At 63.0% G+C, this 57098-nt stretch carries 54 protein-coding genes and 1 pseudogene (2 of these 55 only partly in view); 19 read left to right on the plus strand and 36 right to left on the minus strand.

Annotated elements, in window-relative coordinates; all coding sequences use genetic code 11:
• Both ABID58_RS18485 and glpD read right to left on the minus strand, forming a co-directional pair.
• Window positions 1-424 carry the start of an ABC transporter ATP-binding protein gene (locus ABID58_RS18485; protein WP_354033746.1) on the minus strand. The gene continues 653 nt to the left of window position 1, outside the view, so 424 of the gene's 1077 nt are visible here — the first part of the coding sequence; the start codon lies at window positions 422-424; its stop codon lies beyond the left edge, outside the window.
• A complete protein-coding gene (gene glpD / locus ABID58_RS18490) occupies window positions 421-1962 on the minus strand; it encodes a glycerol-3-phosphate dehydrogenase (protein ID WP_354033747.1) in 1542 nt (513 codons plus the stop codon). Before glpD ends, ABID58_RS18485 begins: the two co-directional genes overlap by 4 nt.
• Window positions 1963-2263: 301 nt before the next feature.
• Here glpD and ABID58_RS18495 point away from each other — a divergent pair, with 301 nt between their 5' ends.
• Both ABID58_RS18495 and ABID58_RS18500 read left to right on the plus strand, forming a co-directional pair.
• A complete protein-coding gene (locus ABID58_RS18495; RefSeq protein ID WP_354033749.1) occupies window positions 2264-2515 on the plus strand; it encodes a type II toxin-antitoxin system Phd/YefM family antitoxin in 252 nt (83 codons plus the stop codon).
• Entirely contained in the window at window positions 2515-2931 is a 417-nt protein-coding gene (locus tag ABID58_RS18500; protein ID WP_354033750.1) for a type II toxin-antitoxin system VapC family toxin, read from the plus strand. The genes ABID58_RS18495 and ABID58_RS18500 overlap by 1 nt, the downstream gene beginning before the upstream one ends.
• Before the next feature lie 4 nt (window positions 2932-2935).
• On the opposite strand, the gene ABID58_RS18505 is transcribed toward ABID58_RS18500, so the two are convergent.
• Both ABID58_RS18505 and ABID58_RS18510 read right to left on the minus strand, forming a co-directional pair.
• Window positions 2936-3784, minus strand: coding sequence for a DeoR/GlpR family DNA-binding transcription regulator (locus tag ABID58_RS18505; protein ID WP_148755586.1), 849 nt, complete (start codon window positions 3782-3784; stop codon window positions 2936-2938).
• Window positions 3785-3874: 90 nt separating this feature from the next.
• Window positions 3875-4549 (minus strand): HAD family hydrolase, encoded by a 675-nt coding sequence (locus ABID58_RS18510; RefSeq protein WP_354033751.1) that lies wholly within the window; start codon window positions 4547-4549, stop codon window positions 3875-3877.
• Between the two features lie 154 nt (window positions 4550-4703).
• Here ABID58_RS18510 and ABID58_RS18515 point away from each other — a divergent pair, with 154 nt between their 5' ends.
• A complete protein-coding gene (locus ABID58_RS18515; protein ID WP_148755584.1) occupies window positions 4704-5156 on the plus strand; it encodes a nuclear transport factor 2 family protein in 453 nt (150 codons plus the stop codon).
• Window positions 5157-5273: 117 nt separating this feature from the next.
• Here the strand turns inward: ABID58_RS18515 and ABID58_RS18520 are convergent, their stop codons facing one another.
• The 10 genes from ABID58_RS18520 to ABID58_RS18565 all read right to left on the minus strand — a co-directional run bounded on the left by ABID58_RS18520 (window position 5274) and on the right by ABID58_RS18565 (window position 20235).
• A complete protein-coding gene (locus ABID58_RS18520) occupies window positions 5274-5465 on the minus strand; it encodes a hypothetical protein (RefSeq protein ID WP_148755583.1) in 192 nt (63 codons plus the stop codon).
• A 217-nt stretch (window positions 5466-5682) separates the two neighbouring features.
• Entirely contained in the window at window positions 5683-6093 is a 411-nt protein-coding gene (locus ABID58_RS18525; RefSeq protein ID WP_354033752.1) for an acyl-CoA thioesterase, read from the minus strand.
• 22 nt (window positions 6094-6115) lie between these two features.
• Complete coding sequence (locus ABID58_RS18530) at window positions 6116-8212, minus strand: 3-hydroxyacyl-CoA dehydrogenase NAD-binding domain-containing protein (protein WP_354033753.1); 2097 nt, start codon at window positions 8210-8212, stop codon at window positions 6116-6118.
• Window positions 8213-8214: 2 nt separating this feature from the next.
• Complete coding sequence (locus ABID58_RS18535) at window positions 8215-9498, minus strand: acetyl-CoA C-acetyltransferase (protein WP_354033755.1); 1284 nt, start codon at window positions 9496-9498, stop codon at window positions 8215-8217.
• Window positions 9499-9527: 29 nt separating this feature from the next.
• The gene (locus ABID58_RS18540) at window positions 9528-11819 is read right to left on the minus strand and encodes a hypothetical protein (protein WP_354033756.1); all 2292 of its coding nucleotides are present in this window, start codon (window positions 11817-11819) and stop codon (window positions 9528-9530) included.
• A gap of 112 nt (window positions 11820-11931) precedes the next feature.
• Window positions 11932-14199, minus strand: coding sequence for an acyl-CoA dehydrogenase (locus ABID58_RS18545; protein ID WP_354033757.1), 2268 nt, complete (start codon window positions 14197-14199; stop codon window positions 11932-11934).
• 180 nt (window positions 14200-14379) lie between these two features.
• Window positions 14380-15003 (minus strand): flavin reductase family protein, encoded by a 624-nt coding sequence (locus tag ABID58_RS18550; RefSeq protein ID WP_354033758.1) that lies wholly within the window; start codon window positions 15001-15003, stop codon window positions 14380-14382.
• Between the two features lie 176 nt (window positions 15004-15179).
• Window positions 15180-15779, minus strand: a complete 600-nt coding sequence (locus ABID58_RS18555; protein ID WP_354033759.1) for a TetR/AcrR family transcriptional regulator — start codon at window positions 15777-15779, stop codon at window positions 15180-15182.
• 33 nt (window positions 15780-15812) lie between these two features.
• Window positions 15813-18950, minus strand: coding sequence for an efflux RND transporter permease subunit (locus ABID58_RS18560; protein ID WP_354033760.1), 3138 nt, complete (start codon window positions 18948-18950; stop codon window positions 15813-15815).
• A gap of 178 nt (window positions 18951-19128) precedes the next feature.
• Entirely contained in the window at window positions 19129-20235 is a 1107-nt protein-coding gene (locus tag ABID58_RS18565; protein ID WP_148755575.1) for an efflux RND transporter periplasmic adaptor subunit, read from the minus strand.
• A gap of 157 nt (window positions 20236-20392) precedes the next feature.
• On the opposite strand from ABID58_RS18565, the gene ABID58_RS18570 reads away from it, so the two are divergent.
• Both ABID58_RS18570 and ABID58_RS18575 read left to right on the plus strand, forming a co-directional pair.
• Complete coding sequence (locus ABID58_RS18570) at window positions 20393-20629, plus strand: antitoxin MazE family protein (protein ID WP_354033811.1); 237 nt, start codon at window positions 20393-20395, stop codon at window positions 20627-20629.
• Window positions 20626-20979, plus strand: coding sequence for a type II toxin-antitoxin system PemK/MazF family toxin (locus tag ABID58_RS18575; protein WP_148755574.1), 354 nt, complete (start codon window positions 20626-20628; stop codon window positions 20977-20979). The genes ABID58_RS18570 and ABID58_RS18575 overlap by 4 nt, the downstream gene beginning before the upstream one ends.
• Window positions 20980-21035: 56 nt before the next feature.
• Here the strand turns inward: ABID58_RS18575 and ABID58_RS18580 are convergent, their stop codons facing one another.
• Window positions 21036-22376 (minus strand): MFS transporter, encoded by a 1341-nt coding sequence (locus ABID58_RS18580; protein WP_354033761.1) that lies wholly within the window; start codon window positions 22374-22376, stop codon window positions 21036-21038.
• A 76-nt stretch (window positions 22377-22452) separates the two neighbouring features.
• Here ABID58_RS18580 and ABID58_RS18585 point away from each other — a divergent pair, with 76 nt between their 5' ends.
• The gene (locus ABID58_RS18585) at window positions 22453-22938 is read left to right on the plus strand and encodes a ribosomal maturation YjgA family protein (protein WP_187435365.1); all 486 of its coding nucleotides are present in this window, start codon (window positions 22453-22455) and stop codon (window positions 22936-22938) included.
• On the opposite strand, the gene ABID58_RS18590 is transcribed toward ABID58_RS18585, so the two are convergent.
• Window positions 22904-23938, minus strand: a complete 1035-nt coding sequence (locus ABID58_RS18590; RefSeq protein ID WP_354033813.1) for a LacI family DNA-binding transcriptional regulator — start codon at window positions 23936-23938, stop codon at window positions 22904-22906. The genes ABID58_RS18585 and ABID58_RS18590 overlap by 35 nt on opposite strands.
• Before the next feature lie 202 nt (window positions 23939-24140).
• Here ABID58_RS18590 and ABID58_RS18595 point away from each other — a divergent pair, with 202 nt between their 5' ends.
• Window positions 24141-25082, plus strand: a complete 942-nt coding sequence (locus ABID58_RS18595) for an NAD(P)-dependent oxidoreductase (protein ID WP_148755571.1) — start codon at window positions 24141-24143, stop codon at window positions 25080-25082.
• Window positions 25083-25099: 17 nt separating this feature from the next.
• Here ABID58_RS18595 and ABID58_RS18600 read toward each other — a convergent pair whose 3' ends face one another.
• From ABID58_RS18600 to ABID58_RS18610, 3 genes are all read right to left on the minus strand, one after another.
• A complete protein-coding gene (locus tag ABID58_RS18600; RefSeq protein ID WP_354033762.1) occupies window positions 25100-26260 on the minus strand; it encodes a winged helix-turn-helix domain-containing protein in 1161 nt (386 codons plus the stop codon).
• A 109-nt stretch (window positions 26261-26369) separates the two neighbouring features.
• Window positions 26370-26624 carry a hypothetical protein gene (locus ABID58_RS18605; RefSeq protein WP_148755569.1) on the minus strand — a complete coding sequence of 85 codons (255 nt, stop codon included), beginning with the start codon at window positions 26622-26624 and terminating at the stop codon, window positions 26370-26372.
• A gap of 121 nt (window positions 26625-26745) precedes the next feature.
• Entirely contained in the window at window positions 26746-26991 is a 246-nt protein-coding gene (locus ABID58_RS18610; protein WP_148755568.1) for a hypothetical protein, read from the minus strand.
• A gap of 323 nt (window positions 26992-27314) precedes the next feature.
• Here ABID58_RS18610 and ABID58_RS18615 point away from each other — a divergent pair, with 323 nt between their 5' ends.
• Complete coding sequence (locus ABID58_RS18615; protein WP_354033763.1) at window positions 27315-27956, plus strand: OmpA family protein; 642 nt, start codon at window positions 27315-27317, stop codon at window positions 27954-27956.
• A 65-nt stretch (window positions 27957-28021) separates the two neighbouring features.
• On the opposite strand, the gene ABID58_RS18620 is transcribed toward ABID58_RS18615, so the two are convergent.
• Complete coding sequence (locus ABID58_RS18620) at window positions 28022-29269, minus strand: phospholipid carrier-dependent glycosyltransferase (RefSeq protein WP_354033764.1); 1248 nt, start codon at window positions 29267-29269, stop codon at window positions 28022-28024.
• A gap of 218 nt (window positions 29270-29487) precedes the next feature.
• On the opposite strand from ABID58_RS18620, the gene ABID58_RS18625 reads away from it, so the two are divergent.
• Complete coding sequence (locus ABID58_RS18625; protein WP_354033765.1) at window positions 29488-30189, plus strand: FecR family protein; 702 nt, start codon at window positions 29488-29490, stop codon at window positions 30187-30189.
• Window positions 30189-31340: a hypothetical protein gene (locus tag ABID58_RS18630; protein ID WP_354033766.1), complete on the plus strand. Its 1152-nt coding sequence runs from the start codon at window positions 30189-30191 to the stop codon at window positions 31338-31340. The genes ABID58_RS18625 and ABID58_RS18630 overlap by 1 nt, the downstream gene beginning before the upstream one ends.
• 126 nt (window positions 31341-31466) lie before the next feature.
• Here ABID58_RS18630 and ABID58_RS18635 read toward each other — a convergent pair whose 3' ends face one another.
• From ABID58_RS18635 to ABID58_RS18645, 3 genes and pseudogenes are all read right to left on the minus strand, one after another.
• On the minus strand, window positions 31467-31955 hold the full coding sequence (locus ABID58_RS18635) for a VOC family protein (RefSeq protein ID WP_354033767.1): 489 nt from the start codon (window positions 31953-31955) through the stop codon (window positions 31467-31469).
• Window positions 31956-32014: 59 nt separating this feature from the next.
• A pseudogene (locus tag ABID58_RS18640) lies at window positions 32015-32410 on the minus strand (VOC family protein); the annotation flags it as partial.
• 129 nt (window positions 32411-32539) lie between these two features.
• Complete coding sequence (locus ABID58_RS18645) at window positions 32540-33052, minus strand: cupin domain-containing protein (protein WP_148755561.1); 513 nt, start codon at window positions 33050-33052, stop codon at window positions 32540-32542.
• A gap of 127 nt (window positions 33053-33179) precedes the next feature.
• Between ABID58_RS18645 and ABID58_RS18650 the strand changes: the two genes are divergently transcribed.
• Entirely contained in the window at window positions 33180-33398 is a 219-nt protein-coding gene (locus tag ABID58_RS18650) for a CsbD family protein (RefSeq protein ID WP_148755560.1), read from the plus strand.
• Between the two features lie 84 nt (window positions 33399-33482).
• Here the strand turns inward: ABID58_RS18650 and ABID58_RS18655 are convergent, their stop codons facing one another.
• From ABID58_RS18655 to ggt, 5 genes are all read right to left on the minus strand, one after another.
• On the minus strand, window positions 33483-33947 hold the full coding sequence (locus ABID58_RS18655; protein WP_354033768.1) for an FKBP-type peptidyl-prolyl cis-trans isomerase: 465 nt from the start codon (window positions 33945-33947) through the stop codon (window positions 33483-33485).
• A 60-nt stretch (window positions 33948-34007) separates the two neighbouring features.
• On the minus strand, window positions 34008-36299 hold the full coding sequence (locus ABID58_RS18660) for a xanthine dehydrogenase family protein molybdopterin-binding subunit (protein WP_354033769.1): 2292 nt from the start codon (window positions 36297-36299) through the stop codon (window positions 34008-34010).
• 2 nt (window positions 36300-36301) lie between these two features.
• Window positions 36302-37318, minus strand: a complete 1017-nt coding sequence (locus tag ABID58_RS18665) for an FAD binding domain-containing protein (protein WP_354033770.1) — start codon at window positions 37316-37318, stop codon at window positions 36302-36304.
• Window positions 37319-37322: 4 nt separating this feature from the next.
• The gene (locus tag ABID58_RS18670; RefSeq protein WP_354033771.1) at window positions 37323-37937 is read right to left on the minus strand and encodes a (2Fe-2S)-binding protein; all 615 of its coding nucleotides are present in this window, start codon (window positions 37935-37937) and stop codon (window positions 37323-37325) included.
• A gap of 165 nt (window positions 37938-38102) precedes the next feature.
• Window positions 38103-39689 carry a gamma-glutamyltransferase gene (gene ggt, locus ABID58_RS18675; protein ID WP_354033772.1) on the minus strand — a complete coding sequence of 529 codons (1587 nt, stop codon included), beginning with the start codon at window positions 39687-39689 and terminating at the stop codon, window positions 38103-38105.
• A gap of 195 nt (window positions 39690-39884) precedes the next feature.
• Here ggt and trhO point away from each other — a divergent pair, with 195 nt between their 5' ends.
• Together trhO and ABID58_RS18685 are read left to right on the plus strand one after the other, a co-directional pair.
• On the plus strand, window positions 39885-40652 hold the full coding sequence (trhO, locus tag ABID58_RS18680) for an oxygen-dependent tRNA uridine(34) hydroxylase TrhO (RefSeq protein WP_354033773.1): 768 nt from the start codon (window positions 39885-39887) through the stop codon (window positions 40650-40652).
• Window positions 40642-40860: a SlyX family protein gene (locus ABID58_RS18685; protein WP_354033774.1), complete on the plus strand. Its 219-nt coding sequence runs from the start codon at window positions 40642-40644 to the stop codon at window positions 40858-40860. The genes trhO and ABID58_RS18685 overlap by 11 nt, the downstream gene beginning before the upstream one ends.
• A gap of 6 nt (window positions 40861-40866) precedes the next feature.
• Here the strand turns inward: ABID58_RS18685 and ABID58_RS18690 are convergent, their stop codons facing one another.
• Together ABID58_RS18690 and ABID58_RS18695 are read right to left on the minus strand one after the other, a co-directional pair.
• Complete coding sequence (locus ABID58_RS18690) at window positions 40867-42768, minus strand: diguanylate cyclase (protein ID WP_354033775.1); 1902 nt, start codon at window positions 42766-42768, stop codon at window positions 40867-40869.
• Between the two features lie 165 nt (window positions 42769-42933).
• Window positions 42934-43149: a hypothetical protein gene (locus ABID58_RS18695; protein WP_148755551.1), complete on the minus strand. Its 216-nt coding sequence runs from the start codon at window positions 43147-43149 to the stop codon at window positions 42934-42936.
• 111 nt (window positions 43150-43260) lie between these two features.
• Between ABID58_RS18695 and hemE the strand changes: the two genes are divergently transcribed.
• The 3 genes from hemE (at window position 43261) to ABID58_RS18710 (ending at window position 45488) form a co-directional block, all read left to right on the plus strand.
• Complete coding sequence (hemE, locus tag ABID58_RS18700) at window positions 43261-44295, plus strand: uroporphyrinogen decarboxylase (protein WP_354033776.1); 1035 nt, start codon at window positions 43261-43263, stop codon at window positions 44293-44295.
• A gap of 187 nt (window positions 44296-44482) precedes the next feature.
• Entirely contained in the window at window positions 44483-44992 is a 510-nt protein-coding gene (locus ABID58_RS18705) for a DUF2867 domain-containing protein (RefSeq protein WP_354033777.1), read from the plus strand.
• A gap of 196 nt (window positions 44993-45188) precedes the next feature.
• Window positions 45189-45488, plus strand: coding sequence for a hypothetical protein (locus tag ABID58_RS18710; RefSeq protein WP_354033778.1), 300 nt, complete (start codon window positions 45189-45191; stop codon window positions 45486-45488).
• Window positions 45489-46132: 644 nt separating this feature from the next.
• Here the strand turns inward: ABID58_RS18710 and ABID58_RS18715 are convergent.
• Complete coding sequence (locus ABID58_RS18715; RefSeq protein WP_354033779.1) at window positions 46133-47137, minus strand: hypothetical protein; 1005 nt, start codon at window positions 47135-47137, stop codon at window positions 46133-46135.
• Window positions 47138-47687: 550 nt separating this feature from the next.
• Window positions 47688-47936, minus strand: coding sequence for a hypothetical protein (locus tag ABID58_RS18720; protein ID WP_354033780.1), 249 nt, complete (start codon window positions 47934-47936; stop codon window positions 47688-47690).
• A gap of 496 nt (window positions 47937-48432) precedes the next feature.
• On the opposite strand from ABID58_RS18720, the gene ABID58_RS18725 reads away from it, so the two are divergent.
• Window positions 48433-48708 carry a hypothetical protein gene (locus ABID58_RS18725; protein ID WP_354033781.1) on the plus strand — a complete coding sequence of 92 codons (276 nt, stop codon included), beginning with the start codon at window positions 48433-48435 and terminating at the stop codon, window positions 48706-48708.
• A gap of 36 nt (window positions 48709-48744) precedes the next feature.
• On the opposite strand, the gene ABID58_RS18730 is transcribed toward ABID58_RS18725, so the two are convergent.
• The 3 genes from ABID58_RS18730 to ABID58_RS18740 form a co-directional block, all read right to left on the minus strand.
• Window positions 48745-49584 carry a Crp/Fnr family transcriptional regulator gene (locus ABID58_RS18730; RefSeq protein ID WP_354033815.1) on the minus strand — a complete coding sequence of 280 codons (840 nt, stop codon included), beginning with the start codon at window positions 49582-49584 and terminating at the stop codon, window positions 48745-48747.
• A gap of 411 nt (window positions 49585-49995) precedes the next feature.
• Window positions 49996-50721 carry a dienelactone hydrolase family protein gene (locus tag ABID58_RS18735; RefSeq protein WP_354033782.1) on the minus strand — a complete coding sequence of 242 codons (726 nt, stop codon included), beginning with the start codon at window positions 50719-50721 and terminating at the stop codon, window positions 49996-49998.
• Between the two features lie 96 nt (window positions 50722-50817).
• A complete protein-coding gene (locus ABID58_RS18740) occupies window positions 50818-51798 on the minus strand; it encodes a Bug family tripartite tricarboxylate transporter substrate binding protein (RefSeq protein WP_354033783.1) in 981 nt (326 codons plus the stop codon).
• Between the two features lie 157 nt (window positions 51799-51955).
• Here ABID58_RS18740 and ABID58_RS18745 point away from each other — a divergent pair, with 157 nt between their 5' ends.
• Window positions 51956-52861, plus strand: a complete 906-nt coding sequence (locus ABID58_RS18745) for a LysR family transcriptional regulator (protein ID WP_354033784.1) — start codon at window positions 51956-51958, stop codon at window positions 52859-52861.
• Window positions 52862-53004: 143 nt separating this feature from the next.
• On the opposite strand, the gene ABID58_RS18750 is transcribed toward ABID58_RS18745, so the two are convergent.
• Window positions 53005-54081, minus strand: coding sequence for a TIGR03032 family protein (locus tag ABID58_RS18750; protein WP_354033785.1), 1077 nt, complete (start codon window positions 54079-54081; stop codon window positions 53005-53007).
• Window positions 54082-54377: 296 nt separating this feature from the next.
• On the opposite strand from ABID58_RS18750, the gene ABID58_RS18755 reads away from it, so the two are divergent.
• Window positions 54378-57098, plus strand: partial view of an autotransporter outer membrane beta-barrel domain-containing protein gene (locus tag ABID58_RS18755; RefSeq protein ID WP_354033787.1) — the 5' portion only. The gene runs 201 nt beyond the window's last position; only the first 2721 of its 2922 coding nucleotides appear in the window; its start codon is at window positions 54378-54380; its stop codon lies beyond the right edge, outside the window.

Consider the following 57098-nt stretch of genomic DNA (forward strand, 5'->3'; position numbering starts at 1 on the left):
CGGTGCGCTGCTGCTGGCCGCCGGAGAGCTGGAGCGGCGTTCGCTTCAGGAACGGCTCGAGCCGAAGCAGCCGGGCGGCCTCCGCCACGCGCGCCTCGATCTCCTCACGCGGCTTGCCCTGCACGCGCAAGGGCGAAGCAATGTTTTCATAGACCGTGAGCGAGGGGTAATTGATGAACTGCTGATAGACCATCGCGACCGAACGCTGGCGCACGTCGACGCCAGTGACGTCCTTGCCGTTGACCAGCAATTTGCCCGTGGTCGGCTTGTCGAGGCCGGCGAGCAGCCGCATGATCGAGGTCTTGCCCGACAGCGTCGGCCCGAGCAGCACGTTGAGCGTGCCGCTCTCCAGCGTCAGCGAGACGTCGCGGATGTGCTCGATACCGTCAACGGTCCGGGTCACGTGATCGAGTGTCACGCTCATGAGCGTCCTCCTGCTTCCAGCAGGGGACTTTGCGACACAATTTGGGTCCTGATCCAGTCGTCCAGGGCGGCAATTTCGTCGGCAGATAGCCGCAGACCAAGCTTGGAGCGGCGCCAGACGATATCCTCGGCGGTCACCGCCCATTCGTTGGTCATCAGGTAGCGAACCTCACGTTCGGTCAGAGTCGCGCCAAAGGCCTGGCCGAGATCGGCGACCGATTTGGCGTCGCCGAGCAATTTGATGGCGCGGGTGCCATAGGCGCGCGCGAGACGTCGCGCATGCTCATGGCTTAGGAAGGGATAGCCGCGCTGGAGCTCGCCGATCAGGCCCTCGACGGCCGACACATCCATGTCGCCGCCCGGCAGCGGCCATTTGCCGGTCCAGCCCTCGCGCGCTTTCGCACTGCGAAGATAGGGCGCGAGCCGTTCCAGCGCCTCTTCGGCGAGGCGGCGATAGGTCGTGATCTTGCCGCCGTAGATCGACAGCAGCGGCGAACCGCCGGGCGTGTCGAGCTCGAACACGTAATCGCGGGTCGCAGCCTTGGCCTCGCTGGCGCCATCGTCATAAAGCGGCCGCACGCCGGAATAGGTCCAGACCACATCCTCTGATGTCACCGGCTTGGCCAGATACTCGCTGGCAGCAGCGCAGAGATATTGGATCTCTTCCGCGGTGGCCTTCACCTTGGAGGGATCGCCGTCATAGTCGCGGTCGGTGGTGCCGATCAGCGTAAAATCGTCCTGATAGGGGATGACGAAGATGATGCGGCCGTCGGCGTTCTGGAACATGTAGGCGCGGTCGTGCTCGTAGAGCTTCTTGACCACGATGTGCGAACCCTGCACCAGGCGCACCTTTGCTTTCGCATTGACGCCGGCGCCGCGGCCGAGCACGTCCTCGACCCAGGGGCCGCCGGCATTGACCAGCGCGCGAGCCTGGACCTGCGAACGCGCGCCGGTCAGCGTGTCGATCATACCGACGGTCCAGACGCCGTCGGACTGCTTGATATCCGTCGCACGGGTGCGGGTGCGAATCTCTGCACCCTTGTCGGCGGCGTCGCGCGCGTTGAGCACGACGAGGCGGGCGTCATCGACGAAGCAGTCGGAATATTCGAACGCGCGACTGTAGCGATTCGGGATCAGCGGACGGCCGACCTCGTCACGCCCGAGATCGACCGAGCGGGTCGCCGGCAGCAAATGACGACCGCCGATGTGATCGTAAAGGAACAGGCCAAGGCGCAGCAGCCAGGCCGGTCGCAGGCCCGCGTGATGCGGCAAGACGAAACGCAGGGGACGGATGATGTGGGGCGCGATGCCCCAGAGAATTTCGCGCTCGATCAGCGCTTCGCGGACCAGCCGGAACTCGTAATATTCGAGATAGCGCAGGCCGCCATGCACCAGCTTGGTCGACCAGGACGATGTCCCGCTCGCCAGATCGTTCATTTCGCACAGGAAAACAGTGTTTCCGCGGCCCACGGCATCGCGCGCGATGCCGCAACCGTTAACACCGCCTCCAATGATGGCGAGGTCGAAAATACGCTCCAACAGACGCTTCCCCCGGCGACCCACTCGTTCCGTCGAGTGGCTACTTTCGTTTTTGATTAGATCACACCGAAAAACGAAAGCAAGACGAAAGACAGACGGAAAGAAGCGAAAGTGGAACTTTTTGACCGCTAGAATGGCGTAAAAATGGGCAGGCGGACGGACGGATTCAAAGGCAATCGGCGCGATTGGACGGCATGTGGACGTTCCGGAGCAAATAAGGGCGACGGCGATCTTGAATGTAGCAACATAGCTACATATACTTCGGGACACGTATGGCACCGCGCAATCAGGAGCGCTAACGATGGTGACCACCCTCACCAGCCGAGAATTCAATCAGGACACCAGCGGTGCCAAAAAGGCCGCCTCGCAAGGACCGGTCTTTATTACGGATCGCGGCCGCCCAGCCCATGTGCTGCTGACGATCGAAGATTATTTGCGTCTGAGCGGCGGACACCTGAGCCTCGCCGAGGCGCTGGCACAAGCGAACGCGGACTTTGATTTCGATCCGCCTCGCATGTTCGACGGGGTCTTCAAGCCCGCCGATCTCGACTAATGTTTCTGCTGGACACCAATGTCATTTCCGAACTCAGGCGAACGGATAAAGCCGATCGCAATGTCGTCGCCTGGGCCAATGCGGTCCCTGCGGCAAATTTCTTCATGTCTGTCATCTCGATTCTCGAGATCGAACTCGGCGCGCGTCTGATCGAGCGCAAAGACGCTACGCAAGGTGCTGTCTTGCGCTCGTGGATCGACGATCAAGTGCTGGCTCGCTTTGAGGGGCGAATCCTGGCCGTCGATACGGCCGTGGCGCAGCGCTGTGCGCAACTTCACGTTCCCAATCCGCGGGCTGAACGAGACGCTCTCATTGCAGCAACCGCGCTTGTTCACGGGTTGACGGTCGTCACACGCAATGTGGGGGATTTCGAACCCACGGGCGTGGCGCTGTTTAACCCGTGGAGCAACGCCTGAGGCGCTATCGCAGCCGCACCACAGGTGCTGCTTCCGGCGCCGCCTCCTGCGCTTCGGCCTGAGCCTCATCGATATCGCCCGCCGCCTTCGGCATCGCCGCCACCACCTCGATGCCCTTGCCGTGGCAGATGGTGGAGAGGCGCTCGGGCAGTTCCTGATCGGTGACGAAGGTCTGGATCTGGCTGATATGGGCGATGCGGACCGGCGCGCTGCGGCGAAGTTTTGTGGAATCAGCCACCAGCATGACGCTGCGGGCATTGGCGATGATGGCTTGCGCCACCTGCACCTCGCGATAGTCGAAGTCGAGCAGCGCGCCTTCCTCGTCAATCGCGGACGCACCGATGATGGCGTAATCGACCTTGAACTGGCCGATCAGCTGCGTTGCGGTCGAGCCGACCACGGCGCCGTCCGCGCGCCGCACCGTGCCGCCGGCCACCACCACCTCGATGCGGGGATGGCGGTAGAGCAGCATGGCGACATTGAGGTTGTTGGTGATGACGAGGAGATCCTCATGCGAGGTCAGCGCGCTCGCGACCTCCTCCGTGGTGGTGCCGATGTTGATGAAGAGCGAGCAGCCGTTCGGGATCAGCGAGGCGGCGGCCGCGCCGATCGCCTTCTTCTCGTCGGCGGCAACGAAGCGGCGCGCCTCGTAAGCGAGATTTTCGACGCCCGAGGCGATGATCGCGCCGCCATGGACACGGGTCAGCGAACGGCGCTCGCAGAGATCGTTGAGGTCCTTGCGGATGGTTTGCGCCGAGACTTCGAACCGGCGCGCCAGCTCGTCGACCATGACGCGGCCGGAGGCGCGGGCGATGTTGAGGATTTCGGCTTGGCGATGGGTCAATCCGGTCACGGCAACGGCCTCAAATCAGAACGATGCATGGTGCGGCGGTTCGCGCGCGCGGTCAATGCGCCCGCCGATCACGGTTAATGGATGAAGCCCTCACCACGCCATCGCAGCTGCGAGCCGCACGAGCAACTCGGGATCGTCGAAGGCGCTCGCGGAGGCAACCGCGCCTGCGCCAACAAGGTCAGCGTCGCTGAGGCTGGTCCGGATGCCGATGGTGGGAATGCCGGCGGCGGCCGCCGACTGCACGCCGGAGCGGGAATCCTCGAAGGCGATCGAGGCAGCCGCGCTGGCGCCGACGAAACGCAGCCCCTCCTGATAGGGCAGCGGATGCGGCTTGCCGTGCGGCAGCTCGTCGCCGATCACGAGCGCCTTGAAGCGCTGCGTAATGCCAAGGCCGGACAACAGCAGCTCGGCGTTGAGGCGCGGCGCGTTGGTGACGGCAACCATGGGAATGCCGGCGGCATCCGCGCGGTCGAGCAGCGCCGTCAGGCCCGGCAACGGCTCGATCTGCCCCGCGACCAGCGTGCGGAACACTTCTTCCTTTTCACCGAGGATCGCTGCGCGCCGCTCCAACGTTTCATCGGGCAGAAAACGCTCCCCGATCGACACGTTGGCGAAGCCCTGCAGCTCCCTGGAGAAGCGCGCGTGGTCGAAAACATGACCGTGAGGACCGAGCACCTGATTGAACGCCTTCAGGTGCAGTGGGTCGGTGTTGGCAAGCGTGCCGTCGATGTCGAACAGCAATGCCCTGCCGAGAGTCTCGATCATGTCCGTACCTTCCCGAATGCGACACGCATCAATGCCGAAGACGTATCAATAGAGCCTCGCGCGCGCAATGACGCATGCGCATGACGACCACGCGCCACTCGACAAAGCCGCGCGCGGCTGCAACACTCCATGCAAGATCAAAAAGGAGGAAACGATGACGATCAACCGACGCGATCTGGCTCTCTCGACTCTCGCCGTCTCCGCGCTTGCGCTCTCGACACCGGCGCTCGCTGCTTCAGCGGACGAAGAAGCCGTGGCGAAGCAGGTCGAGGCCTTCCGCCTCGCCCAGATCGCGGCCGACCCGAAGGCGCTCGGCGCACTGTGCTGGGACGATCTCAGCTACAGCCATTCCAGCGGCAAGGTCGAGGACAAGGCGACCTTCATCACCAATGCCACCGACGGCAAATCGAAGTTTCTCTCGATCGCCTATCAGGACCCGACCATCAAGGTCGTCGGCCCGGCCGCGATCGTGCGCTTCCACTGGGTCGCGGAGCAGGAGATGGCGGCCGATGGGAAAAAAGTGCCGACCAACCTTCACATCCTGATGAACTGGCAAAAGCAGGGCGACGAGTGGAAACTCTTGTCGCGCGCAGCGACGAAGTTGTGACCAATGCGGTCATTCCGGGACGCGCCGAAGGGCGCGGGCCCGGAATCCATCGAGCGACGTATTCTCAGCCGAAATGGATTCCGGGCTCGCGCTTTGCGCGACCCGGAATGACAGAGGTTACGCCGCCTCCTCCACATCGCCGCTAACCAGCTTGCGCGCGGCGCGTTCGGCTTCGCGCGCATTGCGGAATATCTGGCCTTCGAGGCGATTGAACGGGTGAGACGAGGCGAAGAAGCAATAACCTCCGTCGCCGCGGACGACGATGCCCGCGGTCTGAGAGTTAACTTCGATGATGTAGCTGTCCGGCATGGCCCGTAGATTCCTCAGTGCGGGCAAATAACGACGGTTTTGCCCAAAGGTTCCCAAGGGCAAATCGGCCGTTTCCACCCCGAATCGACGCGCTTTTGAGTACGCCGGAACCTCATCCGTTTTATGACTGGTTGTTGGCAATGCCGCGGCATGCTCACTCACCAGCGCCGCGTTTCACGGTGCTGTTTCGTGAGATGGGACAAGGCGCCGCGCGAAATTACGTCGCGATCGGCGGATCATCCCACTGAATCGCTTGCGGATGGCCGTTATCGTCGATCGAGACGTAGGTGAAATTGCCATCGGTCACGAGGATCGGCTGCAACTCGCGCCGCCGCAGCGCCCAGGCTTCGAGATGGACGGTGAGCGAGGTGCGACCGACACGCACGAGATTGGCGTAGACCGAGACGAGATCGCCGACATAGACCGCCTTGCGAAAATTCATCGCGTCGATCGCGACCGTGACGGTACGCGACTTGGCGGCCTTCGAGGCAAACACGCCGCCGCCGACGTCCATCTGGCTGAGCAGCCAGCCCCCGAAGATGTCACCATTGGCATTGGTGTCAGCGGGCATCGCCAGCGTGCGGATGCAGAGATCGCCGCTCGGCGCGGTAGTCCCCTGTTCGCTCATGCTTCTCTCGCGTGACATCTGCTCACTTGAAATTGTCCCAGCCCGGGTCGGGCGCGAAGCGTTCGCCGAATCGTTCGGCCAACGCGCGCATGGTGGATACGACATTCTCCACGCCGCGTGCACGCGCATAGTTCAGCGGCCCGCCGCGGAACGGCGCATAACCCGTGCCGAAGATCATGGCGCCGTCGACCACATCGGGATCGTCGACGATGCCTTCGCGCAGGCACGCGACGCAGACGTTGGACATCGGCAGCACCAGGCGGTCGATCATCTGGTCGGTGACGCGCGGACCGGTCTCGGGCAATGGCGTCTTCTCCGCCTTGCCGTCCTTCCAGGTATAAAACCCCTTGCCGGTCTTGCGGCCGAGTTCGCCCTTAGCAACCTTCTCGCGCAGCCAGGCCGGCGTCGGCGGCAGGAGATCGCCGAACCTGGTGCGCAGCATGTCGCCGACGTCGAGACAGATGTCGAGGCCAACCTGGTCGGCCAGCTCGATCGGCCCCATCGGCATGCCGAACTGTTCCGCGGCAGCATCGATCAGGCGCTGGTCGATCTTCTCGTCCAGCATCACCATCGCTTCCAGCATGTAGGGCGTCAGCGCGCGGTTGACGAGGAAGCCCGGCGAGCTCTTCACCGACAGCGGCAGCCGGTCGATCGCGCCGACGAAGGCGAGCGCTTCTTTCAGGACTTCCGCGTCGTTGCCGTCATGGCTGACGACCTCGACGAGCTGCAGCCGCGACACCGGATTGAAGAAATGCAGGCCGACGAGCCGCTCCGGCCGCGACAACGTGGTGCGCAGATCCTGAAGCGGAATGCTCGAGGTGTTGGTGGCGAGAATCGCGCCCGGCTTCATCTTCGGCTCGAGGCCGGCATAGACCTTCTGCTTGAGCTCGAGCTTTTCCGGCACCGCCTCGATGACGAGGTCCGCATTGCGGACGCCCTCGCCGTCCATGTCCGGGATCAGGCGATCGAGCGCGTCGCGGACCTCGGTCGGCTTGCGGATGATCTTGCCGTAGAGCTCGGCAGCGCGCTTGACCGCACCTGCGATCGGCTCAGCCTTCATGTCGGCGAGCGAGACGCGAAGCCCCTGCCCCGCGCACCAGGCCGCGATATCGCCGCCCATGGCGCCGGCGCCGATGACATGGACGTGCTTGACCGTGTTGCCGCTGCCCGCCGCCTTCTTCATCTGCTCGCGCAGGAAGAACACGCGTATCAAATTCTGCGCGGTCGGCGTCACCATCAGCTTGGCGAACGAGGCCTGCTCCGCCCTCAGCATCGCGGACTTGCTGCCGCCATGGGTCTCCCAGAGATCGATCAGCGCATAGGGCGCCGGATAATGCTCGCGGGGCGCGGCCTTCGCCGCCTCGCGACGCATACGCTTTGCCAGCAGCCCACGCGCCGGTCCGAAATTGGCAGCCCGCGCAAGGAGGTTCGGACGCGCCTTCTTCAGCCGGCCAAACAGCGCGTCCTTCACCGCGTTATGGACGTGGCGCTCCTGCGTCACGGCGTCGACGAGACCGAGCGCTTTGGCGCGGCGCGCATCGATGGTGCGGCCGGTCAGCATCAGCGCCATCGACTGCGTTGGATTGACCAGCGCGGTGAAGCGCGCGGTGCCGCCGAGGCCGGGATGCAGGCCCAGCATCACCTCCGGGAAGCCGAAGCGCGCGCCGTCGATGGCGATGCGCGACTGGCAGGCCAGCGCGACCTCGAGCCCACCGCCGAGGCAGAAGCCGTGGATGACCGCGACCGTCGGCAACTTCAGCGCCTCTAGATGATCGACCACCGCATGCGCGGCGTGGATGCGGGTCTCGACCATCGCGGAATCGCTTGCGCCACGGAATTCGTTGACGTCGGCGCCCGCGATGAAGCCCGACGGTTTTGCCGAGCGGATCACGAGACCGGCGGGACGTTCGGTCTCGATCGCGGCGAGCACGGCGTCGAACTCTTCCATCACCTCGGCGGACAGCGTGTTGGCGCTGGCATCAGCGCGATCGAACAGCAGCCAGGCAACGCCGTCGGCGTCGCGCGTCAGCTTGAAGTTCTTGTACGGACTATCAGCCGCGGGCTGAGGTCCGAGCGTCAGCACGCGGTCGCCGAGCGCGGTCATGATCTTCGAATCCATGGTCACACCGCCTCGATCAGCATGGCACCGCCGAGCCCGCCGCCGATGCATTCGGTGGCAATCCCGCGTCGCGTTCCCAGCCGCTTCATGGCGTTGACGAGGTGCAGCACGATGCGGTTGCCAGAGGTGCCGACGGGATGGCCGAGCGAGATCGCGCCGCCATCGACGTTGAGCTTCTCACGATCGATCTCTCCGGCGGCACCGTCGAGGCCCAAAATCTCGCGGCAGAATTTGTCGTCGTTCCAGGCGGCGAGACAGCCGAGCACCTGCGTTGCGAAGGCCTCGTTCAATTCCCAGGTCTCGACGTCCTGGATTGTGAGGTTGTTGCGCTGGAGCAGCGGCGTCGCCGACATCACGGGGCCGAGCCCCATGATGCTCGGATCAAGCGCGGCCCAGTTGCTATCGACGATCGCAGCCTTCGGCCTCAGTCCGTGCTTTGCGACGGCCGCGTCGGAGGCGAGGATCACCCACGAGGCGCCATCGGTGATCTGCGAGGAATTGCCCGCGGTGACCTGGCCCCAGGGACGTTCGAACACCGGCCTGAGTTTTGCCAGCGTCTCGGCTGTCGAGTCCGGACGCACGCCGTCATCATGGTCGAAGAATTTTCCGTCGCGGGAGAAGGCGGTCTCGACCTCGCCCTTCAGAAAGCCTTCGGCCTGCGCGTGTGCAAGGCGTCGATGGCTCTCGGCCGCATAGGCATCCGACTGTGCGCGGGTGATGCCGAAGAGATGGCCGACGACCTCGGCGGTCTGGCCCATGTTCAATTCGGTGATGGGATCGGTCAGCCCACGCTCGAGGCCGATGATCGGCTTGAGATAGCGCGGACGCAGCTTGAAGGCAGCGGCGGCCTTCGCGGCAATGCCTTTCGCCGTGGCAAGACCGGCAAACCATCGCACGCCGGAGTTCGGCCAGACCAGCGGCGCGTGGCTCAGCGCCTCGGTGCCGCCCGCCAAAATCATGTCGGCGTGGCCCTCGCGGATGTAGCGGTAGGCGGTGTCGATCGACTGCATGCCGGAGCCGCAATTGATCTGCATGGTGAAGGCGACCATGTCCTCACCCATGCCGAGCCGAAGTGCTGCGACACGAGCCGGGTTCATCTCGTCCGCGATCACGTTGACGCAGCCGAGGATGACCTGGTCGAAAGTCGTGGGCGAGAACGGCTGGCGCGCCAGCAGCGGCCGGCCGCATTGCACGGCAAGATCGACCGGCGTGAACGGCCCCGGCCCCGATCGCGCCTTCAGAAACGGCGTCCGGCTGCCGTCGACGATGAATACCGGTCGTGCCATCAGCTCGCCGCCCTCTGTTTGACTTCTTACTACCCGAAATAGAGATGGCGCGTAATCCGTGCCATGTCACTAAGCGATACCGCGTGCCAGTTGTCGCCGAGCTTTTCCTTCGATCTCTCATAGACGTGGTACGGCTCGAGCTCGTCGCGCGACCACAAGATTACGCGCCTTCGGTAATCTGTGTTCAGTGTTTTCGCCAAGGCGATCTCGTCCGGAGAAAATGTACCCGTCTTGGATAGCAAAATATATGCGCTCGCAATTTCGCGAGGCACAGCGTCAGCCAATTTACAAAGCTTCCGGATGTCTTGCTGGTCAATAGCTCCCTCAGTCTTAGCCTCACCAAATACGACTTGAACCGGAGCTTCTTCGATTCCTAGGTTACCAGCAACAACGACTACGAAATCCGCTTCGCAAACCTCGATCTCAGCACCTTTTGGCCGGAAGTTGATGCCGGTAGAGTACATCAACGCACCTTCGTGAAGGGCTGTTGCGAGTTGCTGCAAAGTCACGGCAACGGGCACGCCTCCGAGTTGATCGTCGTTACGGCCAAAGATCCCGGAGCGCCGATATCGCCAGTCTCGGTCCCTAAGTTGCGGCGTCACATCGTAGCCATGGTCGCAATAAGGGCAGAGTGAAATGGTCTTGACCTCGTCCAAGTGAGTCCAGTGTGAAAGCCGACAATTCGGGCAGACAAACTCCAGACCGGCTCGGAACACGCGGCGCATCAACAGATATCGCAGCACGTCATCGGGACTCATATCGGCTTTTTCTCGATAAGCGATGTGCAGACGGTTGAATGCGTCAAATCCGACCGCACCCGTTCCTGGATCGACGTCACGAATACTTTCTATTGCCCCACTCCGTGTAAACGATTGATCGACGCCGAACTTCCGGAGAAGATTACGAACGCCACGAATTTTGAGGACCCGACAATCCTGTACACCCCCAAGCTGTGCGATCAAACGCGAAGCATGCAAACCTGCCTCTGAACGCTCTATCTCAACACCGCAGAGGGTAAAGAAAGATTTCATCCAGTCGAATACATGAAAGGCACTAATTCGAAGCTGCTGGGTTGAAACAGAGGTTATAAAGGCCACGGCGCCGCCGTCGAGACGGCCTAGTTGTGACCGAGCCGCGTCGTACTCAAAATGAAAATTCCGACCGTAAAATTCGTTAAGACGCGAGATGAATGGCGTCTCAAATGTCAACTCGGCATCCGGCCCGCCGTAGCGAGTTGCATCGACAACTACCGCATATTTTTGACGCAACGAATGAACGTCACCATCGTCGAATGGACGACCAGGCAGTGCAAAGGACGCATCCGACTTGCCGTCGCCCTCGAAGTAGGCCGGCACCACATCTCGATGAAGTAATGAAAAGCGCGGTCTATGCGGCCGAATATTCATCCCATTCCACAACATCGAGTTGCGACCGTCACTGACGACGACCTCTACCTCTTCGAGGTCCAAATCCGGTTTCCAGCTGTCGTCGCGCGGGATTTCCTTGCGAGTCCAAAGGGCGACGTGAAGCTCGCTCTCGAGAGTCGGCTTGCGAAACCTCTCAAGAAAAGCATTTGCATATGCTTTCAGACGCAGACCATGGTTCTGATCGTAGAAGATCATCGGCGCGCCTGCAGCCCGTAGGTTCCAGAACATTGCCAGCGCGTCGAAGTCTTCGACCGAGCCCAGCACGATGCCGGGAGCGAGCCATCCGGCTCGATTCCTTGAATGCGTAGTATCGTAGCCCGTTAAGGCAAGAGGCGAAATTTTTTCTAACAGTGTAGACGGTAATTCTTGATCCGGATTGATTTGGTTGTCCGGCGCACCGAATACATTCTGTATAGCCGCTCTGTAGTCGGGAATGTCTGCGTTTGGAGTAGGATATTTACCAAGCTGTGTGGCGAAGAACACACTAAGTGGATCGTTCACATCCCATGATGGGAAGCAGATGTTCTTTTCAATCTCCCTATCTCGCTGCTTCGTGAGGCGCCTTAGCACATGACGGATATCGGCAAATTCGCAGTCACGCTGACTAAAGATAGAGTCGCTCCAGCGATGATGCTCTAGATGGGGAAAGCGATCGATGAAGCCTTTATTTCGCTCATCAGGGCAAACGGGTAGCAATACGTCAACGGCGAAGCACGACACCAGACGATTGGCCAGCTCTGCGTCGTAAGCCGGAATTACGCAGTTGAAGCGACCGCCCCAAAGGCAAGCGTTCAAGCTCGCCATTTCGCCCAACACAGAGATGTCGGGCTCAGAGACGACCCAACCAATGCGGACAGGCCTATAGTCGAGCCAAATGCGAGGCGGACTGTTCATCGCACAGCACTTCTCGGCACGGCAAGATCGACCGGCGTGAACGGGCCGGGCCCCGAGCGCGCCTTTAAAAACGGCGTCCTGCTGCCGTCGACGATGAATACCGGTCGTGCCATCAGCTCGCCGCCCTCTGTTCACCGAGTTCCTGGAAGAACTGATGCACGCCGCCGGTTTTCTTGTAAATCGGCGACAGCGCCTCCGGCGCAAAATCGTCGACCTCGATGACTTTTGTGACGGCTTCATGAGCGGCCGCGACCTGCTCGCCTTCGGCCTGCGTGATCACGCCCTTGACAACGGCGTCCTTGGCGTCGCGGATATGCGCAGCGCGCATGCGCTTGGCGATGGCGTCGGTGCTCGTGACCAGCTTGAATGCGCGCTCCAGCCGGGCGAAGCCGCTGTCGTCGTCGACATGGGCGAGATCCGGCGTGAGACGCTCGCGCGCGGCCGTGGGCTCCAGCACGAGGCTTGCGCATTGGTGCACGACGCGGTCGGACGGGCCGAGCACGCGGGCACCGAAGGGCTGGACGACGAGCTTGAGAATCACAGCAACGAAGCGGTTCGGCAGGTTGGCGAGGATCTCGGCGAGCCGGTTCTCGATCGTCCGGAATCCGGTCGCCATGCACCATTCCAGCGCGGCAAAGTCTTCCTTCTGCCGGCCCTCGTCCTGCCAGCGCTTTAGCGCGGCAGAGAGCAGGTACAGCTCGGAGAGGATGTCGCCGAATCGCGCCGACAGCATCTCCTTGCGCTTCAGCGCACCGCCGAGCGTCAGCAGCGCCATGTCGGCGCAGAGCGCGAACGCCGCGGAGTAGCGCGATAGCTGGCGATAGAACGGCGTGGCGTCGCCTGCATCAGGCGCAAGCGCAAAGACGCCAAAGGTCCAGCTTCGGCCGAAGGCGCGGAACAGCGTCCGGAAGCTATGGCCGACATGCTTCCAGAACGCCTTGTCGAACGCGGCGAGACCGCGCTCGCGATCGGTATCGGCGAGCGCATTCATCTCGTCGAGCAGATAGGGATGGGCGCGGATCGCACCCTGCCCGAACACGATGAGATTGCGGGTGAGGATGTTGGCACCCTCGACCGTGATGCCGACCGGCACGGCGCGGTGGAGATTGCCGATATAGTTCTGCGGACCGTCGATCACGGCCTTGCCGCCGTGGATGTCCATGGCGTCGTCGACCGCAACGCGCATCCGCTCGGTCGCGTGCAGCTTCATGATGCCGGAGATCACGGCGGGATGCACGCCGGCGTTGAGCGCAGCGCAGGTCATTCGCCGCGCCGCGTCGAGCTGATAAGCGGTGGCGACGATACGCGCAAGCGGCTCCTCGACGCCTTCGAATTTTGAGATGGAGATGCCGAATTGCTCGCGGATGCGGGCGTAGGCTCCGGTGGTGCGCGCCGCGTAGGCGGCGCCTGCAGCCGAGAGCGACGGCAGCGAAATGCCGCGACCGGCGGCGAGCGCGGTCATCAGCATTTTCCAGCCGTGCCCGAGCCGTGCCTCACCGCCGATGACATAGTCGAGCGGGATGAAAACATCGCGGCCCCGGTTCGGGCCATTCTGGAACACCTGCATCGACGGCAGATGGCGGTGGCCGATCTCGACGCCGGGCAGATTGGTCGGGATCAGTGCCACGCTGATACCGAGCTCTTCCTGATCGCCGACGAGATGATCGGGATCGTAGGCCTTGAAGGCGAGACCCAGCAACGTCGCGACGGGACCAAGCGTGATGTAGCGCTTGTGCCAGTTGAGCTTCAGGCCCAAGACCTCCTGCCCCTCGAAGAAGCCCTTGCAGATGATGCCGGTGTCGACCATCGAGGCGGCATCGGAGCCGGCCTCCGGACTGGTGAGGCCAAAGCAGGGAATGTCGCGACCATCCGCGAGGCGCGGCAGCCAGCGCTCCTGCTGCTCCCTTGTGCCGAAGCGCATCAGGAGCTCGCCGGGGCCGAGCGAGTTCGGCACCATCACCGTGACGGCGGCGGCGATCGAGCGGGTCGAGATTTTCCGAACCACTTCCGAATGGGCATAGGGCGAGAAGCCGAGGCCGCCAAATTCCTTCGGGATGATCATGCCGAAGAATTTCTCGCGCTTGATGAAGGCCCACGCCTCCTGCGGCAGGTCACGCCATTCCCAAAAAATCTTCCACTCGTCGAGCATGGCGCAGAGCTCGTCGACGGGACCGTTGAGGAAAGCCCGCTCCTCGTCCGTCAGCGTTGCCTGCGGAATCCTCAGCAGCTTTGACCAGTCGGGATTGCCGGTGAAGAGATCGGCGTCCCACCAGACGTCACCGGCCTCCAGCGCCTCGCGCTCGGTATCGGACATCGCCGGCAGCACGCCGCGCGCCCAGGAGAAGATCGGTTTTGTCAGGGTGTCGCGGCGGAAGCTCATGGCGGACCTCATGCAACGGCGCGGTTACAGGGCATTTTAGCGGAAAGTGGCCGGCGGAAGTGAACACTTCGCGCCCAAAAAGAAGCGAATTGACGCGGCCGGGCGGCCACCCGGACCATAACGGCAGGGGCGTGGGGGCGGTTCCGGGGACGGAATAGGTGGGACGAGCAGTAGCCTGGATCAGTCCGGCCGGACCATCTCGAACATGTTTTCCGGCTTGATCTCGAAGTAGTCGCCGCGGCGACCGGCGCGCACGATCGGGCGGGCGGCGGCGGTCTGGTAGACGCCGTCCTTGATCATGGCCTTGTCGATATGGACGGCGACGACCTCGCCCAGCGTCAGCCAGGCGTCGGCCTCCCTGCCATCGGCGCCCTTGAGGCGGACGACGTCAGACACCTTGCACTCGAAAGCGACGGGGCTCTCAGCCACGCGCGGCACGTTGACGAGCTTGCCCGGCACGGCGGTGAGGCCTGCGATCTCGAACTCGTCGACCTCGGGCGCAACATGCGCGGCGGTCGCGTTCATGTGCTTGGCGAGATCCATCGTAGCGAGATTCCAGACGAATTCGCCGGTCTGCTGGATGTTCTCGACCGAGTCCTTCCAGTTGGTGGAGGAGAAGCCGATGATCGGCGGCACGTAGCAGAAGGCGTTGAAGAAGCTGTAGGGCGCCAGATTGACGTGGCCCTTGCCGTCGCGCGAGGAGATCCAGCCGATCGGCCGCGGCGCGATGATGGCGTTGAAGGGATCGTGCTTGAGGCCGTGGCCCTTGGCGGGCTCGTAGAAGTACAGGTCTTTGTCGGTCACGCTGGCTTCCCCTGATCGTCATTGCGAGCGCAGCGAAGCAATCCAGAATCCCTCCGCAGGACGCAGACTGGATTGCTTCGCTGCGCTCGCAATGACGGAGATTGTTGATCCGTCCTTGCCCGCCATCGTCTCGCGGGGGCGGCAGATCCACTTATAGGAGGAATTCCAGCGCCCTGTCAGTGGCGCGACGACAGACCCGCGATGACGAAATCGATCATCTGGTCGATGCTCGGGCCAGGCTTGGTGGCGCACTGGGCGATCATCTGGGGGTGGAAGAAGCGCATCATGGCGGTGCAGGCGCAGAGCGACGCCAGCTGCAGGTCCGGCGCCTCGAACTCACCGGTGGCGGCGCCCTGGGCGATCATCTGACCGATGAAGCCGGCAATGCACTCCATATGGGTGACGCAGACGTCCCAGTCCTCCTGCATCGCGATCTCGACCATCTCATGCAGCTTGGAGTCGCCGACATAGCGCTCGGTGTTCATGCGGTTGATGGTGGTGAGCAGCTCGCGGAAGCGCTCGAGCACCGGACCGGGCCTCGCCACGATCCGCTGCGCCTCCAGCTCGACCTCACCCATCAAGCTCCGCGCCACCGCCTGGTGGATCGCCTTCTTCGATTCGAAGAAGCGATAGACGTTGGCGGGGCTCATCCGGAGCTCTTTGGCGATGTCCCCGACCGTGGTCTTCTGGTAGCCGATCACGCGGAACAGCCGCTCAGCCACCTCGAGAATACGATCCCGGGTGTCGCCCTCGATATGTTCCGCAACCAGTGTCATCTGTCAGGACTCGTCTGTCGGTAGTCTTCTCATTTATTCAGCCGCTTCAGCAAGCGGAATTGCTTCCTGGTCATCGCTCCCATGCTGCGGCGCGGCAGGCTGCTCGGGGGTGCCGGCCTCGTCCAGGCTCTTTCTGAACCACAGGGCATAGAGGCCCGGCAGATACAGCAGCGTCAGGAAGGTCGCGACGAACAGGCCGCCCATGATCGTGATCGCCATCGGGCCCCAGAATGCCGAGCGCGACAGCGGGATCATGGCGAGGATGGCGGCGAGCGCCGTCAGCACCACGGGGCGGGCGCGGCGGACGGTCGCCTCCACGATCGCCTCTCGGCGAGTCAAGCCATGAGAAACGTCGGTCTCGATCTGGTCCACCAGGATGACCGCGTTGCGCATGATCATGCCGGCGAGCGCGATCAGGCCGAGCAGCGCCACGAAGCCGAACGGCGCGTTGGCGACGTTGAGCCCCAACGAGGCGCCGACGATGCCGAGCGGTGCGGTCAAAAACACCAGGATCAGGCGCGAGAAGCTCTGCAGCTGGAACATCAGCAGCGTCAGCATCACCATGACCATCAGCGGGAAGAGGATGAAGATCGAGGCGTTGCCCTTGGCGGATTCCTCGAACGCGCCACCCGGCTCGATGCGGTAGGCCGGCTCGAGCTGGTCCTTGATGGCTTGCAGCTTCGGCGCGATCTGGCCGGTGACGTCGGGCGCCTGCACGCCGTCGACGACGTCGGAGCGCACGGTGATCGCCATGTCGCGGTTGCGCCGCCACATGATCGGCTCTTCATGGGCGTACTCGATCTTGGCGATCTGCTGCAGCGGCACGGCGACGCCGTTACGCGACGTGATGGTGAGATCGCCGACGCGGCCGAGGTCGAGACGCTCGGACGGGATCGCACGCGCAACCACGCCAACCTTCTCGATGCCGTCACGGACGGTCGTCACCTGCGCGCCGGAGATCAGCATGGACAGCGCTTGCGAGACGTCCTGCGGGGTCAGACCCATGGCGCGAGCGCGATCCTGATCGACCACGAGCTTGAGGTAGGGCGACTGCTCGTTCCAGTCGAGCTGGACGTCCTTGACGTTCTTGTTCTCCCGCATGACGTCGCGGACCTGGTAGGCGATCTCGCGCACCTTATTGGCGTCGGGGCCGATCACGCGGAACTGCACGGGGAAGCCGACCGGCGGACCGAAATTGAAACGGTCGACGCGCACGCGGGCCTCCGTCAGCGTGCCGTCGGCGACAGCACCCTCAATCTTGGCCTTGACGCGCTCGCGCGCCTCGACGCCCTTGGCGACGATGACGATCTCGGCAAAGGCCTCGTTCGGCAGTTGCGGATTGAGGCCGAGCCAGAAGCGCGGCGAACCCTGGCCAACATAGGACGTATAGGTCTCGATATCCTTGTCGTCCTTGAGCAGCGTCTCGGCCTTCTTCACGGCCTTCTCGGTGACGTTGAAGGCGGTGCCTTCGGGCAGGCGCAGCTGGAGGAACAGCTCAGGCCGCTCCGACAGCGGGAAGAACTGCTGCTGGACGTGGCCGAATCCAACGATCGAGGCGACGAACACGCCGACGGTCGCGACCACGACGGTGATGCGGTGATTGACGCACCATTGCACGATCGCGCGCAGGCCGCGGTACATGCGGGTCTCGTAGACCGCGTGCGGATCGTGATTGTGATGCACCTTGATGTTGGGCAGCAGCATGACGCCGATATAGGGCGTGAAGATCACGGCTACGAACCAGGAGGCGACCAGCGCGATCGCCACGATCCAGAAGATGCTGCCGGCATATTCGCCGACCGCGGAATTGGCAAAGCCGATGGGGAGGAAGCCAGCGGCCGTGACCAGCGTTCCCGTGAGCATCGGAAACGCAGTTGATTCCCAGGCAAAGGACGCTGCGCGCATGCGGTCCCAGCCCTGCTCCATCTTCACCACCATCATCTCGACCGCGATGATGGCGTCGTCGACGAGCAGGCCGAGCGCGATGATCAGCGCACCGAGCGTAATACGGTGCAGGTCGAGCGACATCGTGTTCATGACGATGAAGACGATGCCGAGCACCAGCGGCACCGAGAGCGCGACCACGATGCCGGTGCGCCAGCCGAGCGCGAGGAACGACACGAACAGCACGATCACCAGCGCTTCCATGAAGGAATGCACGAACTCGCTGACGGCGTGCTCGACCACCTTGGGCTGATCGGCGATAAGCTTGACGTCGACGCCCTGCGGCACGGCCTTCATGAATTCCGCGGTCGCCTTCTCGACCTCCTTGCCGAGATCGAGGATGTTGGCGCCCTTGGCGGTGACGACGCCGATACCGATCGCGGGCTTGCCTTCCTGGCGGACGACGAAGCTCGGAGGATCGACATAGCCGTGGGTGACGGTGGCGATGTCGCCGAGGCGGAACACGCGGCCGTCGCTCTCGACCGGGGTCTCGGCCACCGCCTTGGCGCCGTCAAGCGCACCGGTGACGCGCAGTGGCACGCGCTGCGACGAGGTTTCGACCGTACCGGCCGGCGTCACGTTGTTCTGCTTGGCGAGCGAATCGAACAGCGCCTGCGGCGTGATGCCGAGGGTGGCGAGCTTGGCGTGCGAGAATTCGACGAAGATGCGCTCGTCCTGATTGCCGTAGACGTCGACCTTGGTCACGCCGGGCACCTTGAGCAGGCGCTGACGAAAACCTTCGGAGACCTTCTTGAGCTGGGCGTAATCGGCACCGTCGCCGGTCATCATGTAGAGGATGGAATCGACGTCAGAGAACTCGTCATTGACGACGGGTCCCAGAATGCCTGCGGGCAACTGGCCCTGCACGTCGACCAGCTTCTTGCGCAGCAGATAGAACAGATACGGCACGTCCTTGGGCGGCGTGGAGTCGCGGAAGGTTACCTGAAGCGCGGTGAAGCCGGGTTTGGAATAGGTCTGCACCTTCTCGAAGTAGGGCAGCTCCTGAATCTTCTTCTCGATGGGGTCGGCGACCTGGGCCTGCATCTCCTGCGCGGTCGCGCCCGGCCACATCACGGAGACGTTGACCACCTTCACGGTGAAGAACGGATCCTCAGCGCGGCCGAGCTTCTGATAGGAGAAGAAGCCAGCGACGCCGAGCACGAGCATCAAGAACAGGACCAGCGTCGGATGGCTGACGGCCCAGGCCGAAAGATTGAAGCGCTTCATCGCACTCTCCGGAAAAAACGATCCAATTGCCAAAAACGACAGCCACTCTGTTCAAGGCGTCGTCGCGAGGCAGCGAAGCAATCCAGGGGGCTGGGCAGGTTCTGGATCGCTTCGCCGCTTCAGCCTTTGCGTAGGGGCACAGGCCGAAACTCACCTCACACGACGTAACTCGTAATCTCTAGAACGACAGTGACGACACGACCCGCACCTTCTGGCCGGGATCGAGCTTCTGCACGCCGAGCGTGACGATCTTGGCGCCCTCGTCGACACCGCTGGTGATGACGACGTCGTTGCTGTCGTAGGACTTCACCGCGACAGGCTTCAGCGTGACCGCGCCATTGTCGTCGACGACGAAGAAGGACGGCTTGCCGCCTTCGTTGAACAGCGCCGACAGCGGCAGCCGCGCGACACGCTCGGTAGCAGCGTCCGACAGCGTCAGCGTCGCGGTCATGCCGAGCGAAACCTTGTCGTCGGCCTCGGGCAGCGAGAACTTTGCAAGATAGGTGCGCGTCGCGGAATCCGCGGTGGGCGCGATCTCGCGCAGCTTCGCCGTGTACTTCTTGTCCGGCTCCGACCAAAGAGTGACGCTGGCGGCGCCCGACTTGGCACGTCCGACCAGCGTCTCAGGGATCGCGACGACCGCTTCCTTTTCGGCAAAGCGGGCGACACGGATCGAGGTCTGGCCTGCGGCAACCACCTGGCCCGGCTCGATCAGCGTTGCGGTGACGACGCCACGGGCGTCGGCGTTGAGCGTCGCGTAGGAGAGGGAATTCTTGGTCAGCTCGACCGAGCGGACGGCGCGGTCGAGGCGCGCACGGGCTTCGTCGGCGGCGGCGCGGCTCGAATCCATCGCTGCGTCCGTGGTCCAGCCCTTGGCTTTCAGATCCTTGGCGCGCTGCTCGGCCGCGGCAGCCTGCGCCAGCACGCCGGTGGCCGCGGTCTGCTCGGCGACGGCCTGCTCGGCCTGGAGTTTCAGGTCAACCTCATCGAGGGTGGCGAGCGGCTGGCCGACTTCGACCGTCTGGCCGACCTCGACGAGGCGTTTTGCGACCTTACCGGCGACGCGGAAGCCCAGATCGCTCTCGATCCGGGGCCTGACGGTGCCGACGAAGCTGCGCTCCGGGGTCTCGGCATCATAATGGGCGGTTGCGACCAGGACCGGCCGCGGCGGCTCGGCTTTTTGTGCCACGGTATCATTGCACCCGGCCAGCGCAGCGGCCATCAGGGCCAGCGACACACCTGCCAAGAGCCTGGAATAGCTGGACAAAACGGACCGAACGAACATCGGAGGACACTCCTGCGTCTGCAATGAGAGGAATGTCGACTAATCACTGATAAAAGTCAATAATCGTCATTCATCAGAAAAGCGTGATCGTTAAGGGGGGTAAGGAGTCATGCGGTTGGCGGAACTCCCTTATCCTGATATGGTTACATGTAACCGAATGGAGGAACCCGTGCCGTCCTCTTCCAAGCCAAAGTCATCGCGAGCGAAGGTCCGCGAGCATCGAGAGCGGCTGCGCGCGCAGGGGCTCCGTCCGATCCAGATCTGGGTTCCGGATGTGCGTTCAGCGTCCTTCAAGGCGGAAGCCCATCGCCAGTCACTGGCGGTCTCATCGAGCGCTCAGGAATATGACGATCAGGCTTTCATCGATTCCGTCTCCATTTTGAATGACGAATGAAGCGGGGCGAGATCTGGACACTCGCGGGGGGCAAAGACTATGCGGGAAAACCGCGTCCCGTGGTCATCGTCCAGGATGACGGTTTCGACACAGCGAACTCCGTTACGGTCTGTGCATTCACGACCAACGAGACTGAAGCGCCGCTATTCCGCCTGCCGGTCGACCAGACCGAACGCAATGGTCTACGGGTACGCTCCCGCCTGATGGTGGATAAAATCACCACCGTGCCAAGGTCCAAGATCGGAAAGTTTGTGGGACGGCTCGACGACGAGGACATTTTGCGTCTCAGCCGCGCCCTGCTGGTGTTTCTCGGATTGGCCGGTTCGCAGAAAGGCGCCGGCGCAGATTAGCCGGTAGCCCGGATTCGGCTTCAGCGAAATCCGGGCTAGCTAGGTCGGAGAGATAATTACCGCCCCTGTTCGGCGAACTCGTGCTTGGTCTCGTGGCCGCCGACGAAGACCAGAATGCCGGCGAGCAGAGGCAGCACGGCGAGCACCAGCAGACCCGTCGAGGTCTGGCCGGTGGCTTCCTTGACCCAGCCGATCAGATAGGGACCGCCGAAGCCGGCGAGATTGCCGATCGAGTTGATCAGCGCGATGGCGCCGGCGGCCGCGGTGCCCGACAGCCACGAGGTCGGCAAGGTCCAGAACACGCCGAAGACGCAGAACACGCCGATCGCGGCGAAGGTCAGCGCCACCATCGTCATGGTGGGATCGGAGATGTAGCTGGAGATGGCGAGCGCGACCGCGATCAGGATCATTGGCGCACCGACATGCATCACGCGTTCGCGCGTGGCGTCCGAATGCCGTGCCCACAGGATCATGGCGACCGTCCCGAACAGATAGGGGATCGCGGTGACGAAGCCGGTCTGGGCGTTGCTCAGCCCGAACGCCTTGACGATCTGCGGCAGCCAGAACTGCATGCCATAGAGCGCGCCGACGAAGCCGAAATAGACCAGGCTCAACGTGATCACCTTCGGCGACGACAGCGCTTCACCGAGCGACAGGTGCTTCACCGCCTGCTTGGCAGCGATCTCGGAATCGAGTCTGGTCTTGAGCCAGGCCTTCTGCTCGGCCGAGAGCCAGTCCGCCTTCTCCGGCTTGTCAGTGAGATAGAACCAGGTGACGATGCCGAGTAGCACCGAGGGGATGCCCTCGAGAATGAACAGCCACTGCCAGCCCTTCAGACCCATCGCGCCGTCGAGCCCGAGCAGCAGGCCCGAGATCGGCGCGCCGATCACGGTCGAGACCGGCACGGCGATCGCGAAAGCCGCAAGGAAGCGGCCGCGATATTCGGCCGGGTACCAATAGGTGAGATAGAGGATGATGCCGGGGAAGAAGCCGGCTTCCGCGACGCCGAGCAGGAAGCGCAGGGCGTAGAAGCTGGTCACGCCGTTCACCAGCGCCATCAGTGCCGAGATGATGCCCCACGTCACCATGATGCGGGCGATCCAGCGGCTGGCGCCGAACTTCTCCAGCGCCAGATTGCTCGGCACCTCGAAGATGAAATAGCCGATGAAGAAGATGCCGGCGCCCCAGGAGAAGATCAGCGGCGTGAACTTCAACTCGGCGTTCATGGTCAGTGCGGCGAAGCCGAGATTGACGCGGTCGAGATAGGAGAAGAAATAGGCCAGAACCAGGAACGGGATCAGGCGCCAGGAGATGGCGCGGATGGTCGAAGTCTCGATGTCCGACTTGTTTGTATTCTCGGCCCCCGCGGAACCGGTATAAATTGTGGCCTGGCTCATGGCTTCCCCCCGATTTGTTGCTTTTGTGAGCTAAAAGGCGGTTTTCAGCATCACGGGCAAAGAGTCAATGGAAGCCATGCACGGAGCGCAGCCGGTCAACACCATTGCGCTGCGACAGAGCATGCTGCTCCGCACCGCCCTGGCTTTGATCGTGATCGCCTGCGGGCTGTCCCTACGCTGGTACGGCTTCCCGCTCGGCCTCCCCGCCTTCGTGGTGAAGTACGGCGGCTCGCTGCTATGGGCGACGATGGTGTTCTTGCTGGTCGGAGTTTTGGCACCACGGCTGTCGCGGAGCCAGCTTGCGGCCATCGCGATGGTGATTGCGATCGTTGTCGAGCTTTCGCGGCTGGTACATACGCCCTGGCTCGATGCGTTCCGGCTGACCACAGCGGGTGCGTTGCTGTTGGGCCGAATCTTTTCGCTGTGGAATTTGGTCGCCTACCTCATCGGAATCGTGGCCGGCGTCTGGCTCGACAGCCGTGTCGCGAGCTTCGCCCAAGATCGGATCCTGCCTCGATGTCGCAAACTCAATTCGCAACAGGCCGGCTCGACCCGCGAATGATCAGCTCCGTCGGCACGGTGAGAGCACGGCCACATTCAATCTCGTCGCCGCGCATCCGCTCCAGCAGCATAGTCGCAGCGTGGCGGCCCATGGCCGCAAGATCCCACTCGATCGCCGTGATAGGCGGCGTGTGCAATTCGGCCAGGTCGGAGTCGCTGCCAGCCACCACCGAAATCCCGTCACCGACGGCAATGCTCATCGTCCGCAGGGCCCTCAGGCAGCCGCCGAGCATGTCCATCGCCGCGACGAAGAGCGCCGTCGGGGGGTTCGCGAGACTCATGAGCGACGCCGTCGCCCGATAGGCGTCTTCGCTCGAGAGCACGTTGTCTCGCAACAATCTCGGGTCCGGCGTGATGCCCGCCGTCGAACACGCCGCGCGAAATCCCTCCAGGCGGCTTCGCGACGGAAAGGCCTTGATGTCGCCGACGAGCATGGCAATCCGCCGATGCCCAAGGCCGAGCAGATGGCTCGTCGCAAGCCGCGCGCCCTGGCGATGATCGGCCGTGACGCGATCGAGCGCCTCGATGCGATCGCGGTCGATGAGCATGACCGGCATCGGCGCCTCCGACAGCGCTTCGCGCACGTCGCGGTGCTCCTCGTCGCTCAGCGTCATCATCACGCCATCCACCCGGCGCCTACGGAAGGCCCGCAGCAAGGCGATTTCGACCTCGGGGCGGTTGGTCGTGCTCGCCAGAAGCAAGGTGTATCCGGCCTCGCGTAGAACCGCCTCGGCCTCCTTGATGAACAACGCGAAGCGCGGGATGTCGAAATCGCGAATCGCGCAGGCCACGAGCCGCGAGCGTCCCGCGCGCATGCTCTGCGCCGTGACATCGACCTCATAGCCGAGATGCGCCATGGCCCTTTCGACGCGTTCGCGCAGCTCCCGGGCCACCGTAGGATGATCATTGAGCACACGGGATACAGTGCCGACCGCGACACCGGCCTCTCGGGCCACGTCCTTGACTTTTACAGTTTGCGAACGGCGTGGCTGTGACAACATGCCGGTTATATGAACCGGTTCATCATATGAGACAAGGATTTTGGCAGAAATTGTAGAATTTTCCACCATTCGCATAAGGCCTCTCGGATCTTATATGAACCGGTTCATTGACTCTGGCGCCGGACTTGGCACAATGGCGGCAACGCTGAAAGCCGCACGAGGAGATCCCATCCTCTCGATCGGACGATTCCGGAGAAGAGCCATGCCTCAGCCCAAGGTCGCCTTTGTTGGATTTGGCGAGGCCGCACAATGCTTTGCCAAGCATCTCGCGGCGCAGACCGATGCGCCGATGGTCGCGTTCTGTCAGGGCAAGACGAATGCACCGCCCTACTCGCAAGCCTTTCGCGCGATGGCGGCCGGTTGCGGCGTCACGCTGGTCGAGCGACTTGACGATTTGTCGGACGCGGACGTGATCTTTTCCGCGGTCGTCGTTGCGGTTGCAGCCGAGACCGGCGAGGCAATATCCAGAATCGTACGTCCCGGCTGTCTCGTGGCGGACATCAATGCCGCGAGCCCGCGAACGAAAAGGCGTGTCGCCGAAGCCGTCGAGGCGCGCGGCGGCGTGTTCGCGGACACGAATCTGATGGGTTCGGTCGACCTCTATGGCGCCGCGGTCCCGCTCTATGCGTCCGGCAGCGGCGCCGAGCGCTTCTCAGACATTTTCAAGCCACTCGGTTTTCGCATCGAGGTGGCGGGTCCACAAGCTGGAACAGCAGCGGCCGTGAAGATGCTGCGGAGCGTGGTGACGAAGGGCATGGAAGCGCTGCTGGTCGAGGCCCTGACCGCCGCAACGCTCGCCGGCGTGCGCGAGGAAACCATGCGCGGGCTTTGCGCGTCGATGGATGCCACCACGTTCAGCAAGTTCCTGGACATGTGCGTCCGCTCCGACGTGCTGCATGCCGAGCGCCGCGCCGTGGAAATGGAAGGCGTGGTGGAGGGCCTGCGGGAATTGGGCTTCGACCCCCTGATGACGACCGCAACGGCGGAACGATTGAAGGTCTCTGCGCGGCTGGGCTTGCGGCAGGAATTTGCGCGACGCCCGGGCTATTCGGCCGACGACGTGCTGGACCGTTATGCGCATGTGGTGTCCGTCCATGGAGGCGAACCACGAGGCTCGCGCGGCGAACTCAAGAAGGGGCCGTAAAGTACGGGCCTGACTTTTTACTCCGCGAGCTGAAACCGCTCGAAGCGATCAAGCTCATCCTCGATCTTCTGCTTGAGCTCCTTGCGCCCCGCCATCTTCTTGGCCTGCCCGAGCCAGGTCCATTTCTGCATCAAGAGCTTCTTGGCCTGCCGGTCCGTCTTGAGGTCGAGCGCGGCGACGATCTCGTCGCCGACCAGCACGGGCAGCGCGAAATAGCCGAGCTTGCGCTTGGCCTTCGGCACATAGGCCTCGAACAGATGGTTGTAGCCGAAGATGAGATTGGTGCGCTTGCGCTGGATGATCAGCGGATCGAACGGCGACAGGATGTGGACAAGATCCGGCGACACCTCATGCGGCTCCAGCGCGGACGGCTGCGCCCAATGCTCCTGCTTGCCGGCGCCCTCGATCGCGACCGGCATGAGCTCGCCGCGGCGAACGCGCGCGGCGATCAGGCTTGCCACCGCCTTCTTGCTCGGCGCATCGAGATGGCAGACCGAATCGAGGCTGACGACACCTTGCGAGCGCAACGCGCGGTCGAGCAGATAGGCCGTGATCTCCTTGACCGAGGCCGGCTTCGGCAGCTTGTCCCAGCCGAAATGCCGCGTCATCAGATCATAGGTCTTGAGCATGCCCTGGCGCGCGCTGATGGTCGCGACGCCGGTGTAGAAGGCAAGCTGGAGCGCGCGCTTCGAGGGTTTTCGGCTCTGCCACAGATGCTCCTTCTCGGTGAGCACGTCGTCCTCGATGTCGCGGATCGTCAGCGGGCCGGCCCGCAACAGCCGCATCACCTTGCGCGTGTCGCCCGGCGTCACCGAGGCATACCATCTGTGCCCCTCGCGCTTGTGCTCGCGCATCGCCGGCAGGAAGAAGCGAAAATCGTTCGACGGCACATAGGACAGCGCATGGGTCCAGTATTCGAACACGCTCCTGTCGACGCTCTGGGCATGGCGCAGGTCGGCGCGGCTGTAGGACGGGATACGGCTGAACAGGATGTGGTGATGGCAGCGCTCGATCACGTTGATGGTGTCGATCTGCACATAGCCGAGATGGGAGACCGCATCAGCCACGGCCTGCGCGCCTTCCCCGAACGGCGCGCGCGTGTCGAGCCGCTGGGCGCGCAGCCAGATCTGCCGGGCCTGTGTCGTCGGGAGCGGAAGGGATTTTGGTGCGCGGGACATTGCGAAACGCAATGTAGCGAGATTCGCGCCGGGAGAAAGAAGCAGGCTGCCAAAGAAAAAGCCGCGCTGCCATCTGCTGACAGCGCGGCTGGATGGTGCGGGCCGAGGCCTACTTCATCATCATCGCCTTCTGCGCCTTCATGTAGTGCATGCAGGCGCCCTTCATCTTGCCCATGCTCATGTCGGTGTTGACCATGGCCATCTCCTTGTTCGCGGCCGTCTTGGCGGGCGTGTCGGCCGGACCGGTCATCATGGCCGTCGATTTCATCATGTTATCGCTGGTGCACGCCATCATCGCGGCGGATGCGGGCGAAACTGAAAAAGCGAACGCGACAAAGGCTGCGGCGGTGAGCAAGGTCTTCATCGAAATATCTCCTGAAGTAAAACGAAACCGGCGTCATGCCGGCATTCGCAATACGTATTCTCTGGCGAGAACGTTTCGCGGAGAAGACAATTTTCTTGCTGCAATGCGAAGGGAATCGGCCTCAGCGGCCGTCCTTCGGCGCCCTGGGCCTGTCACTGAGGCTACCGGTGGCGATATCGGGCTCGCAGGACGCCCTGCCGCGCCCCTCCGCCTGGCAGCGATAGACGCTGCCGGTGAGCCGATCGACCAGCCACATGCTCTCGTCGGTCGGAGCTTCGAGGCCGACATAGCGGGAGGTCACCCCCGTGATCAGCGTCGAGAGCAGGATCGCCACCGCAATCATCGCGGCGCCAATATAAATGGGCATGGGATTCAGAGACACAGTCCGATCCGGCGGGCCGCTGCGATAGAATTGATAGTCACTTGGCCTCGGCACTGGATGGAACTCGGCTCCCTCACCTGGCGATGTCTGACGAAGGTGTCTGCTAGGCGCGCATCTGGCCGATTTCTTGTTCGCGAGCAGGCCATGCGGCGACGGCTTTGCGACGATCGATCTGCGCAGGGCGCCAACTAAAATGGGCTCGGAGGCCCTTGGCCACCCAACGTGACCCGCATCACATCCAAGCCTTTGAACCTACCCTATGCTCGCAGCATCAAATCGGCATCAGGCGTCACAGCGAGGATACGAAGATGACCCATTTCAATAAGTTTTTTGGGCTGAAGGCGATGACACTCACGGCCGCGCTGTCGATGACGGCGAGCCTGGCTTTCGCCGGCGACACCAACGTCTCCACCAACCAGATCCTGGATGCGTTGAAGCCCAGGCCGATCACCCGCGGCCTGTCCGTCGGTCCGCAGGCCGATCCGACGGCGCAGGCCAAGGAAGCGAGCTTCCTGAACACCGTGCGCAACCGGCAGACCCGCTCGCTGTCGATGGGCGAGCGAGATCAGATCGCCGAACTCGCGGCGACCAAGCCGAACATCGATCTGGAGATTCAGTTCGACTACAACTCGGCCGACATCGCCAAGACCTCGGTGCCGTCGGTGCAGGCGCTCGGCAAGGCGCTGTCCGACCCGTCGCTGAAGGGCTCGACCTTCGTCGTCGCCGGCCATACCGACGCGATCGGAACCGAAGCATACAATCAGGGTCTCTCCGAGCGTCGCGCCGACACCATCAAGAAGTATTTGGTGCAGAACTACAGCCTTAGCGGCAACGATCTTGTCACCGTCGGCTATGGCAAGACCAAGCTGAAGGACACCGCCAACGGCGCCGACCCGATCAACCGTCGCGTCCAGGTCGTGAACATGGACACCAAGACCGCGTCCAAATGATCTGAGAAGTGATTGCAGCAATCGACAAGCCGCCTGCCGCGAGAGTGGCAGGCGGCCTTCTGTTGTCAGATCCAGCTCTGGAACAGCATCAGCCGGTTGAACGTCTGCATCGACGTACCGACGAAGGCGGCTGAGATCGGCAGCATCACCACAAAGCCCATCGCGGCGACGCCGACATAGGCCCACAACAGCCAGCGCGGCAGGCCGCCTCTGCTCAGCACATAGACCAGCGCGAGCGAGGCCACGGTTGCTGCCGGCAGATAATAATAGATGAAGCCCAGCGTGCGCGGCAGCAGCGCCCAGGCGAGCCAGAGGCCGAAATAGAACGCCGCAATCAGGAACGCATCCCAGCGACGCGCAACGATGAAGTCACGCAACACCACGACGAGCGCGAGCAGCGCCGGCCATGCGACCAGAGGATTGCCGAGGAAAACGACCGCCGCGACATTGTCGTCCGAGGTCTTGTCGAACAGGAACCACACGGGACGCGCGAGCAGCGGCCACGACGGCCACGAGCTCATGTAAGTATGGCCGGCGATCGAGGTGGTGGTGTTGTCGGCAAAGATACGACGCTGTGCTTCGATCAGATCCGGCAACGACACCCCGTAGAGCGGAACGAAGGCGGCGAGATAGGTCACGGCCGGCAACAGCGCAAAGCAGAGCGCAGCATGATGTGCTCTGAACTCTGGCCAGAGATCGGGGCGATACCAGTCGCTCGGCTCGGCGTCGGCAAACAGCGCGTGCCAGCCCTGCATCAGGCGGATCACCGCAACAATGACGATGCAGACACCGAGCGGAAACAGGCCGCTCCATTTGCAGGCGGCGGCGAGACCGAACAAGCTACCTGCGAGCGCGAACAGCGCCTGCGGCCGCTCTCGTCGAAAGCCGTGCATGAAGGCGGCGATGGCGAGCAGACCGAAGCCGAGTGCGAAGATGTCGAGCATCGCGATGCGCGCCTGCACATAGAGCATCTGGTTGAACGCCGCGATCAGCGCTGCTGCGATCGCGGGCCCTTGCGAACCGAACAGCGCGAGGCCGCAGAGATAGACCGCGACGATCGCGAGCGCGCCGAACAGCGTCGCCGGATAGCGCCAGCCGAACGCATTGTCGCCGAATGTTGCGATCGAACCCGCGATCAGCTCTTTCGCCAGCGGCGGATGCATCGGATTTAGCACCGGCTGCGACGTCCCGGAGCCCAGCATCTGCCGCGCAGCCGGCACGTAATGCACCTCGTCGAACACGAACTTTTCCGGCGTCACCAGCCCGATCAGCAGCGCGAGATGCGCAGCCAGGAAGATCGCGACAGCGATCACTGCGCTTCGCGACAAATTCGGAACCGCGTGTGCTTCAAGCGACTGCTGTAGGGCTACTTTGCGTGGCAAATCTGCGTCACCGCGAATAAAAAATAACTCAGCCGATCCATTGAACGCATTCTGCCGCAACTGTCACTAAGCTTACGCTCGTCCCGCGCCGCTTGTGATAATTCTGCCACAACACGGGTGCGCGATCAGGGATTTCGATCGGGTATGATATGAATTTTCGTTTTCTGTTTTTCCCTTCACTGCTGGCGGCCACATTGTGCGCTGCGCCTTGCGCGCAGGCTCAAACGCGCGTCGGCGAAGCCGTCCTGGTTCAGAACGAAGTGGTGCGCGTCGCCGCGACGACGTCACCGATCAGCGTCGGCGACAGCATGTTGCGCGACGAGACCGTGCGCACCGGCGCCGACAGCGCAGCGCGCTTCGTCATGGCCGACAGCACCAATCTGTCGCTCGGACCAGGCGCGACGCTGAAGCTCGACCGCACCGTCTTCAACGACGAGCACAGCTATCGCGACGTCGCGATCCGCATGACCACAGGAGCATTCCGCTTCGTCACCGGACATTCGGAGAAAACCGCCTACAAGATCACGACGCCGCTCGCGACCATCGGGGTGCGCGGCACCACGCTCGACATCCTGTCGCAGCGCGGCCGTTCGGTCGTCGTGCTTCAGGAGGGCGCGGCCAGCGTCTGCACGTTGAACTTCCAATGCATCCAGCTCACCCAGCCTGGCGATACCGCGGTCATCACCTCGACCGGCGGCAAGGCCAGCATCACCAAGACCAACACCCCGCCCTGGACTTTCGCCGCCAACTGCGCTGCGAATGCCGGGCTTTGCTCCGTCAACCAGTATGCCGACGCCTCGCCGACCATCTCGCCCGCCGTCCATGACGATGGCATGCTGTGCGGGCGCTGATGGTGGGGAAGCTCGGCTTCAGACGCTTCGTCCTGGCTGGTGCATTGAGCGCATCCGCTGCGCTTGCGCTGTTTGCGCTCGACGCCGGTCCGGCCGCAGCCCAGGCGAGCTGCGAATCAGAGTGCGGCGGGCTGGGACCCTCCCCGTCACCGACATACTCGCCCTCGCCGAGCCCCTATCCGTCACCGTCCCCGAGCCCGTCTCCGTCTCCAAGCCCGTCTCCAAGCCCGTCTCCGCCGCCGAGCCCGGCGCCGACCGGCTCCGATTCCAGCGGCAACTCGGTCAACGGCCTCGCCAACCAGCGCTTCAACCAGATGATCACCAACCGCGTGCTCGGTAACGTGCTGCTCGGCGTCAACGAGCAGGTCAATTGCAGCGACTGCGTCAGCGCGTTCGGCTCGGCCGGCTCGTTCTCGGCCGGCATCCACGGCCGCAAGGAGCTGACGCCCAATCTGTCGCTGCTCGCCGGCCTCGCCTACACGCAGTACGGCGAGGGCGGCTACAACATCACCAGCGCACCGATCGGCGCCTTTGCGCTGCGCTATGACTTCACCGATTGGGGCTCGTCGCGTCCATTCTTCGACGTCGGTACGATCCTGACGCCGTGGGAGAAGGCGCGCTACACCCGCAGCTACAACACCAGCCTCGGCCCGGTGAGCGTGACCAGCTCGACCAACGCCGCGAACTACGCGGTCTATGGCCGCGCCGGCTGGATGAGCCGGTTGTCACCGCGCGACGAGGTCGCAGCCTCCGTCGAGGTCTGGCAGCTCTGGCAGCGCGTATCGGGCTATGCGGACAACACCGTCGCGTTCAATCCGTTCGACGCCAGCATTGCGACCGGCACCGACCGCACCAGCCTGATCAAGATCGGCGGCCAGTGGACCCATCTCTTCGCAGGCAACATCGAGACCAACATCAACGGCGGCTGGGTGCAGTCGTTCGCCAGTCATAGCGGCATTGTCGCCACCGTGACCGGCGACGGCATGGTGGTGCCGACGATGGGCAACCAGGGCTGGTTCGAATATGGCGGCCGCCTCGGCTTCCGCGTGCAGAAGGGCTGGATCGTGGACCTCTTCGCCAACGGGACGCTAGGCCCGCAGCCGGTCGGCAACACCATCCACGGCGGCGTGGGGTTGAGGATTAGTTACTAGCCGCGAGCCCCAGTCTCGTAGGGTGGGCAAAGCGGAGCGTGCCCACCACTTCTCTCTCAACCGGAGACGAATGGTGGGCACGGCGCTGTCGCGCCTTTGCACCACCCTACGGCACCGATGTTGACGTCACGCCGCCGACTTGCCCTCGAACGCGCGCCGCAGCGCCTCGACATCGAGCTTCACCATTTTCATCATGGCCTGCATCGCGCGTGCGGCGGCTGCCTTGTCGGGGCTCGACAGGAAGTCGAACATCACTTTCGGCACCACCTGCCAGGACACGCCGTAGCGGTCATAGATCCAGCCGCACTGCTGCTCCTTGCCGCCGTTGGCCAGGAACGCATTCCAGACGCTGTCGACCTGGACCTGATCGTCGCAATGGATCATCAGCGACAGCGCGTGGGTATATTCCACCTTCATGCCACCGTTGAGCGCGACCAGCGGCTGGCCGGCCACCGTGAACTCGACGACGAGCACCGAGCCCTCCTTGCCGGACGGGTTGTCCGCAACATTGTGCTGGACGTGCGTGATCGCCGAATTCGGCACCAGCGAGACGTAGAACTTCGCGGCTTCCTCGGCGTCGCCGTTGAACCACATGCAGGGCACGAGCTTGGACATTGCGAATGCTCCTCTTCAGGGTTTCGATCAGGCGTTCGCCATGGCGGGCTTCGGGGGACGGCTGCCATGTCCATCCAGTTCACACCCCACATATGGCCATCCGGATCCTCGAAGCTGCGGCCGTACATGAAGCTGTACTCATCCTTCGGGCTGGGATCGGCCACTCCGCCCGCAGCCTCGGCCTTGCCGACGATATCGTCGACCTCATTCCGGCTATCGGCGGACAGGCAGAACAGCGCCTGGTTCGAGGTCTTTGCATCAGCGATCGGCTTCGGCGTGAACTGACGGAATTTGTCATGGGTCGTCAGCATCGCGTAGATGGTCTCGGAAAAGACCATGCAGCTCGCCGTGTCGTCACTGAACTGCGGGTTCCTGGTCGCGCCGATCGCCTCATAAAAGGCGGTCGCACGCTTGAGGTCGGTCACCGGCAGATTGAGGAAAATCATCCTGGGCATCGAAAGCTCCTTGGGCGGGTTCTTCCCAAGGACGGATGGCTGGACCGCCATCCGACACGGCTTCCGAAATATTTTCCCGGCCGCCGGCTGCGGGATTCTGTCGCACCGAACCCCGCGCAGTCTTCGGCCTTACTTCTTCTCGTTCGGATCCCGGTGCACCGGATCGATCCACAGCACGGTCTCGGGCTTCTCGACCGGCTCGATGTCGAGATTGATCGCAACCGCCTCGCCGTCGCTGCGCACCAGCACGCATTCCAGCACCTCGTCGCGGCTGGCATTGATCTCCTGGTGCGGCACGTAGGGCGGCACGAAAATGAAATCGCCGGGACCGGCCTCGGCGGTGAATTGCAGGCTCTCGCCCCAGCGCATCCGCGCCTTGCCCTTCACCACGTAGATGACGCTTTCGAGATGACCGTGATGATGCGCGCCGGTCTTCGCATCCGGCTTGATGCTGACCGTGCCCGCCCACAATTTCTGTGCGCCGACGCGGGCGAAATTGATCGCGGCCGCACGGTCCATGCCTGCCGTCGACGGCACGTTGGTATCGAGCTGATTGCCGGGAATGACACGCACGCCGTCATGTTTCCAGCGATCGTCATGATCGTGTGCATGTTGGGAATGCGAGTGGTCATGGCCGGTCATTGATCTTGCTTTCTGTTGGTTCCGTGCGGGGCAAGCTAACCAAAGCCGCGACATCAAGCCATACCAAAATAGGAACCCTCGCGCGCGTCAGCTGTTGTCCCGGCGAGAAAACCGGAAGGAGAGTTTCATGGGTAGCACGAGCGACAAGATCAAGGGCGCCGCCAACGAAGCGATCGGCAAGGCCAAGCAGGACATCGGCGAAGCCACCGGTTCCGAACACCTGCAGGGCGAAGGCGCGGTCCAGGAGGTGAAGGGCAAAGGCCAGAAGGCCACGGGCGATGCCAAGGACGCCGCGAAGGAAGCGATCGATCGCGCCGCTGCGGCGGCACGCCGCGCGGCGGAGTAACGCGCGCAAGATCGAGACTGAAAGCAAAAAGACCGGCCGCGAGGCTGGTCTTTTTTTATCCATCCGCACTGACGGCGAAAGTCTTCACTTCACCGCGAGCAATTCCACATCGAACATCAGTGTCGCGTTCGGCGGGATCACGCCGCCGGCGCCGCGCGCGCCGTAACCGAGCTGCGGCGGGATGATCAGCGTGCGCTTGCCGCCGACCTTCATCGTGGCAACGCCCTCGTCCCAGCCGGCGATGACGCGGCCCTTGCCGATGGGGAATTCGAATGGTTCGTTGCGATCGACCGAGGAGTCAAATTTCTTGCCCTTCTGGCCGTTCTCATAGAGCCAGCCGGTGTAGTGCATCACGCAAATCTGGCCGGGCTTCGGCGAAGCGCCGGTGCCGGCGACGCTGTCGATAGTCTGCAAGCCTGAAGCTGTGGTCATGGGTTTTCCTGCGGTCTGGGCCGATGCCGTGGTGGGGACGAATGTCGACACGCTGGCGATCACAGCGATCGCGAGGGCCGACATGATGGCGAGGAGCATGCGCTGGAAACGCTGCATAGAATACCTTCCGTTTGAGGCGGGAGGTGTCTAGCGCAACGAGCATGCGGTTTCCACCCCTCAGGCCTCGATATTTTCCAGCCGTACCGGCAGCTTGCGGATGCGCTGGCCGGTGGCGTGATAGATCGCGTTGCAGATCGCTGCATTGGTGCCGACATTGGCGAGCTCGCCGAGCCCTTTCGCGCCGGCCGGATTGATGTGATCGTCCTGCTCGGAGAGCAGGATCACCTCGACCCCGGGCACATCCGCATTCACGGGGACGAGATAGTCGGCAAAATTGTCGTTGACGTAGCGCGCGGTGCGCTCGTCGATCTCCGTGGCTTCCAGCAGCGCCGAGGACATGCCCCAGATCAGGCCGCCCATCAGCTGGCTGCGCGCTGTCCGCGGATTCATGATGCGGCCTGCTGCGAACGCACCGACCAGCCGTGGCGCGCGGATCTCGTGTGTGAAGCGGTTGATCCTGACCTCGACGAACTCCGCACCGAAAGCGTAGGCGATCTTGTCCTTCAAGGCGGCACCACCGACGAGGCGCACGTGGCCGCTATGCATTGCCTTGAAGGAATCCAGCGGCGCGCCGTCCGGCTTCCACTCGCCATATTCTTCGACCACGCTGGCACCGAGCGCGTCGAATGCCTTCTCCAGATCAAGCGGCCGGTCACTCTTCGCCGCCTGCGTCGTCGGCGTCTGGCCGATGCCGACCGTTTCCTTGGCCTTGTCCGTGAGGCTCTCGTTTGGCATCACTGCCTTGAACAATTTCTGGCGGACCTGGTCACACACCATCATCACCGCCGAGCAGGTGCTCGCGGTCGAGTTCGAGCCGCCCGCGACCGGCGCCGGCGGCAGATCGCTGTCGCCGATAAAGACCGAGACCTTCTCCAAGGGCACGCCGAGCCGCTCAGCCGCGGTCTGGGCAATGATGGTGTAGGCGCCGGTGCCGATCTCGTGGCCGGCGATCTCGACCCGGGTACGGCCGTCGCGCTGGAGGCGCACGCGTGCCGCCGACGGCCCCATCTGCGTCGGATAGCAAGTGGAGGCACAGCCATAGCCGACCAGCCAGTCGCCATCGGACATCGATCTGGGTGCGGCCGAGCGCTGCGACCAGCCAAAGGCTTTGGCCGCCTCGTCGAAGCACGCCATCAGCGATCGCGAGGTATAGGGCTTGCCGCCGATCGGCTCATTGGTGGTGTCGTTGACGCGGCGGAGCTCGACCGGATCCATGTTGAGCTTGACCGCGAGCTCGTCCATCGCGCTCTCCAGCGCGAACAGATACGGCACCTCCGGCGGCGAGCGCATGAAGCCTGGCGTGTTTCGATCCGCACGCACGATCGACACGAGGCTGTCGACGTTCGGGCAGGCATAGAGCCGCGTCGTGGTCTTGGTGCCACCGACGCAATAGGCGTCAGCGCGCGAGGATACTTCTGCGCCCTCGTGCCCGAGCGCTACCAGCTTGCCGTCGCGGCTGGCGCCGAGCTTGATCTCGTGGCGGGTCTCGGCGCGATAAGTTGCGATGGTAAAACCCTGGTCGCGGGTCGGGACCAGCTTGACCGGCCGGTTCAGCCGCTTGGCGATGCCGGCGATGATCGCGGTGCGCGGCGTCATCGAGCCGCGCGAGCCAAAACCGCCGCCGACATAGGGATTGACCACCCGCACCTTGTCAGCATCGATACCGAGCTGCTCGGCGACGCCGTTCTTCAGGCCGTAGACATATTGGCTCGGCTCATAGATGACGAGGTTGTCGCCCATCCAGGCGCAGCTGGTCGAGAATAGCTCCATCGGGTTGTGATGCTGGGTCGGCGTGTCGTAGGAAGCGGTGAGCTTCACCTCGGCCTCCTCAAACGCCTTGGCGAAATCGCCGACCTGCGGATCTTCCCTGAATTGCGCGTTCTGGCCTTTCGCGGCAGCTTTCGTGGTTCCCGGCGAGTCGAAGCTCGCGCTCGGGGTGGCCGCCGAGTAGCCGACCTTGACGCGATTGGCGGCCTCGCGCGCAGCCTCATAGCTCTCTGCAACGACCACAGCGATGATCTCGCCGTCATGCGCGATGTCGGCCGATTTCAACGGCTGGATCGTGGTCCCGGCATAGCCGCCATTGCTGAAGAGCTTTGACTCCTTCAGCTTCGGCGCATTCTCGTGCGTGACAATGTCGATCACGCCGCGGACACGCTTGGCATCGCCGAGATCAACGCTGTTGATGCGGCCCCTGGCAATCGCGCTGGTGACCAGGAACGCATAGGCAGGATTGTCCAGCGGCATATCGGACCCGTAGGTCGCCCGCCCCGTGACTTTTGCCGTTGCATCATAGCGCGGCACGGGCTGGCCCATGTTCGCCTTGGGCTCGGGAGCAGCAGCAGTCATGGTCAGATCTCCATCGTTACGGCCTGCTGGAGCGCGCGCGCCACCACGCGCTTGCCGAGCGCGATCTTGAAGCTGTTGTGCCGACGCCCCTTGGCGTCGGCGAATGCGGCGTCCGCAGCGCGCTGCGCCAGACCGTCATCGAACTTCCGGCCCTTGAGCAGCGCCTCCGTCTCTCGCGCGCGCCAAGGTACCGTGGCGACACCACCCAACGCGATGCGCGCATCCCTGATCGTGCCGTCCCGTACATCGAGCGCGACGGCGGCGGAGGACAGCGCGAATTCATAGGATTGCCGGTCACGCGCCTTCAGGTAGACGGAGCGCGGCCAGCGGCCGGGAATGACGAAGGCGGAAATCAGCTCGCCCGGTTGGAGCGAGGTCTCGATCTCGGGCGTGTTGCCGGGGGGCTTATGCAATTCCGCAAAAGGCATGCTGCGGGTCCCGGACCTGCCGGTGACCTCGACCGTGGCGTCCAGTGCGATCAGCGCCTGGGCGAAATCGCCGGGATAGGTCGCAATGCATTGCTCGGAGGTGCCAAGCACGGCATGCATGCGATTGACGCCATCCATTGCGGCACAACCGGAGCCGGGATTGCGCTTGTTGCAATTCTCGTAGGAAACGTCGCGGAAATAGCTGCAACGCGTCCGCTGCATCACGTTGCCGCCGAGCGTCGCCATATTGCGCAGCTGCGCGCTGGCGGCGAGCTTCAGGGAATTTGCAATGACCGGATAGTTGCGCTGGATGTCGTCATGTGCGGCGACGTCGGACATTTTTGCGAGCGCACCGAGCCACAGGCTCCCGCTCCCAGGCTCGATCGCCGACCAGCCCTGCGCGAGCGGATTGATGTCGACGATCGCGGCGGGCCGCATCACGTCGAGCTTCATCAAATCGATCAGCGTGGTGCCGCCGGCGAGTGGCTGTGCCGTGGCCTGCGTTAGCGGATTGTTGGCTGCCGCGGCGGCGCTGAGCGCCTGCACGGCCATGCCGGGGTCGGTTGCCCTCTGATATGAAAACGGTCGCATGGGCCTAGCCTTTCATGATTTCCGGCGCGGCCTGTTTCACGGCGGCAACAATGTTGGGATAGGCAGCGCAGCGGCAGATGTTGCCGCTCATGTACTCGCGGATGTCGGCGTCGGAGCCGGCATGCCCCTCCTTCACGCATGCAATCGCGGACATGATCTGGCCGGGCGTGCAATAGCCGCACTGAAAGGCATCGTTGTCGACGAAGGCCTGCTGCATCGGATGCAGGCGGTCGTTGGTCGCGAGTCCTTCGATGGTCGTGATCTCTTGCCCTTCGGCCGCGAGCGCAAGCGTCAGGCACGACACCACGCGCCGATCGCCGATCAGCACTGTGCAGGCGCCGCACTGGCCGTGATCGCAGCCTTTTTTGCTGCCGGTGAGCTTGAGATGCTCGCGCAGCGCATCCAGCACCGTGGTGCGGGCGTCGAGGTTGAGGCGCTTGTCCTGGCCATTCACCCGCAGCGTGACATCGACGGGAAGCGCCGGATCCTGCGCCACGGGCGCTTGCGCATCCTGCACGGCCGCGCGCGCCGTCAGCGGAACAAGCGCGCTGCCTGCGGCGCCGGCGATGAAAGCGCGCCGGTGGAATCCTGATTGTCGGGAACTTGAGGTATCGGACATGGACGGCCTCCGCCGCTTGGAAACAAAGCAGCGCACGCCTGCACCGCTCATCGCCCCATAACTTGGAGTAACGAGCTCAGTTCCGAATAAGAAAGGGCGGCGCAGCCTGCGCCGCGCCGCCCCTTCGTCAACTTTTCCTGATCTTGTGCGGAACCTCGCGAAGGCTCAATAGCCCAACGCGCAGCCGTCCTTGCGCGGATCGGAACCGCCGGTGAGCGTGCCCTTGTCCCAGTCGATCCAGATCGCCTGGGCGCCGCCGAGCGGGCCCACCACATTCGTGGTCTTGTGGCCGAGCTTCTTGAGGCCCTCGACGATGTCAGACGGCACGCTGTCCTCAAGCTGATACTGGCCCTCGTAATGCAGGCCGCGCGGCATGTCGATCGCCTCCTGCACGTCGCACCCGTAGTCGAGGATGTTGGTCAAGAGATGGGTATGGCCGGTCGGCTGATACTGGCCGCCCATCACTGCGAACGACATCGTGGAACGGCCGCCCTTGGTAAGCAGGCCCGGCATGATCGTATGCAGCGGGCGCTTGCTGCCTTCGATGCAGTTGGGATGGCCCGGCTGAATGCGGAAGCCGCCGGCGCGGTTCTGGAACAGCACGCCGGTCTTGTTCGAGACGATCGCCGAGCCGAAGGAATGTGCGATCGAGTTGATGAACGAGCAGACGTTGCGATCCTTGTCCACGACCGTGATGTAGATGGTCGAGGGATTCATCGGCGGCGCGACATTCGGCAGGTCGAGCATTCCGTCCAGGCGGATCTTGCTGATGTACTCGTCGGCAAAGCCCTTTTCGAGCATCTCGGCGACGTTGATCTTCATGTGCTCGGGAGAGGCGACGTGCATCTCGCGATTCATGTAGGCGATGCGGGCGGCTTCCGCCTCAAGATGGAAGCGTTCCACGCTGAGCGGCGCGTATTTGGTCAAGTCGAAGCGCGACAGGATGTTCAGCATCAGCAGCGCGGTGACGCCGGGCCCGTTCGGCGGACACTGCCAGACGTCGTAGCCCTTGTACATCGTGCCGATCGGCGTCGTCGTCTCGGTCGTGTGCGCGGCGAAATCGTCGAGCGTGTGCAGGCCACCGATGCCGCGTAAGGTCTCGACCATGTCCTCAGCGATCTCGCCCTTGTAGAAGGCATCGCGACCGTCCTTGGCGATTGCGCGTAGCGTCTTGCCGAGTTCGGCCTGGCGGATGATGTCGCCGGCCACCGGCGGCTTGCCGCCAGGCAACAGGTAACGAACGGTGTTGGTGCCGCCCTTCAGCTTCTCGAACTGGTTCTTCCAGTCGAACGCGATGCGGGGGGCAACGACATAGCCTTCCTCGGCCGCCTTGATCGCGGGCTGCAGCAGGCGGTCGAAACCGAACTTGCCGTGGTCGCGCAGCACGGTGTCGAAGGCGTCGATCACGCCGGGGATCGAAACCGCATGGGCCGAGGTCAGCGGCACGGATTTGATCTTGCGCTCGATATACCAGTCGGCGTTGGCCGCCTTCGGCGCCCGGCCGGAGCCGTTATAGGCGATGATCTTGCCTTCGCCGCGCGGCTGGATCAGCGCAAAGCAATCGCCGCCGATGCCGGTCGATTGCGGCTCGATCACGCCGAGCAGGGCAGAACCGGCCACCGCCGCGTCCACCGCCGTGCCGCCTTCGCGCAGCACCTCGATCGCGGCCATCGAGGCCTGCGGATGCGAGGTCGCCACCATCGCGTTGGTGGCGTGGACCGTGGACCTGCCGGGGAAATGGAAGTTTCTCATCGAATTCTTGCTCTCTTGGGCGTGTGGGCTAAGTCTCTGGGCGCGTGCGCCGCGATCTCGGGAAAACCGGGCCTACATGACACATTCCAGCCCGCCCGGGCAATGCTGGCATACCAGGGAAATGGCTGCCATTCGCTGGGAATAGAGCTATCGGTTGCGGGTTTTCTGGGCGCCGGCCGCCTGCTAAACGGGCGCATGATTTACAAGGTCTGCGCCTTCTACCAATTCGCCGCCCTGCCCGATTACCGCGAGCTGCGGGAGCCGCTGCGCGCGCTCTGTGCCGGCCTGTCGCTGAAGGGCAGCGTGCTGCTGGCCCAGGAGGGCATCAACGGCACGATCGCAGGCTCACCTGCGGCGATCGACGCCTTCGCGCACGAGCTCGGGCACGGGGCGATGTTCGGCGGCCGGCTAGACAATCTCGAACTGAAATGCTCGACCGCGAAAGCGATGCCGTTCGGCCGGCTCAAGGTGCGGCTGAAGAAGGAGATCGTCACGCTTGGCGATCCAGCCGCCGACCCGACCCGGCAGGTCGGCACCTATGTCGAGGCCGCCGAATGGAACGCGCTGATTTCTTCGCCCGACACGCTGGTGCTCGACACCCGCAACGCCTTCGAGGTAGCGATGGGCACGTTCGAGGGCGCGGTCGATCCTGACATCACGAGCTTTGGCCAGTTCAAGGATTTCGCCGCCGAGAAGCTCGATCCGTCAAAGCACCGGCGTATCGCGATGTTCTGCACCGGCGGCATCCGCTGCGAGAAGGCGAGCGCGCATCTGCTGGCGCGCGGCTTTGCAGAGGTCTATCACCTCAAAGGCGGTATTCTGAAATATCTGGAACAGGTGCCGGAGGCGCAGAGCCGCTGGCGCGGCGAATGTTTCGTGTTCGACGAGCGCATGGCGCTTGGTCACGGATTGCGCGAACGGGGCCTGCGCGAGCAAGAATTGGGGCACGCACGTGACGAATGACATCAAGACGCTCGCCGAACGCATCGACACGCTGGAGACGCGCCTGGCCTATCAGGACGACACGATCGAGACGTTGAACCAGACCATCACCGCGCAATGGAAGCAGATCGACGTGCTGACGCGACAGCTCGGGCAGCTCAACGACCGACTGCAGGAGGCCGAGGCGAATGCGCCGGGCCCCGCCAACGAACCCCCGCCGCATTATTGAGCCCTTTTACTGACCAGACGCCTTCAGCATATTCATCACCTCGCCTGACATCATCAGGCGATCGCGGCCGGCGTCCTTGGCGGCGTAGAGCGCACGGTCGGCGGCCTCCACCAGCGATCCCGTGCCCGCGGTGCGCTCCAAGACCGGCCGGCAGGCCGCACCACCGACCGAGACGGTGACGCATGGCGCGGTCGGATTGGAAGCATGAATCAGGCCCGCATCGTGGACGGCGCTGCGGATCCGCTCGCCGATCCGGGCACAGCCGGCGGCATCGGTGTTCGGCAGCAGCATGGCGAATTCCTCGCCGCCGTAACGGGCCGCGAGATCGCCGACCCGCTGCATCTCGGCCGCGATGATCTTTGCGACCACGCGCAAGCAAGCGTCGCCGGCGGGATGGCCATATTCATCGTTGTAGGACTTGAAGTGATCGACGTCGATCATCAGCAAGCCAAGGCTGGAGCGATCGCGATAGGCCCGCGCCCATTCCTCCTTGAGCCGCTCGTCGAAACGGCGGCGGTTGGCAAGCCCGGTGAGGCTGTCCTCGATCGCGAGCGTCTCGAGCCGGGTCTCCAGCTTCTTCTGTTCGGTGATGTCGCGCGAGATCGCGACGACGCCGTCGACATTGCCGTTGTCCTTGCGCGTGACGCGCATGGTCGATTCCAGCCAGACCTCGGTCTTCTGCCGGTGCACGTTGCGGTAAGTGAGCCGCGCTTCGTCCGTTTCGCCGCGCTTCATGGCATCGACGATGGCCTGCACATGCGGCCGATCCTCCGGATGGATTCCAGCAAGCGCGTCTGTGCCCATGAGCTGATTGGGGCGCCAGCCGACGACGCGGTTGGATGACGGCGAGACGTAGCGCAGCCGTTCGTCGAGCCCGATGCGGGTGACCATGTCGCTGGAGCCTTCCGCGAGCAGGCGGAAATGCGCCTCCTTCTCGATCAGGGCCGCGGCCATGCGATGGCCGCGCTGCAGCTGCCGCACCAGCACCGCGCCGATCACCGCGATCAGCATCACCAGCGCGACCACGTAGAGCATGCGGGAGATCGCGGCTGCCCGCCACGGCGCGAGCAGCTCGTCCTTGTCGACGGTTGCGAGCAGCACGAGCGGATAGCGGGCGCTGCGCTTGAAGAAGCTGACGCGCTCGGCGCCGTCCAGCGGCGACTTGAAATGACGGGCGCCACTCGCCTGTTGCAGGCTGGCGTCGCGGAACAGCGCCGTGTCGGCGACGCTGCGGCCGACGAACTTCTCGTTGTTCGGGTTGCGCGCGATGATCATGCCGCCGCCGTACATCAGCGTCACGGAGCTGTTGCGGCCGATCTCGAACTGCTCGTAGAAATGCGACAGGTATTTGGAGCCGATGGCCGCGAGCACCACGCCGCCAAAGCTGCCGTCGGGCTTGTTGAAGCGGCGCGACAGGGTGACGACCCATTCGCCGTCGACGAGGCTCTTCACGGGACGGCCGACATAGGCCTCGCGCTTGGGCGAGAGCTGGTGGTGACGGAAGAGCGTGTCGTCGCTGAGCGTCGAGGCGATCGTGCCGGGCGAGGTCAGCCAGTTGCCCTGGTCGTCGATGATGGCGAGGCTGTGGACGCGCTCCATCGCCTTCTTGCGCGCCTCCAGCAGGTTGCGCAGCTTCGCGATCGTGGCGGGATCGGCGCCGTCCATCTCCAGCCGGCTGACGACGCCGACGACGCCGGAATCCAGCAAATCGAGGCTGTCCTCGGCATGCTGCGTCAGCGAGCGGGCGACGTTCGCCATCTCGGTTTCGGCGCCCTTGAGCACCGCGTCCCGCGCGACCCATTCACGCCAGCCGCTGACGCCGAGGATCGCCACGCAGGTGAGCGCGACAAAAGCCGCCGCGCGCAGCGGCAGGCGGCTCCATCCGGCTCTCTGTGAGATGACGTTCATGCGGCAGAAATCTCCAATAGACGGAAACTCTGCCGCTTCTCTTATTGAACCCTGAAGCGCTTGCCGGGATTCGCATTCATCTACGGGTTTTTCCGTACTCCTACGGACCGGGGCTTCCGCAGATCGCTAACAAGGTCTTATCAAGCCTATCGGAAACCGGCGGCCCTAGCTGAAGATCGACTTGACCTTGTTCCAGAGCGAGGGATGGTCGGCCTCCGCGTCGGCCTTCGACGGCGTCGGCTGCGTGGCGCTTACGGGATCGGAGGCGGGGAAGGTATCTTCCAACCCGGTATCGAGCTTGGCGTGGCGGTCGGCCGCGAGCGCCTCGTGAAGATTGTCGGCGTGCTTGTCGTGCGGCGCGGGATTGAATCTCTGAGCCATGGGATTCCTCCTCCATTGCCCGGTCAACGCGGCGCAATTGCGCTGGTTCCCCTGTTCCGCTCAGGCCGCGCCCGGTGTATCAGGAACCTCAACTCTGCGTCAGGAACGTTCGTGCCCCAGTCTGCGACAAAGCCCTTCATCGACGTGCTCTCCGGCCAGCGGCAAGCCGTCCCGCCCATGTGGATGATGCGGCAGGCCGGCCGCTATTTGCCGGAGTACCGCGAGGTGCGCGCCAAGGCCGGCGGCTTCCTCGATCTCTGCTTCAATCCGGAACTGGCCGCCGAGGTCACGCTGCAACCGATCCGCCGGTTCGGCTTCGATGCGGCGATCATCTTCTCCGATATACTGGTGATCCCGTACGCGCTCGGCCGCTCGGTGCGCTTCGAGGTCGGCGAAGGCCCGCGGCTCGAGCCGCTGGATGATCCGGCGAAGGTCGGAACGCTCGCCGCGCAGGCCGACTTCGACAAGCTCAAGCCGGTGTTCGAGGCACTCAAGCTGGTGCGCCACGCGCTCGATCCGAAGATTGCGCTGATCGGCTTCTGCGGCGCGCCGTGGACGGTTGCGACCTATATGGTCGCGGGCCACGGCACGCCCGACCAGGCGCCGGCGCGGATGATGGCCTACCGGCATCCGGACGCCTTTGCGAAAATCATCGACGTGCTGGTCGAGAGCTCGATTCACTATCTGCTGGCGCAACTCGAAGCCGGCGCCAACGCCTTGCAGATTTTCGACACCTGGGCCGGCGTGCTGCCGCCTGCCGAGTTCGTGCGCTGGTCGGTCGAGCCGACGCGTCGCATCGTCGAAGGCGTGCGTGCGAAAGTGCCCGATGCCAGGATCATCGGCTTCCCTCGCGGCGCCGGCGCGCAATTGCCCGGCTATGTCGAGGCGACCGGCGTCAACGCCGTCAGCATCGACTGGACTGCCGAGCCCGCCTTCATCCGCGAGCGGGTGCAGAGCCGCGTCGCCGTGCAGGGCAACCTCGATCCGCTGGCGCTGATTACGGGCGGCGCGGCACTCGACCGCGCGGTCGACAACGTGCTGGCGGATTTTGCGCAAGGCCGCTTCATCTTCAATCTCGGCCACGGCATCCAGCCGGAGACGCCGATCGCCCATGTCGAGCAGATGCTGAAGCGCGTGCGGGGGTAAAAAAATTCCGCTCCCTCAGGGGCGGAAACAAAAACCGCGAAAACAACCCCATGCACAGTACAAATCATTGAGGAATCTTGCCTGGCGCAATCACGGGCCCTGCGGCCGCGAGGTTTGACACGTCGGGCAAAACAGGCGCACGATGGCATCATCCCGCCGACCTCCCCCGCATCCGGTACCTGATCGCATGACCAAAGCACGCGCCGTGCCCATGCCCAGCAACAGCGTGCTCGCGCCGCTCTACGCAGGCGCGGACCTTTTGGATGCGTTTGCAATTCAACTGCCGGCGGGGGCCAGCGATGAGGTAGAGGTGCTGGCACGCGCCGCGCTCGAGCAACAGGCGTGGTGGATTCGTGCGCTCACGCGTGTCCGCGATGTGGTGATGGCGACTGTCGCCGTCAAATCGTCGCGCGCCGTCGGTGTTGCCGCAGCGGCGCGTGGGCCGGTTATCGGCTTCTTCCCGGTGCTGTCAAAGAGCGCCACGGAGTTGGTGCTGGGCGCGGATGACTGGCATCTCGACTTCCGCGTCAGCATCCAACTTCGCGCCGATGCAGCAAATGGGCGCGAGCTGGTCGCGGGTACCGTCGTGCATTGCCATAACCGACTTGGGCGTATCTATCTCAGCACGATAGCACCGTTTCATCGCGTAATTGTGCCGGCCAGTTTAGAGCAGGCGGCAAGGGCAATGAAGGTTTGAGCATGCTTTGGTGGTCGCGACTGGCTGTAGTCCGCCATTAGCCGTCGACGAACGAGTCTGCCTCTGAAATAGCAGACTTCGTGCGCATCGCGTCCAGTTACGGAACCAATATCGCAATTGATAAACTCCGATCTGCTCGGCAAGTCTTTCTTTTGGAACGAGCCGATAAGACTTTTAGGCACGAAGGATTATGTCCATGTACTTCCTCACTGCCTGTCTGATCGTGGTCGTCGTGAGTTTCGAGGTATCGTTTCGTCGATCCTGGAATCTCTCACGGAACTCTCGTGGGGTTGCCCCGGCCCAGCGGCTCGCAGCGCGGCGGCGGGCGCTTTGGCCTGCGTTCTGCGCTCTGGTTTTTACCCTGCTGGGGCTGATCGGATTTGATCATGTTCAAGACAAGCTTGGTCTCTCCGCAACAGCCAATCTCATGATGTTGAGTGTCTCTTTCTTCAGCGGCTGGTTTCTTGGCGCCATTGCCGGGATGGATCGAGATTGAAGCAGCGACTAATGCAGAGCGAAAAACGTGCATCCGGCTGCGGCCGCCAGAGGAGTTCGACGCGTCCGCAGAATAAAATGGGGTTCCTATACGGGATAGCGCCATTTCAAAGCGCGGCGCAGGAAAAGCAAAGCCACGATTATCGCAATGGCCGCGATCCATAGGAAAGCCGGAACGGGCGATTGATTGTGAATGTGGGCAATGTACAGAACTAGGGCCAACAAGACGGCGACTAGCGCGTTCGACACCCAATATAGAGGAGAGCGCCCAATTCCAGCTGCTGCGAGTTCTGTCGCCCGTTCACTTGCCCGCCTAGTAAGCCACCAATAAAACCCGAAAGAAGCGAGGGCAATGATCCAGGACATTTTCAGCTTTTCTCATGCAACTTTGTAGATGGCCCTATTGAGAATACTCAAATTGAATGGATGAGTTTAACGCAACCGACCTAGCCCCAGCACTTCACCTTTGACCTATCGCGTCGGTCGGCTCACCGCAACGACATGTCCGGACTCCGGTGCAAACCGGAAGTCACGGGCCGACGGGCAAATCGACGCTATTGACCCAATTCGGACTTATCGAAATCGAAAAAGCACTTAGCTTGGATGAAACTGAAGGGCTGAGACGGGCGCCACTGCGGCCTTTAACTACGGAAGTCTTTTTGTCGCCGTAAAGGGATTGAACCCCCGTTCTGCAAGAGCAGCCCACGAAGCTGCGCCAAGATGTGGCAATCGGAAATAGAGTCGTGGCTTGGCCGGATCGGTATCTAACATGAACCCGGTCGGTAGCCCTCGGACACTTGTGGCATAGAACCCGCCATCCGGCGACCTCTGGGATTCGATTACAGCGACCAACGATTTTGCCTCCCCAGTCCTACCGAGCAATTCCAGCAAGAGAGCCATTTGGCCCGTCCCTTCGGTCCACACACCATCTCGGTCTTCACCGTAAGAAAAGCCCTTGTCGACACTCATTCGGCGTTCGACGGTAGTCATTGCCGATGCAAATTTCTTCGCCGCTCCGGGGAGCGCCAATAAGGGCCAGACTTGAGCATCCAGGGCCAAAATCGGATTGCGCGTGACGCCGTCTTCGGCGGTACCTGCGGCGAAACAGGCGCACGCCGGATCCCACATCGTATCTACGAAGTGCTCACCAGCTGTTGCCATATCACGCCAGCGCGAATCGCCTGTGCGGGTTGCAAGAAGGCCAAACGCGGCGGCGAGGTCAGTATTGTGTTCAGTCGATTTCCACGTCCGTACGTCCGGCGTCGGTTCGTGCCCAAAAGTACCGCCCGTAAAACCGCCAGTACCGCGCGTGTCGGCCCATTGCGCGACCCAGGTGCCAAGCCGTGCCGCACCATCGCGGAACCGAGAGCTGGCGCTCACATCATCAATCGACAGCAAAGCCAACATTGCCCATGCAACGTTGCCATTATCGCTGCCCACCTGATATCGATCTTCTAACCACTTGTTCTGAGTACTGTCCCACCAACCCGGAAGTTTTGCGGAGCCACTCGCCGCCACACCCGCGGCGTAAGCGTTCCGGAGCCGTCCATCATGCCAGGTCCGGTCGTTATCGATGGCCCAGAGAATCGCCGCGCCGATCCGACGTGCTTTGTCCCGCTCACCGCAACCGACTAATGCGATGGCGGCCACCGCATTGTCGTAAAGGTATGCGGCGCCACGGAGAGGCCCCGATTCCACGGTCGGATAGCTGGGCAAGAACAACGGCCCTGGCGGTGCCTTATCGATCAGACCAGCGAGGTACCCGCATGCAGACGCTTCTGGTGTTGCCAAAGCCCGTGGTGGAGTGGCGGCCATAATGACTATGAAAGTCGTTACGATCCATACGAAGGTTTCTATTCGGGCCACTTGCTGTTCTCCGCGGTGGACGATGATCCTATATACCCATCGGCGATGTCTGGAAGTGGCCCATCGCTTCCTTTGACGCGGTGCCGCTGCATTTCGGCCGACAAGGGCAGACGGAAGTCTGCAGCCGAGCTACCGAACCGCCCCTTTTGACCCATCGCGTCGGTCGGCTCACCGCAGCGACATGTCCGGACTCCGGTGCAAACCGACAGTGCATTCAATTCGATCAAAAATTAAGTGCACTGTCACCGTAATAGCGTAATAGGGGTCATGAGTACCTGGCGGGCTTTCCAGGCAGAAACGGAGCGAGAGGCCACCGGCGGCTGCGGTCCGCTCATTATTCCCTTGCTGTTATGCAAATAACGGCAGTGGCTTCACGACTGCAATCTCCAGTTGCGCCCATTTTGAAACGTGGCATATACTCCCGCACCAGGACGGCAAGCCTCCGTTCCGGAAAAATTTGGGAGATAGCCATGAAAGCCATTTCAATACTTGCCGCTGGTCTTGCTGTCGCCGCCTTGTCGATCACTCCCGCGACGGCCGGGCCACCCGTGAATGCCGCAGTCACGAGTGATCCGAGCGCCAAGATCGGATGCTCCTTTGCTGCTGGCCGTATTTCGTCAACGTGTAGAGACGCACGCTACAAATCCTACGGCGCGTGCACGACGGCGGGCAACAAGATGGGTTACGCACCATTGGAGTCCTACTGGTATTGCTCCAGTCTAAGGCTCAAGAGCTAACAGGAATCACATCAAGATGTGCTGAGGCCGCCCTTCAGTATTACGGTGACAGGTATTACGGTATTACGGTATTACGGTGACAGTGCATTCAATTCCAAAATTAAGCGCACTGTCACCGTAATACCAGCACTGTCACCGTAATACAGCGACATGTCCGGACTCCGGTGCAAACCGGAAGTCATTGGCCGACGGGCAAATCGACGTTATTGACCCGTTTGAGACGTCTTCCAAGTGCACTAAGGTCTCTGCATGAATGCGGACATACTCGCGGCTATCTTAGCACCGCTTACTTTTTTTGAGGGGCGGTGCGAGGACAAGGAAACACTTCGAGGACTGATCGTGTTGGCGAACGATAAGTCCCGCCGCAAGCAGGCGCACGCCCTGTTTACCGAGATCAGGAAAAAGACCCTAGCGGCGGGAAAACGCGACGATCAACTGGCCCTGGCCCAATATGCCTTTGAAGAGATTTGCGCCAAGACCCTCTACAATTTGACGGGCGAGCCGGCGCCGTTCGATCCAGGCTCTCCGTTTTGGATCTTGCCGCGCGCGTTGGAACTAGGACGGATGCCGGGTATCACAGACGCTGGCGAAATAAGCCCATTGCTGCGAGCAAAGTGAGTCCGCTTTTGACCGAAGGCGGTCATCGCATGGTCTCTACTTCTCCGCCCCCGAAACGGCTCTGGATTCACCACTCGCTCCGCCGGACGAGACGATGGCGCTTTCCCGGAACGGCGCACGGGTAGGCTGGGGCGCCGACAATTCCTGGCAATACATCCGATCGATCTTGCGCTGCATAAGCGCATAGCAGTCGCATGCGACCCTCTCGAGCCGCGCCCGATCGATCTCAACAAATCCGCGCCGGTCGGACTGGACGGCTCCAGCCTCGCGCAGCTTTCTCATCGTCAGAGTCACTGTCGTCCGCCGCACCCCCAGCAATTGCGCAAGCGCCTCCTGCGTCACCGGAAGGAGGTCTTCGGGAACGCGGTCGTGAAGCTGCAGAAGCCACCGCGCCATGCGACCATCCACCCGGTGCAGCGCGTTGCAAGCGGCTACGTGCTGGAGCTGCAATAACACCGCGCGGGCGTGGAGCTGAACGACATTCCTGATGGCCGCGCTTTGCGCATAGGCATCCCGAAATTTGACGGCGGAAATCAATGATGCTGAGCCAGCCATGCGTGCGATCGCGGTCACGGATGAAAGCGATGGGCCGAGCACGGAGAAAGAGGCCAAAGCGCCTTCCCGTCCCATCAAGGTGGTTGCGACCGTTTGCCCGTCCGGCATATCGAGCATGAAGGCGATTGCGCCGCTATGGGGAAAATAGACCGGGTCCATCTCATCGCCCGAGCGCACCAGAACGGCATCTGGCTCAAACGAGACCTTCCGGAAGTGGGGCGTGAGCAAGCCGAGATCCGCCGGCGGCAGCGCTGCCAGTAGCCGATTCCCGATGCCGGTACGGTGGAGGGTCACGATGCTTTCTTGTGAAGGAGCACCCATTGAACGCCGGTATCCATCTTTTTCATTCACTATGATTGCCCGAAATAGAGTTGCGCGAAACGCAATCATCCAAACAGAGCCATTAATCGAGATCAAGCACGGACATTTGCGGAGACGCTGCCGGCGTCTCGCCGCGCAAGCAGGATCTTGCATACATCATACTATTCACGCCCGTTGTGCGACTCGGCGAGCGGGGCTTGCGGGATGATCGACCGGTGATGGTTCCGGCAGCGCCCGCTCTCGGCTTCCTAGCTGACGTCTTCGGCGGTGTGGGGCGTGGACGCCTCTTGGCCCATCGCTTCTGTTGACACGGTGCAGCTACATGTCAGTTGATGGGGGGCAGAGCGGTTACGGGAGTTACGGTGGGAATTACGGTGCATTCAATTCGGCCAAACCAAATTAAGTGCACTGTCACCGTAATGATGCAGCCGGCTTACGAGTTGCCGACTCGAGACCTTCGAGAATCTCGCGGGCGCGCTTTATTGAAAAATCGTGTGTCGCCCGATCGAACGACGGGCTTCCCCGCATCATGTAGCCGTGGCACACCCCGGGACAGATGTGCAGTTCGACGTTTGCCATGCGCGCCGCCAAATCACGATAGGCGTCCAGCACCTCGACCGGCGCGCGATCGTCCTTGTCGCCCCAAATGAGACAGACTTGCTGGTGAACCCCGGCAAGTTCGTGAAGATAGTCCAGCATCTGGGATCCGTGGCAGCAGATGCCCGCCGCATAGCCAAGTCGTTTCGGCCCGAGAATCGCATACGGGCCGCCGTAGCAGAACCCCATGACCGCCGCCTGGCCATTGAATTGCTGGATTGTGCCGAGGTGCCTCAAGGTGTCGATCATATCGTCTTCGCCGGCCTTGATTTGCTCAAGGCGCGGCTGCGCGCGCCGGGCCGCGCGCGGGTCGTTCCGGGAAAGCGGCCCGGCAATCGAACGCCAGAACAGATCCGGCACAGCGACAACGAAGCCGGATGCAGCAAGCTCGTCGGCGATTGCGCGCATGTCGGCATCCACGCCATGAATGGCTGAAGCAAGCACGACGGCAGCAGCCGGCTTTTCACGCTCAGGCGTGACCAGATAGCAATCGAACGCGCCGCCGCCGTTCGCGCAGATCCTGCTGAACTTCCCTTGCATCTCGAATCCAACCCTTCGTTTGAGGTACGGCGGCCGTTGTCCGGTCCGGCTGGGGATGCGAGGGACGGAGATTGCGGCGATCCAAGCGTCGCCGCGCTATTCCGGTCGGATCTTCGCGAGGCTGATCACTTTGGCCCACTTCTCGGTTTCACCGGCCATCAGCTTGCCGAAATCGCCGGGCGAGCCGCCGAGTGCCGTCGCGTCGAGACTGCGAAGGCGCGTCCTGAACCCGGGATCGGCCAGAGCGGCGTTGGCCTCATTGTTGAGCCTGGCGATAATCGCGGCTGGCGTGTCTTTCGGCGCGCCGATGCCGAACACCGAGCTCGCCTCGTAACCTGGCACGAATTCGCCGATGGCCGGGACATCCGGCAGCGCTTCGGATCGCGCCGCCGTCGTTATTCCGATCGCGCGCAGCTTGCCGCTCCGGATGTGCCCGATCGATGGCGCCAGGTTCACAAAGACGACCTGCACCTGCCCGCCGAGCAGATCCGTGATCGCGGGCGCCACGCCCCGATAGGGCACATGTTGAAGATCGAGCCCGCCGGCTTCCTGCTTGAACAGTTCCGCGGCAATATGGGTGATCCCGCCCACGCCGCCAGAGCCATAGGAGAGTCTCCCGCGATTGGCTTTGGCATAGGCGATGAACTCTGGAATTGTAAGGGCAGGAACCGATGGATGTATCACCATCACCAGGGCGCCACGGGTCAGACTCGCGACCGGTGCAATGTCCCGCAGGAAATTGAAATCATGATTTTCATAAAGCGTCGCATTGATCGCGTTGGGAGAACCGACCAGCAGCAGAGTGTAGCCGTCCGGAGCCGCACGCACGACCGCATCAGTGGCGATATTGCTCCCTGCTCCGGGCCGGTTCTCGACGATAAATTGCTGGCCGAGCCGCTCCGAGCACCATTGCCCGACCAGACGCGCAAGGATGTCATTTGGCCCGCCCGCGGCGAAACCAACCATGATGCGTACCGGCCGCGACGGGTAAGTATCGGCCCAAGCCAGGCCCGACAGCAGAGCTGGCGCAGCCATGCCCACCGCAAGGTGCAGAAATTGACGTCGGGAGGCCGGCATGGGCATTGCTCCGTCGAGCCTGCACTGGCGCCGGCTCTCTTCAACGGCTTAAGGATAGTTGATGTCGTCATAAGCGCATAAGGCTATTGTCTGATGAGATCATCTCAAAACGGAAATGGGTGCTCTCATGCAGATGAGCGATCGCATCGGAAAACGAATGAAGCTGCAGGACCTGCATGTGCTCATGGCGGTGGTGCAGGCTGGCAGCATGGGCAAGGCGGCGCTCATGCTCAATACCACCCAGCCTAACATTTCGAGATCGATCGCGGAGCTTGAGCATGCGTTCGGCGTCCGCTTGCTGGATCGCCACCGGCGAGGGATCGAGCCGACCGAGAGCGGCCGCGCGCTGCTCGATTGCGGTGCCGCCGTTTTCGACGAACTGCGCCGCGGTGTGAAGAGCATCGAATTTCTGGCCGACCCCACCGCTGGAGACGTGCGGATTGGAACCACGGCTTTTCTGGCGGCAAGCTTCGTCTCCGCTCTCATCGATCGGCTCTCCCGGCGTCATCCGCGGATCAGATTTCAGCTCGTGACCGGTTACCTGGAGACGCTGCACCGCGATCTCAGCGAGCGCAAAGTCGATCTGTTGATCATGCGGAGCAGCGGCCCGATGACTGACGAGCGGCTGCATTTCGAGCTTCTTTTTGAGGATCGCTATGTCGTCGCGGCGGGTGCCAAAAATCCCTGGACCCGGCGGCGCAACATCCAGCTCGCGGATCTGGCGGAGGAGCGTTGGGTGCTTCCACCGCAGGAGAGCGTGATCGGATCAATCATCACGCAAGCCTTTCACGTCGGCGGATTTGAGTATCCACGCGCGACGGTGGTCACCGATTCCCCCCATATGCGGGTCAGCTTGCTGGAGACAGGGCGGTTCATCACGGTTTTCCCGTCTTCAGCACTGAAATTTCTTACCAGGGGGGCAGCGCTCAAGGTCTTGTCCGTTGAACTGCCGGCGGCACGCCGACCGAACGGAATGATCACTGTCAAGGATCGCGCCATCAGCCCGGTTGTGCAGCTTGTCATAGACAGCGCCCGCAAGCTCGCAGGGCCAATGGCGAAATGAAAGGAATTACGGTGACAGTGCATTCAATTCGGTAAAATTAAGTGCACTGTCACCGTAATACGCCTAGAATTCCGGTGACACCGTCACCTAATACCAGACCGGAAGTGGCCAATTCCTTTCTTGCGGCTCGGAAAGTGGCTTCTTCACATTTCAAAAGTCATCGGCTCGTTGATCTCCGGGCCGGTGAACGAGGCCGCCATCGGCCGCCGCACGCCCGGCAGCACCGCGACATCGTAGAGCTCGCTCACCGCGCCTTCGATGCGAATCCATTGCACGATGTCGCCGGAGCCGAGGTTGACGATCTGCACGCCGCACCAGCCGTCGGCATCGCGCTTCTTCATCTCGTCGTCGAGCGCGAGGCCGGAGAACGAACCGTCGCGTGACAGCGACAGGCCGACGACCGCGTGGTTGTTGTGGAACGCCAGCCCGCGCAGGAAGCCCGGACAGAACGCGCGCGGCGTGAAGTCGCCGCTTGAGAGATCGACGGTGCCGAGATGCCCGCTGCCGGAGTTCAGCACCCACAGTTTGTTATCGTACCAGCGCGGCGAATGCGGCATCGAGAGTTTCTCGGTCACGATGGCGCCGCTCGCCACGTCGATCACGATGCCGCCCTCGGCGCGCCGGGCCCGCCAGCCGCTGATCACGTCGCTGCGACTGGTCGCCGTCACCCAGGCCACTTCACCGTCCCTGACCGCGAGGCCATTGAGATGGCAGCGATCCTCGGCAGCGAGCTTGGAGATGAAGGACGGCTTCCAGAGCACGCGGAAGGCGTGCACCGGCGTCAGCAGCGACAGGCACGAATAGGCGGTGTTGACGAAAACGATGCGGCCGTCGCCGAGCACGCTGACGTCGTGGATGTCGATCTCGCCCGTGGTGTGGGCGACGCGCGGCACATAATAGCGATCGGCGCCGTTCATGGTCTGACCGGCGGCCAGGATGTTCTCGAAGCGCCAGACCTGAAATGCGGTCGCCAGCACCAAGCGCTGCGCGTCGGCCCACACGCCCATCGCGCGGCCGGTGCCGACCTCGTGGATCGCGAGACCTCCGGCGTCATCGACGCCGACGAGATAGAGCCGCCCGGTCTGATACGAAGTGAAGGCAAGGCTGACCTGATTGGCGCGCAGCCAGTCGGCCAAACCGCGCGAACAGGTAATGTGCGCCGCCGTCAGTTGCGGAAGCGCGGCGGCGGGTGATGCGGGGCTGGCGGAGGCGTCGCTCAAATGGCGCGGGTCCCTGATTCTCGGAGCACGCCGCTGTTGCGGCCAACGTTCGGCGGCGTCCCGCTATGTGGCACGGCATGCAAACGCGGTCCACGGCTCATCTTTTTTTGGCGATCGCCGACGCAGCGACCATTCGAGTGATTTCTCGCAAGTGTTGCCATATTGTCGCGCCTTTTCGGCCTGTTTCGCCGGGATTTGTACCCCTGCGGCCAGGCGGGCGGGATAGACGCGCGCGGGTCGATTCAATATCCTCGAAGCGGGATGCAAGACCGCTTTTTTGGGGCGTGGGAATTTCGATGACAAACGTGTGGACCTGCCCGGGCGGCGTTGCGGCCGCGGGGCGGCCGATGGGCTTGCGTTTGCGGGATGCATTTCTGGGGACGGTTGCCGCAGGCGCGCTGTCGCTGGCATTCGGGGGCCCGGCGTTGGCGGCACCGCTGCCTGTCGGCTGCACGCTATCCGGCGGTGGCACCATCGAGACCTGCACCGGCGATCAACACAACGGTGTTACCGCCGCGCCGCCACCGGTCACTACGCTGAACGTCAACGATTTGACCACGGCGATTACGCCCGCGAGCGGGACCGACGGCATCACGTTCAGCTCCGCCGGCGCCGTCACCATCAACAGCGATACCGGCGCGTTCGGCATCACCACCGCGGGCAGCAACGCGGCTGGGATTCGTGCCTACAGCCCTGGCGGTAGCGCCGTCACGGTGACCTCGGCCGGCGACATCACCACCGCGGGCAGCAGCGCGTTCGGGATTTTTGCCGTCAGCAATGTCGGCGCTGGCGCCGTCACGGTGACCTCGACCGGCAACATCGCCACCACGGACAACGGCGCGACCGGGATTCTTGCCGTCAGCAATGGCGTTGGTGGCGCCGTCGCGGTGACCTCGACCGGCAACATCGCCACCAAGGGCAGCTACGCGTTCGGGATTTTTGCCAGAAGCAATAGCGGTGGCGTCACGGTGACCTCGACCGGCAGCATCACCACCGCGGGCGGCTACGCGGCCGGGATTTATGCCGCCAGCAATAGCGCTGCCGTCACGGTGACCTCGACCGGCAACATCACCACCACGGGCGGCTACACGGCCGGGATTTATTCCAAAAGCAACGGCAGTGGCACCGTCACGGTGACCTCGACCGGCAACATCACCACCACGGGCCCCGGCGCGACCGGGATTCTTGCCGACAGCATTGGCGCTGGCGCCGTCACGGTGACCTCGATCGGCAACATCACCACCAAGGGCAGCTACGCGTTCGGCATTGTCGCCAACGGTTATGGCGGTGGTGCCGTCACGGTGACCTCGACCGGCAACGTTACCACTGCGGGCAACAACGCGACCGGGATTTCTGCCTCCAGCGCTGGTGGGCCGGTCAACGTCACCATCAAATCGGGTACGGTGTCGGGAGGCACGGGGACCGGGGCGGGTGTCGCCTTGCTGCAAGGCACCAGCAATACGCTGACCAACTTCGGCACGGTGACGGCCTTGTCCGGCCTCGCGATCACAGGTGACACCGGCAACAACACCGTCAATAATTTCGGCACGGTGATCGGCAGTGTGATTCTGGGTACCGGCACCAACGCCTTCAACAACACGGCGGGCGGCTTTTTTAACAGCGGCGCCACCGTCAATCTCGGCACGGGCAATACGCTGACCAACGCCGGCACGCTGTCGCCGGGCGGCGCGGGCGTGATCCAGACTACCGCGCTGACAGGCAACCTGACGCAGACCGCGACCGGGCGGCTGGTCACCGATGTCAACATGTCAGGCGCGACCGGTGACCGGATCAACGTCTCCGGCACGGCCAATCTCGCCGGCACGGTGCAGCTGCAGGTATCGAACCTGACACTTGCGCCATGGCAGCAAACCATCCTGTCGGCTACGGGCGGGACCACCAATAACGGGCTTTCGCTGCTGGCAAGCCCGGCATTGCAGGCGCAACTCTTGTTTCCCAACGCCACCGACGTCGTCGTCAAGAGCGCGGGCGTCAATTTTGCGTTGCCGGGGCTGAACAATAACCAGATCGCGGTCGGCAACGCGCTCAACGGCGCAGCGCAGAGCGGCGGCCTCGGCGGACCCATCTTCAACGTTTTGCTCAACACCACGTCAGCTACCGGCTATGGCCTTGCGCTTACCCAGCTCACGGGTGAGGCCGCCACCGGCACGCAGCAGACGACCTTCGATGCGATGAACCTGTTCATGGGCACGATGCTCGACCCCTTCAATCGCGGCATGACACCGGCGCCGGGCGGCGGCGCGAGCGGCTATGCCTCCGAAGGCGATACCGGCGACGGCCGCAAGCGCACCGCCGCCGAGCGTGACGCCTACGCGATGTTCACCAAGGCGCCGCCGCAAAATTTCGAAGCACGTTGGAACGTGTGGGCGGCGGGTTTCGGTGGCTCGCAGACCACCGACGGCAATGCCGTGGTCGGCAGTAACAGCGTGACCAGCCGCATCGCCGGCGGTGCGGTCGGTGCCGATTATCTGTTCTCGCCGGATACCATCGCAGGTTTTGCGCTGGCCGGCGGCGGCACCAACTTCAGCCTTGCCAACAATCTCGGCAGCGGCCGGTCCGATCTGTTCCAGGCCGGCGTCTATGCGCGCCACACCATGGGCGCGGCTTACATCGCCGGCGCGCTGGCTTATGGCTGGCAGGACATCACGACCAACCGCACCGTCACACTGGCCGGCATCGATCAGTTGCAGGCGCGCTTCAATGCCAACGCGTTCTCCGGCCGGCTCGAAGGCGGTTACCGTTTTGTCAGCCCATGGATGGGCGTCGGCATCACGCCCTATGCTGCGGCTCAATTCACGACCTTCGACCTGCCGGCCTATGCCGAGCAGGCGATCATCGGCACCAATAATTTCGCGCTGGCCTATGGCGCCAAGAGCGTTACCGATCCGCGCAGCGAACTCGGCTTCCGCACCGACAAATCTTACGTGATGCAAGATGGCGTCCTGACGCTGCGCGGCCGTCTCGCCTGGGCGCATGACTACACCACCGACCGCTCG

It is taken from the genome of Bradyrhizobium sp. S3.2.6, from assembly GCF_040546885.1.
GTDB lineage: Bacteria > Pseudomonadota > Alphaproteobacteria > Rhizobiales > Xanthobacteraceae > Bradyrhizobium > Bradyrhizobium cytisi.

Bases quoted from the DNA above. Each gene is read 5' to 3' on its own strand.
- ABID58_RS18690 (WP_354033775.1), bottom strand. From the start codon at position 42,768: ATGAACGTCATCTCACAGAGAGCCGGATGGAGCCGCCTGCCGCTGCGC.
- ABID58_RS18615 (WP_354033763.1), top strand. From the start codon at position 27,315: ATGACCCATTTCAATAAGTTTTTTGGGCTGAAGGCGATGACACTCACG.
- ABID58_RS18515 (WP_148755584.1), top strand. From the start codon at position 4,704: ATGACGATCAACCGACGCGATCTGGCTCTCTCGACTCTCGCCGTCTCC.
- ABID58_RS18535 (WP_354033755.1), bottom strand. From the start codon at position 9,498: ATGGCACGACCGGTATTCATCGTCGACGGCAGCCGGACGCCGTTTCTG.
- ABID58_RS18665 (WP_354033770.1), bottom strand. From the start codon at position 37,318: ATGCGACCGTTTTCATATCAGAGGGCAACCGACCCCGGCATGGCCGTG.
- ABID58_RS18585 (WP_187435365.1), top strand. From the start codon at position 22,453: ATGCACGGAGCGCAGCCGGTCAACACCATTGCGCTGCGACAGAGCATG.
- ABID58_RS18635 (WP_354033767.1), bottom strand. From the start codon at position 31,955: ATGTCCAAGCTCGTGCCCTGCATGTGGTTCAACGGCGACGCCGAGGAA.
- ABID58_RS18595 (WP_148755571.1), top strand. From the start codon at position 24,141: ATGCCTCAGCCCAAGGTCGCCTTTGTTGGATTTGGCGAGGCCGCACAA.
- ABID58_RS18555 (WP_354033759.1), bottom strand. From the start codon at position 15,779: ATGACACTGGTTGCGGAACATATCGAGGGCGACACCCGGGATCGTATT.
- ABID58_RS18740 (WP_354033783.1), bottom strand. From the start codon at position 51,798: ATGCCGGCCTCCCGACGTCAATTTCTGCACCTTGCGGTGGGCATGGCT.
- ABID58_RS18545 (WP_354033757.1), bottom strand. From the start codon at position 14,199: ATGAGCTTCCGCCGCGACACCCTGACAAAACCGATCTTCTCCTGGGCG.
- ABID58_RS18660 (WP_354033769.1), bottom strand. From the start codon at position 36,299: ATGACTGCTGCTGCTCCCGAGCCCAAGGCGAACATGGGCCAGCCCGTG.
- ABID58_RS18710 (WP_354033778.1), top strand. From the start codon at position 45,189: ATGTACTTCCTCACTGCCTGTCTGATCGTGGTCGTCGTGAGTTTCGAG.
- ABID58_RS18540 (WP_354033756.1), bottom strand. From the start codon at position 11,819: ATGAACAGTCCGCCTCGCATTTGGCTCGACTATAGGCCTGTCCGCATT.
- ABID58_RS18745 (WP_354033784.1), top strand. From the start codon at position 51,956: ATGAAGCTGCAGGACCTGCATGTGCTCATGGCGGTGGTGCAGGCTGGC.
- ABID58_RS18560 (WP_354033760.1), bottom strand. From the start codon at position 18,950: ATGAAGCGCTTCAATCTTTCGGCCTGGGCCGTCAGCCATCCGACGCTG.
- ABID58_RS18520 (WP_148755583.1), bottom strand. From the start codon at position 5,465: ATGCCGGACAGCTACATCATCGAAGTTAACTCTCAGACCGCGGGCATC.
- ABID58_RS18630 (WP_354033766.1), top strand. From the start codon at position 30,189: ATGGTGGGGAAGCTCGGCTTCAGACGCTTCGTCCTGGCTGGTGCATTG.
- ABID58_RS18525 (WP_354033752.1), bottom strand. From the start codon at position 6,093: ATGAGCGAACAGGGGACTACCGCGCCGAGCGGCGATCTCTGCATCCGC.
- ABID58_RS18510 (WP_354033751.1), bottom strand. From the start codon at position 4,549: ATGATCGAGACTCTCGGCAGGGCATTGCTGTTCGACATCGACGGCACG.
- ABID58_RS18590 (WP_354033813.1), bottom strand. From the start codon at position 23,938: ATGTTGTCACAGCCACGCCGTTCGCAAACTGTAAAAGTCAAGGACGTG.
- ABID58_RS18575 (WP_148755574.1), top strand. From the start codon at position 20,626: ATGAAGCGGGGCGAGATCTGGACACTCGCGGGGGGCAAAGACTATGCG.
- ABID58_RS18650 (WP_148755560.1), top strand. From the start codon at position 33,180: ATGGGTAGCACGAGCGACAAGATCAAGGGCGCCGCCAACGAAGCGATC.
- ABID58_RS18645 (WP_148755561.1), bottom strand. From the start codon at position 33,052: ATGACCGGCCATGACCACTCGCATTCCCAACATGCACACGATCATGAC.
- ABID58_RS18735 (WP_354033782.1), bottom strand. From the start codon at position 50,721: ATGCAAGGGAAGTTCAGCAGGATCTGCGCGAACGGCGGCGGCGCGTTC.
- ABID58_RS18565 (WP_148755575.1), bottom strand. From the start codon at position 20,235: ATGTTCGTTCGGTCCGTTTTGTCCAGCTATTCCAGGCTCTTGGCAGGT.
- ABID58_RS18580 (WP_354033761.1), bottom strand. From the start codon at position 22,376: ATGAGCCAGGCCACAATTTATACCGGTTCCGCGGGGGCCGAGAATACA.
- ABID58_RS18730 (WP_354033815.1), bottom strand. From the start codon at position 49,584: ATGGGTGCTCCTTCACAAGAAAGCATCGTGACCCTCCACCGTACCGGC.
- ABID58_RS18625 (WP_354033765.1), top strand. From the start codon at position 29,488: ATGAATTTTCGTTTTCTGTTTTTCCCTTCACTGCTGGCGGCCACATTG.
- ABID58_RS18600 (WP_354033762.1), bottom strand. From the start codon at position 26,260: ATGTCCCGCGCACCAAAATCCCTTCCGCTCCCGACGACACAGGCCCGG.
- ABID58_RS18495 (WP_354033749.1), top strand. From the start codon at position 2,264: ATGGTGACCACCCTCACCAGCCGAGAATTCAATCAGGACACCAGCGGT.
- ABID58_RS18655 (WP_354033768.1), bottom strand. From the start codon at position 33,947: ATGCAGCGTTTCCAGCGCATGCTCCTCGCCATCATGTCGGCCCTCGCG.
- trhO (WP_354033773.1), top strand. From the start codon at position 39,885: ATGATTTACAAGGTCTGCGCCTTCTACCAATTCGCCGCCCTGCCCGAT.
- ABID58_RS18570 (WP_354033811.1), top strand. From the start codon at position 20,393: ATGGAGGAACCCGTGCCGTCCTCTTCCAAGCCAAAGTCATCGCGAGCG.
- ABID58_RS18605 (WP_148755569.1), bottom strand. From the start codon at position 26,624: ATGAAGACCTTGCTCACCGCCGCAGCCTTTGTCGCGTTCGCTTTTTCA.
- ABID58_RS18695 (WP_148755551.1), bottom strand. From the start codon at position 43,149: ATGGCTCAGAGATTCAATCCCGCGCCGCACGACAAGCACGCCGACAAT.
- ABID58_RS18500 (WP_354033750.1), top strand. From the start codon at position 2,515: ATGTTTCTGCTGGACACCAATGTCATTTCCGAACTCAGGCGAACGGAT.
- ggt (WP_354033772.1), bottom strand. From the start codon at position 39,689: ATGAGAAACTTCCATTTCCCCGGCAGGTCCACGGTCCACGCCACCAAC.
- ABID58_RS18610 (WP_148755568.1), bottom strand. From the start codon at position 26,991: ATGCCCATTTATATTGGCGCCGCGATGATTGCGGTGGCGATCCTGCTC.
- ABID58_RS18705 (WP_354033777.1), top strand. From the start codon at position 44,483: ATGACCAAAGCACGCGCCGTGCCCATGCCCAGCAACAGCGTGCTCGCG.
- ABID58_RS18670 (WP_354033771.1), bottom strand. From the start codon at position 37,937: ATGTCCGATACCTCAAGTTCCCGACAATCAGGATTCCACCGGCGCGCT.
- ABID58_RS18530 (WP_354033753.1), bottom strand. From the start codon at position 8,212: ATGGATTCGAAGATCATGACCGCGCTCGGCGACCGCGTGCTGACGCTC.